The 57,330-nt window shown below is 62.1% G+C and carries 50 protein-coding genes, 1 pseudogene and 1 riboswitch (1 of these 52 only partly in view); of the genes and pseudogenes, 25 read left to right on the top strand and 26 right to left on the bottom strand.

The genetic code is table 11. The annotated features are described in order from the left end of the window. Window positions 1–73: 73 nt before the first annotated feature. Complete coding sequence (locus RBB32_RS11410) at window positions 74–1,141, bottom strand: response regulator transcription factor (protein WP_306152834.1); 1,068 nt, start codon at window positions 1,139–1,141, stop codon at window positions 74–76. Window positions 1,142–1,149: 8 nt separating this feature from the next. Here RBB32_RS11410 and RBB32_RS11415 point away from each other — a divergent pair, with 8 nt between their 5' ends. From RBB32_RS11415 to RBB32_RS11435, 5 genes are read left to right on the top strand one after another with little or no spacing between them, the layout of a single operon-like run. Beyond that, window positions 1,150–2,427 (top strand): VWA domain-containing protein, encoded by a 1,278-nt coding sequence (locus RBB32_RS11415; protein WP_306152835.1) that lies wholly within the window; start codon window positions 1,150–1,152, stop codon window positions 2,425–2,427. Next, on the top strand, window positions 2,427–4,478 hold the full coding sequence (locus tag RBB32_RS11420) for a WG repeat-containing protein (RefSeq protein WP_306152836.1): 2,052 nt from the start codon (window positions 2,427–2,429) through the stop codon (window positions 4,476–4,478). The genes RBB32_RS11415 and RBB32_RS11420 overlap by 1 nt, the downstream gene beginning before the upstream one ends. A 17-nt stretch (window positions 4,479–4,495) precedes the next feature. Then, complete coding sequence (locus RBB32_RS11425; protein ID WP_306152837.1) at window positions 4,496–5,092, top strand: hypothetical protein; 597 nt, start codon at window positions 4,496–4,498, stop codon at window positions 5,090–5,092. After that, window positions 5,089–5,769 (top strand): hypothetical protein, encoded by a 681-nt coding sequence (locus tag RBB32_RS11430; protein ID WP_306152838.1) that lies wholly within the window; start codon window positions 5,089–5,091, stop codon window positions 5,767–5,769. The genes RBB32_RS11425 and RBB32_RS11430 overlap by 4 nt, the downstream gene beginning before the upstream one ends. A 44-nt stretch (window positions 5,770–5,813) precedes the next feature. Further along, entirely contained in the window at window positions 5,814–8,684 is a 2,871-nt protein-coding gene (locus RBB32_RS11435; protein ID WP_306152839.1) for an Ig-like domain-containing protein, read from the top strand. 275 nt (window positions 8,685–8,959) lie between these two features. Here the strand turns inward: RBB32_RS11435 and RBB32_RS11440 are convergent, their stop codons facing one another. The 9 genes from RBB32_RS11440 to RBB32_RS11480 all read right to left on the bottom strand — a co-directional run bounded on the left by RBB32_RS11440 (window position 8,960) and on the right by RBB32_RS11480 (window position 16,736). Then, the gene (locus RBB32_RS11440) at window positions 8,960–9,862 is read right to left on the bottom strand and encodes a DMT family transporter (RefSeq protein ID WP_306152840.1); all 903 of its coding nucleotides are present in this window, start codon (window positions 9,860–9,862) and stop codon (window positions 8,960–8,962) included. Then, complete coding sequence (locus RBB32_RS11445) at window positions 9,859–10,638, bottom strand: ABC transporter ATP-binding protein (RefSeq protein ID WP_306152841.1); 780 nt, start codon at window positions 10,636–10,638, stop codon at window positions 9,859–9,861. The genes RBB32_RS11440 and RBB32_RS11445 overlap by 4 nt, the downstream gene beginning before the upstream one ends. Continuing rightward, on the bottom strand, window positions 10,635–11,729 hold the full coding sequence (locus tag RBB32_RS11450; RefSeq protein ID WP_306152842.1) for an iron ABC transporter permease: 1,095 nt from the start codon (window positions 11,727–11,729) through the stop codon (window positions 10,635–10,637). Before RBB32_RS11450 ends, RBB32_RS11445 begins: the two co-directional genes overlap by 4 nt. After that, window positions 11,726–12,847, bottom strand: coding sequence for an ABC transporter substrate-binding protein (locus RBB32_RS11455; RefSeq protein WP_306152843.1), 1,122 nt, complete (start codon window positions 12,845–12,847; stop codon window positions 11,726–11,728). The genes RBB32_RS11450 and RBB32_RS11455 overlap by 4 nt, the downstream gene beginning before the upstream one ends. An 80-nt stretch (window positions 12,848–12,927) precedes the next feature. Further along, window positions 12,928–13,311: a hypothetical protein gene (locus tag RBB32_RS11460; RefSeq protein ID WP_306152844.1), complete on the bottom strand. Its 384-nt coding sequence runs from the start codon at window positions 13,309–13,311 to the stop codon at window positions 12,928–12,930. Between the two features lie 128 nt (window positions 13,312–13,439). Beyond that, the gene (locus RBB32_RS11465; protein WP_306152845.1) at window positions 13,440–13,877 is read right to left on the bottom strand and encodes a pseudoazurin; all 438 of its coding nucleotides are present in this window, start codon (window positions 13,875–13,877) and stop codon (window positions 13,440–13,442) included. A 17-nt stretch (window positions 13,878–13,894) separates the two neighbouring features. Beyond that, complete coding sequence (locus RBB32_RS11470) at window positions 13,895–14,659, bottom strand: ABC transporter ATP-binding protein (protein WP_306152846.1); 765 nt, start codon at window positions 14,657–14,659, stop codon at window positions 13,895–13,897. Then, complete coding sequence (locus RBB32_RS11475; RefSeq protein WP_306152847.1) at window positions 14,656–15,717, bottom strand: iron ABC transporter permease; 1,062 nt, start codon at window positions 15,715–15,717, stop codon at window positions 14,656–14,658. Before RBB32_RS11475 ends, RBB32_RS11470 begins: the two co-directional genes overlap by 4 nt. After that, window positions 15,714–16,736 (bottom strand): ABC transporter substrate-binding protein, encoded by a 1,023-nt coding sequence (locus RBB32_RS11480; RefSeq protein ID WP_306152848.1) that lies wholly within the window; start codon window positions 16,734–16,736, stop codon window positions 15,714–15,716. The genes RBB32_RS11475 and RBB32_RS11480 overlap by 4 nt, the downstream gene beginning before the upstream one ends. A 151-nt stretch (window positions 16,737–16,887) precedes the next feature. After that, window positions 16,888–17,097, bottom strand: a riboswitch (cobalamin riboswitch). 380 nt (window positions 17,098–17,477) lie between these two features. Here RBB32_RS11480 and RBB32_RS11485 point away from each other — a divergent pair. The 7 genes from RBB32_RS11485 (at window position 17,478) to RBB32_RS11515 (ending at window position 23,482) form a co-directional block, all read left to right on the top strand. Further along, window positions 17,478–17,699, top strand: a complete 222-nt coding sequence (locus tag RBB32_RS11485) for a hypothetical protein (protein WP_306152849.1) — start codon at window positions 17,478–17,480, stop codon at window positions 17,697–17,699. A gap of 199 nt (window positions 17,700–17,898) precedes the next feature. Further along, on the top strand, window positions 17,899–19,023 hold the full coding sequence (locus RBB32_RS11490) for a C4-dicarboxylate TRAP transporter substrate-binding protein (protein ID WP_306152850.1): 1,125 nt from the start codon (window positions 17,899–17,901) through the stop codon (window positions 19,021–19,023). Between the two features lie 62 nt (window positions 19,024–19,085). Next, a complete protein-coding gene (locus RBB32_RS11495; protein WP_306152851.1) occupies window positions 19,086–19,718 on the top strand; it encodes a TetR/AcrR family transcriptional regulator in 633 nt (210 codons plus the stop codon). Further along, the gene (locus tag RBB32_RS11500) at window positions 19,715–20,245 is read left to right on the top strand and encodes a TRAP transporter small permease (RefSeq protein ID WP_306152852.1); all 531 of its coding nucleotides are present in this window, start codon (window positions 19,715–19,717) and stop codon (window positions 20,243–20,245) included. Before RBB32_RS11495 ends, RBB32_RS11500 begins: the two co-directional genes overlap by 4 nt. Before the next feature lies 1 nt (window position 20,246). Further along, complete coding sequence (locus RBB32_RS11505; protein ID WP_306152853.1) at window positions 20,247–21,557, top strand: TRAP transporter large permease; 1,311 nt, start codon at window positions 20,247–20,249, stop codon at window positions 21,555–21,557. A 19-nt stretch (window positions 21,558–21,576) separates the two neighbouring features. Then, window positions 21,577–22,221, top strand: a complete 645-nt coding sequence (locus tag RBB32_RS11510) for an isochorismatase family protein (RefSeq protein WP_306152854.1) — start codon at window positions 21,577–21,579, stop codon at window positions 22,219–22,221. Between the two features lie 34 nt (window positions 22,222–22,255). Beyond that, the gene (locus tag RBB32_RS11515; RefSeq protein WP_306152855.1) at window positions 22,256–23,482 is read left to right on the top strand and encodes an amidohydrolase family protein; all 1,227 of its coding nucleotides are present in this window, start codon (window positions 22,256–22,258) and stop codon (window positions 23,480–23,482) included. A gap of 197 nt (window positions 23,483–23,679) precedes the next feature. Here the strand turns inward: RBB32_RS11515 and RBB32_RS11520 are convergent. The 6 genes and pseudogenes from RBB32_RS11520 to RBB32_RS11545 form a co-directional block, all read right to left on the bottom strand. Next, window positions 23,680–23,934: pseudogene (locus RBB32_RS11520) on the bottom strand (ATP-binding protein); the annotation flags it as partial. A 155-nt stretch (window positions 23,935–24,089) separates the two neighbouring features. Next, window positions 24,090–25,163, bottom strand: coding sequence for a BMP family ABC transporter substrate-binding protein (locus tag RBB32_RS11525; protein ID WP_306152856.1), 1,074 nt, complete (start codon window positions 25,161–25,163; stop codon window positions 24,090–24,092). A gap of 49 nt (window positions 25,164–25,212) precedes the next feature. Beyond that, entirely contained in the window at window positions 25,213–26,133 is a 921-nt protein-coding gene (locus RBB32_RS11530; RefSeq protein ID WP_306152900.1) for an ABC transporter permease, read from the bottom strand. Continuing rightward, entirely contained in the window at window positions 26,133–27,215 is a 1,083-nt protein-coding gene (locus tag RBB32_RS11535; RefSeq protein WP_306152857.1) for an ABC transporter permease, read from the bottom strand. Before RBB32_RS11535 ends, RBB32_RS11530 begins: the two co-directional genes overlap by 1 nt. Further along, complete coding sequence (locus tag RBB32_RS11540) at window positions 27,202–27,393, bottom strand: hypothetical protein (RefSeq protein WP_306152858.1); 192 nt, start codon at window positions 27,391–27,393, stop codon at window positions 27,202–27,204. The genes RBB32_RS11535 and RBB32_RS11540 overlap by 14 nt, the downstream gene beginning before the upstream one ends. Continuing rightward, complete coding sequence (locus tag RBB32_RS11545; protein ID WP_371931048.1) at window positions 27,386–28,942, bottom strand: ABC transporter ATP-binding protein; 1,557 nt, start codon at window positions 28,940–28,942, stop codon at window positions 27,386–27,388. The genes RBB32_RS11540 and RBB32_RS11545 overlap by 8 nt, the downstream gene beginning before the upstream one ends. A 137-nt stretch (window positions 28,943–29,079) precedes the next feature. On the opposite strand from RBB32_RS11545, the gene dnaE reads away from it, so the two are divergent. Beyond that, window positions 29,080–32,580 (top strand): DNA polymerase III subunit alpha, encoded by a 3,501-nt coding sequence (gene dnaE, locus RBB32_RS11550; RefSeq protein WP_306152859.1) that lies wholly within the window; start codon window positions 29,080–29,082, stop codon window positions 32,578–32,580. Window positions 32,581–32,721: 141 nt separating this feature from the next. On the opposite strand, the gene RBB32_RS11555 is transcribed toward dnaE, so the two are convergent. Then, entirely contained in the window at window positions 32,722–33,063 is a 342-nt protein-coding gene (locus RBB32_RS11555; RefSeq protein WP_306152860.1) for a RidA family protein, read from the bottom strand. A gap of 4 nt (window positions 33,064–33,067) precedes the next feature. Beyond that, window positions 33,068–33,256 carry a hypothetical protein gene (locus RBB32_RS11560; protein ID WP_306152861.1) on the bottom strand — a complete coding sequence of 63 codons (189 nt, stop codon included), beginning with the start codon at window positions 33,254–33,256 and terminating at the stop codon, window positions 33,068–33,070. A 90-nt stretch (window positions 33,257–33,346) separates the two neighbouring features. Here RBB32_RS11560 and RBB32_RS11565 point away from each other — a divergent pair, with 90 nt between their 5' ends. Beyond that, entirely contained in the window at window positions 33,347–34,504 is a 1,158-nt protein-coding gene (locus RBB32_RS11565; RefSeq protein WP_306152862.1) for an iron-containing alcohol dehydrogenase, read from the top strand. Window positions 34,505–34,625: 121 nt separating this feature from the next. Here the strand turns inward: RBB32_RS11565 and RBB32_RS11570 are convergent, their stop codons facing one another. Beyond that, the gene (locus RBB32_RS11570) at window positions 34,626–35,792 is read right to left on the bottom strand and encodes an MFS transporter (RefSeq protein WP_306152863.1); all 1,167 of its coding nucleotides are present in this window, start codon (window positions 35,790–35,792) and stop codon (window positions 34,626–34,628) included. An 85-nt stretch (window positions 35,793–35,877) separates the two neighbouring features. On the opposite strand from RBB32_RS11570, the gene RBB32_RS11575 reads away from it, so the two are divergent. Next, complete coding sequence (locus RBB32_RS11575; RefSeq protein WP_306152864.1) at window positions 35,878–37,212, top strand: PLP-dependent aminotransferase family protein; 1,335 nt, start codon at window positions 35,878–35,880, stop codon at window positions 37,210–37,212. Window positions 37,213–37,539: 327 nt separating this feature from the next. Here RBB32_RS11575 and RBB32_RS11580 read toward each other — a convergent pair whose 3' ends face one another. Beyond that, the gene (locus tag RBB32_RS11580; protein ID WP_306152865.1) at window positions 37,540–38,421 is read right to left on the bottom strand and encodes a LysR family transcriptional regulator; all 882 of its coding nucleotides are present in this window, start codon (window positions 38,419–38,421) and stop codon (window positions 37,540–37,542) included. A gap of 125 nt (window positions 38,422–38,546) precedes the next feature. On the opposite strand from RBB32_RS11580, the gene RBB32_RS11585 reads away from it, so the two are divergent. After that, window positions 38,547–39,566, top strand: coding sequence for a D-cysteine desulfhydrase (locus tag RBB32_RS11585; RefSeq protein WP_306152866.1), 1,020 nt, complete (start codon window positions 38,547–38,549; stop codon window positions 39,564–39,566). 290 nt (window positions 39,567–39,856) lie between these two features. Here the strand turns inward: RBB32_RS11585 and RBB32_RS11590 are convergent, their stop codons facing one another. Then, entirely contained in the window at window positions 39,857–41,101 is a 1,245-nt protein-coding gene (locus RBB32_RS11590; RefSeq protein ID WP_306152867.1) for a lytic murein transglycosylase, read from the bottom strand. Window positions 41,102–41,471: 370 nt separating this feature from the next. Here RBB32_RS11590 and dctP point away from each other — a divergent pair, with 370 nt between their 5' ends. From dctP to RBB32_RS11635, 9 genes are all read left to right on the top strand, one after another. Next, on the top strand, window positions 41,472–42,572 hold the full coding sequence (gene dctP, locus RBB32_RS11595; RefSeq protein ID WP_306152868.1) for a TRAP transporter substrate-binding protein DctP: 1,101 nt from the start codon (window positions 41,472–41,474) through the stop codon (window positions 42,570–42,572). A gap of 190 nt (window positions 42,573–42,762) precedes the next feature. Beyond that, window positions 42,763–43,983: a TRAP transporter small permease subunit gene (locus tag RBB32_RS11600; RefSeq protein WP_306152869.1), complete on the top strand. Its 1,221-nt coding sequence runs from the start codon at window positions 42,763–42,765 to the stop codon at window positions 43,981–43,983. A 4-nt stretch (window positions 43,984–43,987) separates the two neighbouring features. Next, a complete protein-coding gene (locus RBB32_RS11605) occupies window positions 43,988–45,346 on the top strand; it encodes a TRAP transporter large permease subunit (protein ID WP_306152870.1) in 1,359 nt (452 codons plus the stop codon). 27 nt (window positions 45,347–45,373) lie between these two features. Further along, entirely contained in the window at window positions 45,374–46,690 is a 1,317-nt protein-coding gene (locus RBB32_RS11610; protein ID WP_306152871.1) for an FAD-binding oxidoreductase, read from the top strand. Window positions 46,691–46,828: 138 nt separating this feature from the next. Continuing rightward, window positions 46,829–48,274: an aldehyde dehydrogenase family protein gene (locus tag RBB32_RS11615; RefSeq protein ID WP_306152872.1), complete on the top strand. Its 1,446-nt coding sequence runs from the start codon at window positions 46,829–46,831 to the stop codon at window positions 48,272–48,274. A 330-nt stretch (window positions 48,275–48,604) separates the two neighbouring features. Continuing rightward, window positions 48,605–49,729 carry a porin gene (locus RBB32_RS11620; RefSeq protein WP_306152873.1) on the top strand — a complete coding sequence of 375 codons (1,125 nt, stop codon included), beginning with the start codon at window positions 48,605–48,607 and terminating at the stop codon, window positions 49,727–49,729. Window positions 49,730–49,831: 102 nt separating this feature from the next. Further along, a complete protein-coding gene (locus tag RBB32_RS11625; protein WP_306152874.1) occupies window positions 49,832–50,665 on the top strand; it encodes a sulfotransferase domain-containing protein in 834 nt (277 codons plus the stop codon). Beyond that, entirely contained in the window at window positions 50,658–51,527 is an 870-nt protein-coding gene (locus RBB32_RS11630) for a sulfotransferase domain-containing protein (protein WP_306152875.1), read from the top strand. The genes RBB32_RS11625 and RBB32_RS11630 overlap by 8 nt, the downstream gene beginning before the upstream one ends. A 32-nt stretch (window positions 51,528–51,559) precedes the next feature. Beyond that, window positions 51,560–52,060: a hypothetical protein gene (locus tag RBB32_RS11635; protein WP_306152876.1), complete on the top strand. Its 501-nt coding sequence runs from the start codon at window positions 51,560–51,562 to the stop codon at window positions 52,058–52,060. Here RBB32_RS11635 and RBB32_RS11640 read toward each other — a convergent pair. The 5 genes from RBB32_RS11640 to RBB32_RS11660 all read right to left on the bottom strand — a co-directional run. Next, complete coding sequence (locus RBB32_RS11640) at window positions 52,057–53,223, bottom strand: DegT/DnrJ/EryC1/StrS aminotransferase family protein (protein ID WP_306152877.1); 1,167 nt, start codon at window positions 53,221–53,223, stop codon at window positions 52,057–52,059. The genes RBB32_RS11635 and RBB32_RS11640 overlap by 4 nt on opposite strands. Continuing rightward, entirely contained in the window at window positions 53,220–54,155 is a 936-nt protein-coding gene (locus RBB32_RS11645; protein WP_306152878.1) for a GDP-L-fucose synthase, read from the bottom strand. The genes RBB32_RS11640 and RBB32_RS11645 overlap by 4 nt, the downstream gene beginning before the upstream one ends. Further along, entirely contained in the window at window positions 54,152–55,282 is a 1,131-nt protein-coding gene (gene gmd / locus RBB32_RS11650) for a GDP-mannose 4,6-dehydratase (protein WP_306152879.1), read from the bottom strand. The genes RBB32_RS11645 and gmd overlap by 4 nt, the downstream gene beginning before the upstream one ends. A 162-nt stretch (window positions 55,283–55,444) precedes the next feature. Beyond that, entirely contained in the window at window positions 55,445–56,146 is a 702-nt protein-coding gene (locus RBB32_RS11655) for a GntR family transcriptional regulator (RefSeq protein ID WP_306152880.1), read from the bottom strand. Then, on the bottom strand, window positions 56,143–57,330 hold the 3' portion of the coding sequence (locus RBB32_RS11660; RefSeq protein WP_306152881.1) for a formimidoylglutamate deiminase. Its footprint extends 177 nt past the window's final position; the window shows 1,188 of its 1,365 coding nt (coding positions 178–1,365); its start codon lies beyond the right edge, outside the window; the stop codon is at window positions 56,143–56,145. Before RBB32_RS11660 ends, RBB32_RS11655 begins: the two co-directional genes overlap by 4 nt.

Here is a 57,330-nt window from a genome sequence, read left to right on the forward strand (position 1 = left end):
GGCAGCGATAACCTGACCTCGGCCAATTTGCTAAAAATTGGCCGGATCTCTACTTGAGGCGTCGCCGTCCGACTTAAAGATGAGGGTCTTCCGGGCGAGTTGCGGTAAGCGACCGGGCGAGCCGGTTCAATTCACTGCGGCGGCTGATACCAGTACGGGTGAGAACGGCTTCGCAATGGCGCCGGACGGTGTTCGGGCTGATGCCCATACGTGCCGCGGCCTCCTTGGTCGATAGGCCATCCAGCATACAATGCGCAGTGTCCGCCTGGCGCCTCGTAAGGCCGAACTGCTCAGCCAACCGGGCCGCCAGCGTTGCTGCATCCGGTGGGGAAATAGAAAGATACCCAGCATCCGGCCCCGGCAAAGGCAGATTCAGAAACGCTCCGGTCCCGTTGTCGTCGCCAAGCTGGCCATCCTGAAGGGTCACGTTCATATCGCTTTCAACGATGGCACGCTGGAGACGTTCGAAATTGCGGGCCTTCCGGTCCAATGCCTTGAAGCTATGTACGAAGGCCGGCAACAAAAGATTTAGAACGATTTCCGCTTTTCCCATGGCGAAAGACGGGGCATCGGCATTCGAATAACCCATTGCAAAGACGGCCTCACCCACGGCAAGGCGTGTTGTCATGCCGACGACGTGGTTCATGCCCGCGGGACGGAAAGCTTCACGGTGGAAAGCGGCGTTCTCTATCACGGCCCGCCTGGCAAAGGCGCTTTCGTGGTATACGCCGCTACCCATCTGCCGCCTGGTCAGGTTGATATTGTCGAGGTCCGGGTCGGTCGACCGTATATTGCCGTCGCGATCCACCCCGGCAAAGGTCCGAAAGAAGTACTCTTCGATCTGGGGGCCTGCGTTCCAAGTCACCAACAGGGGTGTTCCCTCGTTCAGCCATGCCGCCATGGCTGCATCCGCGTGCAACAGATCCGCAACATCCGCGAGGATAGCTTCACCGGTGCCCGGATCTGCCTCGAACGTCAAAAGACGTCGTTGGATGTCAGCGACCTTAAGGGCGTGTTGCAAACCGAGTTCCATCCTCTGATCCCTAACACGTTCAGAAAATAGGGCAAATGCCCCATGCCCGTACGATTTCATGCTGTCACGGTGATTGCAAAAGACTTGAGGAGAGACATGTGTTTGCAAATCGTTTGATGTCAGGATTGGTCGGCCTTGCCGCGCTGACAGGCTCAGCCGTGGCGCAGGATGAGAACGGAACGATGATCGTTCTCGACGGGTCGGGCAGCATGTGGGGGCAGATCGACGGCACACCGAAGATCGAGATCGCGCGTGACGCCATCGGCACGATGCTGGCGGACTGGCCTACCGGGCGCCAGCTTGGCCTGATGGCCTATGGTCATCGGCGCGAGGGCGATTGCGACGACATCGAAACGCTGATGTCTCTTGGTCCGCTTGACCGCGACGTGGTCGAGGCTGCACTGAACGATATCACTCCGCGCGGCAAGACACCTGTCGGCGCGTCGGTGCGTGCCGCGGCCGAGACGGTCGGCAACAGTGGTTCCGTCGTTGTCGTGACTGATGGGCTGGAGAATTGCGGGGCGGACCTTTGTGCATTGGGCGAGGAGTTGGTGGCCTCTAACTCAGGCTTCACAGCGCATCTCATTGGCTTCGACGTTGAAGACGCGGATGGCCAGCTTGCCTGCCTTGCTGAGGCGACGGGCGGGCGGTATATGCCCGCCTCCGATGCATCGTCCCTGACCGGCGCGTTGCAAGAGGTCAGCGCGCCCGAGCCGAAGGGGCCGCTTTTTGTTGATGAGTTTGATCGCGCCGAACTTGGCCCGGAGTGGACGATCGAACATCCGGATCCATCCGGATTCATCGTCGATGCAGGCGCTTTGGTCACCATGACCGTCGAGCCCGGCTACATGGGCGATGCCAAGGATCAGCCGAATATCTTTCGTTGGACGGGTGCCAAATTTCCAGAGGGTGATTGGGATCTGAGCGCCGATTTCACCGCCCGGATGGGAGAGGTTCAGACGCTTGGCGGTCGGCGTGCCATCGTTCAGGTCGGCCGCCATGCCGACGTGGACAACACGATTTCCGCTTATGTCTATCGGCAGGGGAATTCCAATGATGATCTGTGGCTGCGGCTGCGGGCGATGTCGGGTGGCACCGAAACCCGCGCCGAGGTCGAGATCGCTGGGGATACGCGCGGTTACGATCTGGCGCAGATCCTTAGGGATTTCGAGGAAAAGGGCGCCCGTCTGACCATTTCGAAACGCGGCCGCGACTATGTCGGACGTTTGATGCTAAACGGATGGACCTTGCAAGACGGCGGCACCGAGGTCATCGAGACCGATCCGATCCAGATTTTACGTACGAGCGGCGATCCGGCGCTTTTTGCCGGCACTTTGGGACCTGAACAGACCGTTGCCGAATTTGACCGTGTCGAGATCGTAGAGGTGGAGTGATGCCGGGCAAGACTATCTTCAGGACCTTCGCTTGGGCTGGCGCTGTCTGCGTCGGCACGACCCTCGGTGCAGTGGCGCAACCCTGCGGCAAGCCCGCCGATACCGTCCCAGCCTTCCTCTATCCTTTGCCACAAGATGCTCAATGGGGATTTGCCGGGCGCGATGGAGAATGGCGCCTTGCGCCCAGATGGCGGCAGGCCCGGCCCTTCTCGGAAGGTGTCGCAGCCGTCGAAACCGCCGATGGCTGGGGGCTTATCGACCGCGACGGCGCTTATATCGTGGAACCGGGCGCGCAGGATGCCGACCGCGTCGTGGTGTCGGGGCAGACCTATGCGCTGTCACCGTACAAGCCCATGTCACAGGGATGCAGCGCCGCAACCCCCGTTGATGGGGTTGCACACTATGTCACGGCCAAGGGCGAGGCGTGGACGCCGCCGGGGCTGTCGGACGAACGGGTCCTCGATCTGGGCAGCTTTTCCGAAGGTTTGGCATGGGCGCGCGTGAAGCGTGGCAAATACTCGGCCGTCGGCTGGATCGACACCAAGGGAGACTGGGTCATCGAGCCCGAATTCGCTGATGGTGGCAACTTCTCGGGCGGGCGCGCCCCGGCCGCCATGAGCACCGAGAACTGGGGCTACATCGGCCCCGCCGGCGATTTGGTCTTCCCCCGCAAATTCATCTTGAAGGCTGCCGGTCGTTACGGGTCGGACCTCGCGCCGGTGCGATTGGACGATCAGGCCGGCTTCATGGGGGCGGATGACTGGGCCATTCAAGACGTCACCCTGCCTGATGGGCGCAATGTTGACATCCGCGCTGCCGGCCGCTTTGCCGAGGGTCGCGCGGCGGTTTTGCCCGGGCCCGTCTGGATCAATCCGGAGGGGCAGGTCACGGTTGCGCCGCAGACCGGCGCAAGGTTGTCGATCTGTGACGAATCCCGCCTCCCGGCCTACCAGGACGGATTGTTGCCGCTGGTCGTGGGAAATGGAACGAACATCTGCGGGAACACGCCTGCGATACGGTATGAGGGCCCCGGCGATCCACGCAGTGGACCGGCGCAAATGCTCTGGCTGCTGCCTTGGGACAACGACAGGCTGGTATGGCTGGACCGTGAGGGGCGGACCGTCATCGATTCCACGGCTTGCCGTCGCGCGCCCGGTACCCTGGCCCTGCCCGTAGAAGCCGACGGGGGCGGGTTGGCCGACGGGGCTTACAGCATCACCCTGTCTGGCATGGTCGAAGGCGAGTCCGGACCATACCGCGCGGACGCGCCCTGCAACCGGTCGGCGTTCAAGATGGACGGCAACACGGCAACGAATGCGAACGGCCCGTGGAGTTTGTCCCTGTCCGGCGAGGGCAACTGGCAGGGCATGCCCGTGACCCTTAGCCTCAGCATCGGCCTGCCCGCGGGGCTTGGGCCGGGTGACCACAGGGTCAAGGACACGATGAACGATGCAGCCGTGTCCGCCTATTTGTGGATGAGTGTGCAGGACGTAGGCCCGAATGCAGAGCAACCGGCGACGTATACATCGTCGGGCGGTGGCATGCTGACGCTTGAGAACCGTGGAGAGACGATCACCGGCTCTTTCGAGGCAACGATGGTGTCACGCGATGCATCGGGGGATAAAATCGCGGTCAAGGCCGATTTCAACGCGATCCCCTACACGCGCGGCCCCGAGGTTACCATGGTCGAGACAACCGGCGCCGTCACAGCACTGGACGAGTCGATGCCCGATGATCCGCTGATCAACTTCTTCACCCCGGCGAATGCCGTCGAGAAAGATGACAGGCTGGTGCTGTCGCTTGGCAAGTTCGGTCCCAAGCTGGAGCTGGGTTTTCCCGCCGGATACGGCGGGGCGTTCACCGCCGGACCCGAGGCTCCGGTGTCGATCTCTTTCGCAGGTGTTCCTGTCCGCGCCGAGGGCCGCCTTGAGCGCAATGATGGCCGCCTGTCCGGCGACGTTACTGCAAAACTGGACGCGCATGACCAGGTGGACGGCGCAGGCAGCGTGACGTTGCGCTTTGCCGATATCCCGATCGAGAACGGCAAATGATCCGGGCAGCTCTCCTCATGCTCGCCCTCCCGACCGCCGTGCAGGCGCAAGGGGTGGATAGTGTCTACACCAGCTACGACTGGGCCGAGGATTGCCAGATGCTGGCGCAGGACGTGCCGCCGGACGAGGCGGGTATGGGCTTTCAGCTTGTCTGCCCCGGTCCGAACGGGATGCACCTGATGCTGACCGAGGGCGATGCCCGTATTTCGATGGATTACGGCAGCACGGCCGAATTCGGCCCGTGGGAAAGCTTTGCGCCATTTAATTCGGTGCACGACACCGTGGAGTGGCGCCGACAACCGTTGAACGGCGAAATGCAGCCTTTCGCCACCATCCACCGATGGATCGTCGGGCCCGCCCAGGATGACCGTGTGCTTCTTATCATCAGCACCGTGGCCACGTCGCCCGGCGTGGAAAGCTGCATGGTGGGCTTTATCGACACCACCAACACGCCCGACGCCAATGCACTGGCCCGCGAGGTGGCCGATCGTTACGCGCCAGGTTTCGTCTGCAGCAACGCCCGGGCGCGCGGGTTTGGCTATGTTGCCCCCGAAACCCCTGTGCCGCGCCGCGTTCCCCCACATCACAACACAGCGACAGGAGACCATCCATGATACGCCCCTTTGCCGCCGCCGTCCTGGCCACCCTTGTCAGTGCCGCGAGTGGTCATGCCGAAGGCCGCATCAGCTTTATCGCCAAGGCCGGAAGCGCCGGCGAGATGACGATGACGGAACGCTGGAAGGGCGATGCCCTGCGCACCGATATCGAAGGCATGGACGCCTACATGATGATGCGCGACGACACCGTCTATTCGATCATCTCGATGGCGGGGCAGATTACCGTCATGGACCTCGGACAGATGAAAAATATGCCGGGGGCGGCGTCGGGCCAAGGTCCGACGCAGGATCAATCCGGCGTCGTGTTCCCCGAGACGATCGAAAACGTGCGCGAGATCGGCGAGGCCCGCGAGATCGCCGGTATTAACGGCGACGTCTACGAGATCGAGTGGATCGACAACAGCGGCGAGCCACAGACAGACACGGCCGTGCTGACCGACGATACCCGTCTGTTGGAGCATCAGGCGCTCAAGACGCAACTGGTTCGAACCATCAGCAACGAAGAGCCCAATGCGCTTTTGATCGAGCTTCAGAAGCGCGGCCTCGCCGCGCTGTCCTTCGGGGATCGCTTTCTGGTTACCGAGGTCGATGACGATGCCGGGCCCGCCGGCGATTTCGAATTGCCGGCCGAGCCCGTGGACTTCGGCAACATGATGAATATGGGCAACCAGTGAGGGACCGGGCCCCACATTACGCTGGCCTCGTCCGCCGAGTGGCAATGGCGCTGGGCCTGTGCCTGACCGCACTGCCGCTGCATGCACAAGACACCTGCGGCCCTGAAGACCCTCCGCCGGTGCCGCTGTGCTCGGTCGGCGGAATGATAGAGGCGGTCAACCCGGCACAGGCCCTCGACGTTTTCGGCAACCTTAACCCGGACGCCTTTTCTGGCGGTGCGAACGCCGATTTGATGCCGGGCCAGGCCAGCCTGACCCTGTCCGGCGGGATCAGCGCGGGCGGCGCGGCCTGTGCGCGCCATGTTGCGGCCAAGCGCGTAGGGGGAACACGCGGCGTGCCTGGTCTCGACCAGGGGGCGGTCGATTTCATCGAGGAGATGTCGGGTGAAGACATAAATGTTCCGCAGGCCAGCGGCGGCACACGGCGTGCGGTCTTCGACATCTTCAGCCCCAACCTGATCTCGTACCAGGGTGGCGGCCTCGGGCAACCGCTTGGGTATCGGCATGGCGGTGTCGGTGGATGGCCGCGCAACAGCGGTGCACATCTAACCATCGCGCTGATCGATGCCGGGCCGGGCGATCTGCGGGCCGGTCAAAGCTACGAGGCGCGCGCCGTCGGCAGCGATGGAGACGGCGACCCGGCGGATATATTTACCGCCTGGACCGGGCAGATCCGCTCGCGCCCATATCCGCCGCCGAATGACGAAGAGCAACGCCGCGAACAGGAATTGGAAAAGCGCACCTGCCACGCCTTGCGCGAAGCGTTTCTGGAAACCCTCGACCAATCAGCCGTCCCGCTGGACGCGACCGTGGGACGGCAGGCCAGAGACATGGATTGCGATATGGATGGCGTCGGGCAAGCGGGCACCCGAACGCAGGCCGCCGGGGGCACCCTGTCGGGTATGGTCCATATCGAGCGGATCACTGACAGCAAGGTGATCGGGCGGTTCGATCTCTCGGGTAGGGCCCGGATCGAACGCGAGCGACGGACATGGAGCCCCCGAGGCCCCGGCCGGGTCGATATCGACAGCGACGACGGCGACGAAACCCTGCGCGTGACCGGGCGCTTCGCGGCGCCAAACATGCGCAACATGGGCTTTGCCCACCCCGGACTCGAAATCGCCCAAGCGCCTTCGGATGGCGCCGCCTCGATCGCGGAACTGCGCCTGATCGCGCACCGGCCCGCCCGCGACGAAAAGAACCTCCCCTGGGATGACCCGGGCATCCGCCTCACCTTCGACCGACCGCTTGACCCGGCTTCGGTCACGCCTGCGGCGATCAAGCTGGAATTCGGTCTGGCCAACGGCCAGGGCGGCACGGTCATGGCCCCGATCAAGACCCGCCCGCGCCTGACGGGCAGCGATACCGTGGTCGTCACACCGCAAGACCCGATGCGGGACGGAGTGCGCTACCGCGTGACGGTTCGTGCAGGACCGTCCGGTATACGTGGTGCGGAAGGCGAACAGATGGCTGTTGATCAGGCATGGGGCTTCGAAACGATGGTCGATCTGGATGACAACGAATTCATGAACACCGGGCTTGCATCGCATCTCGATTGGCGCGAAGGCGTGGAAAGCGACACCATCCAGGTCGCGACAAACGCACCGCTGGTCCGCGACAAACCCGCCGCCATCCGCATTTATCCCAAGTGGCGCCCCGATCCGCAGATCGCTCCGGGCTGGCAGGTGACAGAGTTCAGGGCCCATGTCCGGGCGCGCCCGGCTTTCGACCCGAAGGCGCCGCTGCTCGTGCCCGAGCGCCGCGATCTACGCCTCCGCCGGCCGGATATGTTCACCGACGAGGAACGCCGCAAAGGCGAGAACAGCGTTACGCTGTTTGGCTGGACCCCCGAATACGAAGAAATCGCGGCACTGCGCGCCGAGATCGAACCGGTCCGCGAGTGCGAGGAGTCTCCCCGAGTCTTCTCCGGGGTGGAGTCGCTGGATTGGGATCCGCTCGACCGCGACCTGTCGCTCGGATATGTCTTCGCCGAAGTCGGCCCTTGGGCCGATGGTGTGCCTCCCGGGCGTCGCCAGGAAGGCGCGCAGGCCGCACGGTCAGCTGAAACCTTCATCGAACAACTTTTCCCGGTAGGCGAAGCGCGGATCGAACCGGGGCCCGCCGTGCCCTTCTCTCCCGATTTCGCGGAGGACCTTGCGGCCACCATACGCGAAATCGCCATGGCCGAGTCGTTGGCCGGCACTCTGGACGACTCCGTACCTGAGAATTGGCTGGACTCGCTTGACGCTTATGACGGCAATAGCATGTCACTCCTGCGCGCGGCCAAAGGCGCGCTCAGCGGCATTGGCCTCGCCGATCCGCTTTACCGCCGTGGCGATATCCGGCGCACGATCCTGCGTCACGCGCACGATGCATTGAACGTGGCTGGCGCCTATGGCGATTTCGACGCGGTCGTCGTGTTCATGCCCTATGACTGGCTGCAACTGCTTGGCGTGGCGAACTGGGACATCGGCCCGCGATTCATGTGGCCCGATGTTGACCAGCCAATCACCTTCACCAGACCAGTCATCGGCGTGAGCCTCACCGGACCGGATAGCGGCAAACCCGGAATTCCATCGCTCGGGGCCATCACCCACGAGGTCGGGCACGTCTTCGGGCTGGAACATCGCCCTGCTGTCGCAACCGCCGCCGAACGCAGCCGTGTTTGCGACGCGCTGGAAGGTACGCTCATGGACGGGATAGAGGGTTTGCGGATCTCCCCAAGCGGCGACAGTGGTGCCGTCAAGTCTTCCGAGGACGGAAACGCAGAAAAGAAAGGGGAGCTCCTGTCGCTGATGTTCCCTTGCGCACGAGGCGCGAAGCCAAGCCTGTTCATCATGCAGGACCACTACGCGAAACTGCTCGAAAACTTACGCCCGGGCGCATTCCAAGTGCCGCTGCGCGGCTTGCCGTAGCCGCTCGGAGAGATGAGGCGGTACTCGCTCGCGATCCCGCTCGACAGTTTCCTAGGGAAGGCGCTGTTCCTATTTTTGATGTTGGACCGGTCGGTGCCTTCTCAGTCTATATCGTTCGTTTTGGGCCCTTCTTGATTTCGGGTAGAAAGGCGGAAGGCCGATATTCGCCGCGGATTCTTTGACTGTCCGGTCTGCGGGTGCTGCGGCGCAATGACCGGTAATGTCCCGGCACAAAAAGGTCCATGTTGTGGGGATTGAAGGGGATAAGGTTTCGATCAAGCCTTGTGCCCGGCAATCGGTAATTTCGGTCGCCTGCGGTCGCCCGCGACGACGATCAGCGTGGCCATCACGATGCAGGCGGCGGCGATGTAGAAGACAATGCCGGGGATCACCCCAAAGAAAAGCGCATCGGCGATGACGGCGAAGATCAGGGCGAGGTATTCGAAGGGCGCGAGCTTGGACACTTCGCTGTGCTTCATCGCCAGCGTCATCATGATATGGGCGATGCCGCCCGCCGCGCCCGCGCCGACCAGGTAGATAAGCTGTTCGGGCGTCGGGCTGACCCAGCCCAGCGGCGCGGTGGCAAGCCCGGCAAGGGCGCAGGTGAGCGCGAAGTAGAGGGCGATGGCGCCGGCGTTCTCGGTCCGGGCGAGGCTGCGGATCTGGATCTTGGCACCGGCGGTGAAGATCGCCATCGTCAGGGCCAGCCCGACGCCCAGCAGGTAGCCGGGGTCGACCTGCACGCCGGTGGCCTCGGGGATGACCAGCACCAGCACGCCGAGAAAGCCGAACATGACCGATATCCAGCGGGTGCGGTTGACGATCTCGCCCAAGAGTGCCCGGGCCAGCAGGACGGCGAGGATCGGGGCGAGGTAGCCGATCACCGAGGCATGGGCCAGCGGCAGGTAGCGCAACGCCGCGAAGGAGGCAAACATCGCCGTGCAGCCGAGGATGCAGCGCAGCACATGCGCCATGGGCCGACGCGTGGCAAGGCCGCGCGGAAAATCGCCCGTGGCAAAGAGGTAGATCACCAGTGGAATGAGCGCGCAGGCGCTGCGGTAGAACACCACCTGACCAAGCGGCACCGTATCGGCCAGCCATTTCACGCAGACGGTCATGAGCGTGAAGAACATGGTCGCGCCGATGCGCAGAATGATACCGTGGAAATCCGATGTCATGACGGGGCGCCCGCCTTGGTCGTGGCGCGCAGGGGCATGACCTGAAGCCGGGCATTGCCAAGGCGGAGAACATCGGCCTCGATCCCGTACATCGCGGCAAGGTTGTCGCGGTTCAGCACGTCTTCGGCCGCACCGGCGGCGCGGAATTCGCCGCCGTGAAGGGCGATGAGCCGGTCGGTGAACTGGGCGGCGAGGTTGAGGTCATGCAGGGCCATGGCGACGATCGTTCCGGTGCTGGCGGCGAGGTGCCGCAAGCGTTCCAGTACCAGCAATTGGTGCCGGAGGTCGAGGGCTGCCGTGGGCTCGTCGAGCAACAGGACACGGGGTGCGCGGAAGAGCGCCTGCGTCAGGAAGACAAGCTGCCGCTGGCCGCCGCTCAGTTCGTCGAGGCGGCGGGTTTGCAGGTGGGCGAGCCCGAAGGTGTCGAGGGCGGTGACGGCCTTGGCGATCAGCGCCGACGGCAATCGCATGCTGAGCGAACGGAGGCGCCCGAGCAGGACCACTTCGAGCACGGTGAGTGAGGAGGCGGCGCCGGTTTCCTGCGGCATGTAGGCGATGTGCCGGCCGCGGTCGGCGGGCGGGAGAGGGATGCCGTCGAGCCTTACGGTTCCCTGCGCCGGCAGGAGCCCGGCCACGGCCTTGAGCAAGGTCGATTTGCCGGCCCCGTTGCAGCCGATCAGCGCGGTGACCTCGCCATCGCGCCAGGTGTCGGTGACATCGCGGATGACCGGGGCGGCGCCGTAGCGGACGCAGAGTGTGTCGATAAAGAGGGTCACCAGTTTCTCCCTTGACCGCGCAGGATGAGAAAGAAGAGGAAGGGCACGCCGATCACCGCCGTGACGATGCCGATGGGGATGACCGCGCCGGGCGAGACGATCTTTGACAGGACCGAGGCGGCGAGCATGATGTTCGCCCCGGTGAGGCCGGCCATCGGCAGCAACAGGCGCTGATCCTCGCCCACGGCCATGCGGGCGATGTGGGGGGCCACCAGACCGACGAAGCCGATGGTCCCGACGAAGGCCACGGCGCCGGTTGTCAGGAGCGCCACGACGGCGAAAACCTTGATGCGGAGCGCCTGCACGTTGACGCCGATGGCCGCCGCGCGGCTGCCACCGAGGCGGAGCGCGGTGAGCCGCCAGATGTCGGGAAGAACTGCGAGGGTGGCCAGCGCAACGACGGCGGCGACGATGGGCACGTTGGCCCAGCTTGCCCGCAGGAGCGAGCCGAAAAGCCAGAACACGATGGATTGCAGCACTTCCGGAGAGGCGATGTATTGCACGAAGGATTGCGCCGCCTGGAACATGAAGAGCGTGGCGATGCCGGCGAGCACCATGACCTCGGGGCTCATGCCCTGCATGCGGGCGAAGAAAAAGACGATGCCGCCGGCGGCGAGGCACATCAGGAACGCCGCAAGCGGGATGGTCAGCCATGGCACGAAAGGCAGGGTGATGCCCGTCAGGATCACGATGGCCGCGCCAAAGCCCGCGGCGGCGGAAAAGCCCAGTGTGTAGGGGCTGGCCAGTGGATTGCCGAGAATGGTTTGCATGTGGACGCCCGCCATGCCCAGCGCGAGGCCCACGAGGATGGCCATGCAGGTGACCGGCAGGCGGATGTCGAAGACGATGACGCGGGTCATCGAGCTGACCTCGGAGGGGGTGACGAGGGTGTGTAAGACCTCGCCCAGCCCGAGCATCGAGGGACCGGTGACGATATCGGCGACCGCGAGCGCGAGGAAAGCCGTGATGCCGCAGATCAGCCACAGGAGGCGGCGTTGTATCAGCGCACGGTAGGCTGTGGCCGATGGTGGGTCGGATGGCGGGTCGGAGGCGGCGTCGACCGCCGCCTCCGATAGGTTTGCGCGGATCATCCGTCTTGTCCGGCAGGAAGTTGCGTCATGTAGGTACCGTCGAACTGCACCGGCATGTAGGTTGCGAAGAACCGGTCGAGTGCCGCCTGCGGGTCGAGATCGGCGAAGGTCTCAGGGTAGAGCGCCTTGGCCAGGAACTGCAGGAACGCATAATCGTAAAGCGTGCGGTTGCCGCCGTGGTAGACGCCGAAGATGCGATCATTTGCGACCGCGTCGAGTTCGTTCCAGCCCGGGCGCTCGAGATAGGGGCGCATACGGTCGTGGGTGGTGGTGGCGTCGACGGTTGGGCCCATGAGGATCGCCTCGTCCTGCCCTGTCCAGCCGGAACCGGCGAGGAGGATCACTTCGGGGTTCTGCGACAGGACGTATTCGGCGCTGAGCGGGCCCCAGCTTTCGATCTGGCCGTCGGCGATGTTCTGCGCGCCAAGCTGGTCGATCACCGCGCCCCACTGGGTGCCGGAGTAGGAGTTGTCGACCACGTCGCGGCCCTTGCGGCCAAGCTCGACATAGACCTGCGGGCGGGCATCTTCGGCGATGGTATCAAGGCGGCCGAGCACCTCGGCCACGGCGGTCTCGTACTCGGTCGCCAGTGTTTCGGCGCGGTCTTCCTGACCGAGGATCTGGCCGAGAAGGCGAGTGGATTCGACATGCTTCTCGACGGTCTGGGCGTTGTAGTCGAGGACAACGACAGGGATGCCGGCAGCTTCGATGCGCTGGTTGATCTCGCCGAGGGCGTCATACTGCCAGCCGGCCAGCAGAACGAGGTCGGGCCGGGCCGCAACGACCGCTTCGAGGGAGAAGGTGCCGTCGCTGGTATGGCCGACGTCGGGCAGGTCGGCGATCTGCGGCATGGCCGCGACATAGGTCTGCCATTGCAGGTTGCGCCAGCTTTCCCACGGCGCGCGCGAGATGGCGGCGACGCGGTCGAACCCGTCGGGGCCGGCCACGGCCATGAAATCCTCGTAATAGAAGCCCAGCATGATGCGTTCGGCGTTCTCGGGGATATCGACCGTGCGGCCCTTCGTGTCGGTCACGGTGATGGTCTGGGCCCAAGTCGGCAGCGATAGAGTGGCCACCAGCGTGGCTGCGGCAAGGCCGCGGGTGATGAATTGGAACATGGTATGTCCTTGAAGTTCACGTAGGTTTTGCCTCCGCCCGGAAAAGCGGAGAGACTTTGAAATGGTCTGATCGGGTGAACTTAAAGGACGGGTGGCGCGCGGGTGCGGGCATGGCCCATGAGCCGCAGGACAAGATGCGGCGGTGGGGTCAGGGTCAGGCGGTGGGAAAAGTCGACCGCCATTTCGTGCCAGTCGAGCGCGGTGCGCGGGGGCACGTCGACGGCCTTGCCGAAGCTGTGGCACCAGTCGCAGCCGCCGGAACGCTCGGTCTGTTCGACCGGCTTGCCGGTTTCGAGGTCGATGACCACGGTTTCGTTGCCGAAGCCCGAACAAAGCTCGACCACCGGGCCGGAGGCGGGCGAGGCCTGAAGCCCGCCGGCCATGGCGAACTGAACGACAAGCCATGTCAGGGCTGGAAAGACCAGCCCGAACCGCCGCCAGAAAGATGTTCGCCGTTTGCGCATGGACATGTTGTACCGCGTTGAGAAGCGCCGCTACCTTGGTTGCAGGTTGCAGGTTGCAGGTTGCAGGTTGCAGGTTGCAGGTTGCAGGTTGCAGGTTGCTGGCGTCAAGTCAATCTCGGGGTTGTGCGCTATTGCGCCGCTCCGTCGTCGGTTTCTCGGGAGAGGATCGCCTCGAAGCGGTCCCGGGCGCGGCGCGGCAGGTCGTCGGGCAAGACGGAGGGTGACAGCGACGCGTCGCCCACCCGGATCAGCATCACCATGCCCATCATGAAATGCGGCGAGCATTTCACGCCATAGACCCCTTCGGTGTCGAGGGTGATTTCGATCTCCTCGTCGATCTGGCCGATGAAGCGCGCCGCCCCCTCGGGACGCATGCCCTTGATCGAGGCGGCGTTGTGGCCGCGATCGCTGGCAAGAAAGCGGATGGTGTCACCCGGCTGGGCGGAAATGAAATCAGGCTCGTAGACCATGGCGCCCGTGTCATTACGGTTGAGCATCTTTACCTCGTGTATTTCGGCCGAGGCAAGGGTTGGAATGGCCATCAGGGCGGCAAGCAGCAGTTTCATCATGGTCCTTTCGGGTATCAGGTGGGTTTGTGGAAGCGCAGCACGCACGCGCCATCGGCCGGGTCGGTCAGGATACTGGCGCGGACGGCGAAGCTTTCGGCAAGGCGTTCGCAAGTCAGCACCTCTTCGGGTGGGCCGAGGGTGACGAGGCGGCCTCGCTGGAGGAGGGCCAGACGGTCGCATTCCATCGCCTGGTTGAGGTCGTGCAGGGCGACAATGCTGGTGACCGGCAGGCGCGCGACCAGTGACAGGATCGACAGCTGGTGGTGGATGTCGAGATGGTTGGTCGGCTCGTCCAGCAGCAGGATCTGCGGCTCTTGCGCAAGGGCGCGGGCGATATGGACACGCTGGCGTTCGCCGCCGGACAGCGTCGCCCACTGGCGGGCCTCGAAGCCTTGCATTTCGACCGCCGCAGTGGCGCGGGCAACGATTGTCTCGTCCGTGTCGGACCATGGCCGCAGTGCCGAAAGCCACGGGGTACGGCCCAGTTCGACCGCATCGCGCACGGTGATGCGGTCGCCGGTCTCGGCCTGCTGTTCGACGAAGGCGATGCGCTGCGCGATCTGTCGCTGCGGATAACTTGCGAGGTCGCGCCCGTCGAGCGTGAGGCGGCCGGCGGTGGGGGCGCGGATGCCTGCGAGCATTTTCAGCAGGGTGGACTTGCCCGAGCCGTTGGCACCGATCAGGCCGAGTGTTTCGCCCGGCTGCACGTCGAGGGTAATGTCCTGAACGATGGGCTGGCGGCGGACGGACCAGCCAAGGGATTGACAGCTCAGGCTCATCGGGTGGTCCTTCCGCGGATCAGGATGAGGGCGAAGGCGGGGGCGCCGACCAGCGCGGTGATCACGCCGATGGGCAGCACCTGCCCCGGGACGAGGATGCGCGAGATCACGTCGGAGATGATGAGAAAGACCGCACCGGCCAGCGCCGAAGCCGGGACCAGCCGCCCATGACGGACGCCGACGACGAAGCGCATGGCGTGGGGTATAACGAGGCCGACGAAACCTATGGACCCCACCATCGAGACCATCGCCGCCGTGACCAGTGCGGCGATGCCGATCAGGATAACCTGCACACGGCGCACGGCGACGCCAAGCGAGGCGGCGCTGTCGCTGCCAAAGGTAAAGGCGTCGAGCGCGCGGACATGCCAGAGGCAGGTCAGGACGGCCAGCGCGACGGCCGGGATGGCGACGACGACGTCATCCCAGCGGACGCCCGAGAGGTTGCCCATCAGCCAGAACATGATGCCGCGGGCCTGTTCGGCATTGGCGGACTTGGCGACAATGAAGGCAGTGAGCGCGTTGAAGAGCTGCGAACCGGCGATACCGGCCAGCACGATGACGCCCGCCGCGCGCATGCCTGTGCCGCCGCCGGCGGCGTGGGCCAGGGCGGCGACCATCACGAAGGCCAGTGCCGCGCCCGCGAAGGCCCCGGCGGAGAGCGTGACAGCGCCGGCACCCACACCTGCCACGGTGACCGCGACCGCCCCTGTAGAGGCGCCGGCGGAGATGCCCAGAAGGTAGGGATCGGCCAGCGCGTTGCGCAGCAGCGCCTGAAGCACGACGCCCGAAAGCGCCAGCCCCGCGCCGCAGCAGGCCGCCACCACGGCACGGCTGAGTCGGTATTCCCAGATGATTCCGGCGTCGATCCTGTCCACCGGGTAGCCAAGGCCCAGCAGCTTGTTGCCCAGCACCTGCAGCACGGTTGAGACAGGGATGGCGGTTTCGCCGATGGCGGCCCCGACGATCAGCGCGACGAAGAGCACCGGGGGCGTGATCCACCCCCAGTGCCAGCCTGCGTGCAGGGTCCGGTGACGGCTGGCCGGTACAACCTTGGTCATTGCCCGAAGTCGAACCCGGCCAAGGCCTCGGCCACGGTTTCGAGACCGAAGATCGTGCGCATGGTGGCGCTCATGGCGTGGGCGTCCATAATCACGATCCGGCCTTCGCGGACCGCCGTCATCTGACTGGCGACCGGGTCGGTCCTGAGAAACTCCATCTTCTTGTCGATGTCGTCGGCGGGGAAGCGGCGGCGGTCCATCTCGGCGATGACCAGGACGGTGGGATCGGCGCGGGCGATGGTTTCCCAGCCCACGGTGGGCCATTCCTCGTCCGACTGGATCACGTTCTCGATCCCGAGCTTGTCCATCATGTAGCCCGGCGCGCCTTTCTGGCCGGCGACGTAGGGGTCGATCTCAAGATCGGCGGAGGAAAACCAGAACGCGGCCGATATACCCTCAGGCAGGTCAAGCGACCTGGCCAGCTCGATCGCGGCGGCTTCGCGGTCCTGAAGCTCCGTCACAAGCCCTTCGCCCGCGGCCTGCACGTCGTAGATTTCGGCGAGTTCGCGTATGCCCTTGTAGACGGAATCGGTCGAGAAGGCCGATGTGCGGGTGCCGTCGCCGCCGGTGGTGTTGTCCTTGGTGTCGCAGTCGGCGGGCATGATGTAGGTGGGAATGCCAAGGTCGTGGAACTGCTCACGCGTGGCAACGATACCGGAGGAGCCGACGTGCCATTCATATTGCACGGCGACGAGACCCGGCTTCTTGTTGGCGATGCTTTCAAAGCTCGGGTCGTTGTCGGCCAAGCGTTCGATCTTGGCGTTGACCTCGGCGTATTCGGGCAGGACCGGGTTGAACCAGACCGAAGTGCCGGTGACGCGGTCGGCAAGGCCAAGCGAATAGAGGGTTTCGGTGGCCGACTGGCCCACCGTCACGGTCGTTTGCGGGGCGGCGTCAAAGGTGATGGGCTGGCCGCAATTCTCTATGGTGAGCGGGTAGCTGGTGGATTGCGCATGGGCGGCCGACACGGCAAAGCCCAGACTTGCGGCGACGATGGCCGCGGAACGGAAGTGTTTCATCATGATCTCCGGATTGTTGAAATCCGGGCAATCGGGCTGACAGGTGAGGTGCGTTTGCAGAGCGACAGAATACACGTGGCAACGCGAAATGCACGCGGCTGGCGGTTCGGGCGATCCATCGGCAGTCCTTCCCCCGGGCAACCCCGCCCGGTGTTACGGTTGACATGCCGGCAGGTCTCCTGACTTGCGGGTCATCGCTTCGCCGGGTCTTCCCGTCACGCTCTGGCGCAACAGTGACGTCATCCGGCGTCGCTCTCCGCTTACAGTTGCGGGGGCAGTCACGGTCTCGGTGCCTGATGGCTACGCCTCACCGTGTTCCCTTTTCATTTCCTCTCGGAAAACCGACGGTGCAAATCAACACGGAAAGCGACCGCCGGTCAACTTGATTTGGCCGGGGGTAGATCAAAAAGTGGAAACGAAAGAGGCTGACCACCCGGCCCGGCTTATGCGAGTTGAATCGCACCCGACGATAGAACGCGGTCATTCCGACGCGGCACCGGCGGCGATGATAGAACGGACCTTCGCTGAAAGGTATTCGTATGTCCGTTTCGGGCCGAGCGTGTCGGTGCGGCCGTAGCGCGCCGCCTCGATACAGATGGATGAAACGTGTCTCTTGGAATGCGGACCCCCACGCAGCCCGACTGGGGCACCGACGCGCGCTGTCATCTGTTTCAAGACGATGCCGAGGCATGTTTGGAAGAGGCGTGGGGGCTGAGGCCGCGGCGGCCTTTGGGCAGATTGATGCCCGGCACGATCATTGAGGCCACGGACGGTCAGATCGACGAGTTGATGGCCGTAAACCTCAAGACGCCGCGCTGGATGGCCAAGGCCGCTTGGGGCAAGGGTGTTCGCGCTAGGACGATCTGTCCGAGGCTGGTCAACATTGAAATGGCGCACGCGATTTCGCGATTCCGTATGGCCAGACGAGCGACCGGGCTGCCATCGCCAAGGCCGTCGCGCTGATCCTCGACATGCCCGACAATTCAAACGTTGCTGAATTTCACGTCAGTTGCGTGCAAGAAGAATTTTTAGGCAGCAGCGTGAAAAGGTGGCGTACATGATCCAAATTAAAAACAAACAGACTTGACTGTTTGTTATGTGATTGTCAGCCTGTGTCACATAAGAATCGATAAAAAACCAACGACCAACCAGGGAGATACACATGTTGAAGAAGTTCCTTACCGGCGGCGCGGCCGCCGCGCTCTTGGCCGGAGGCGCCATGGCGGAAACCACGTTCACCGCCAATTCCTTCTACGCTGCCGAGCATCCGCATTCCAAATACGGCTATATCGAGTGGGCCGAGATGGTCGAGGAGATGTCGGACGGCGAGCTCAAGCCAGATGTCTATACAGGCACGGTTCTGCTGGCGCCGCGCGCCAACCTTCAGGGGATTCGCGACAATGTCGTGCAGGTGGCGCATCACGCTGCTGTCTACACGCCATCCGAAATGCCGGTGGCCAACACCGTGCAGGAGCTTGGCTTCAACTACTCCGACCCGCTGGTGATGATTTTTGCCTCGACGGATTTCAGCATGAACAATGAAACCCAGCTGGCAGAGTGGGCCGACAAGGGCGTGGTCTATCTTGGTTCCTACGCCACTCCGCCTTATATCCTATTTTGCCGCGAGCCGGTGCGCACGCTGGAAGAATTCAAAGGCAAGCGCATCCGCACCGCCGGATCCAGCGTGTCGCAATGGGTCGAAAAAGCGGGCGGTATCCCCGTCAACGTGCCGTCGTCCGAAATGTATACCGGCCTTGAGCGTGGTACGCTGGATTGCGCGTCGAACGCCGCTAACGATCTGATTGACCGTTCGCTCTGGGAAGTGTCCGAACACACGACGATGCTGTCGACCGGCATGTACTGGACCGGACCGCAATGGGGCTTCAACCCCGAGTTCTGGTCGGGGCTGACTACCGAGCAGCGCGAGATCCTGATGCAGGCCACGGCCCGGGCCATGTCGCGCATGATCGTCCAATACGTGGGCAGCGCCGAGGAAAAACTCGCGCTGGCAAAAGAAAAGGGCAACAATGTCTATGAGCCGGGCGAGGACCTGTTGGCTTCTGCCGAAAAGTACCGCGCGAATTCGGTCGAGACGGCGTACAAGACCGCTGAAGAGACCTACGGGCTGAGCAACGGCAAGGAGGTCATCGACGACTTCATCGCCACGCATGAGAAGTGGGAAGGTCTTCTGGCGGATGTAGACCGTACCGACGAGGACGCACTGACCGAGCTCGTAATGCAGGAAATCTACGGAAAGATCGACGCATCGACCTACGGCATGCGGTAAAGATGATCTCAAGGGGGCGCGGATGACCCGGGCCCCCGTCATCTGTCGAAAGGACGACGATCATGCTGGAACGCAAGCGGCGCACACAGGCGCAACGCACTTTGGAGACGACATCGAGCCTGCTTGAAGCAACGCTATCGTGCATCAAGGACAAGGGCCTCATGAACACCTCGACGACGGAGGTGGCGCAACGGGCCAACGTGTCGCGCGGGGCGCTATTGCACCATTTCCCGACCAAGGAACTGCTGATGGCCGAGTCATTGCGGTCGCTACTCATGCGTGAGGCGGACGAGGCGGAACGCAAGGCTCGCTCGGTGGTCGAGGAGAGCCTGACCATCGACCAATTCATCGATTTCGTCTGGGAGCGATTTTCGGGTGATCTTTACATGGTGTCCATGGAATTCGTGAATGCCGCGCGGACCGACCAGAAGATCAAGGAGGCGCTTGTGCCCGTCGCGCAGGAATTCAACGACGCCTATCTGCGTATCTGGGAAAGCATCGCCGGGCGCTCTCTCGACCCTGCAACTCAACGCCACCAGAAGATCGAGATCACCGCGATCATGTGCCTGGCACGCGGCATGGCTACGCAAACGATCTGGCGGGATGAGCCGGACCTCTTTCGCGAGACCATCGATTACTGGAAAGAGCTTTTGAAACTGTCGCAGGGTGTCGCGGCCGGAAAAGGTGCCTCATGACGGCCTCTGCCGATCCTCAGAACGATCCGGACGATACGCTGCTTGACCGCGCAATTCTCGGACTGAACCGGGGGTTCGTGTTGTTGGCCACCATCGCGATGGTGCTGATGATGCTGCATGTCACCGCCGAGGTGGTGGCGCGAGCGACCGGCTGGGTGACGCTGATCGGGACGCTCGAGATCGTGTCCTATTACTACATGATCCTGCTTGTGATGCTGCCCATGGGCTTTGTCGAACTGAAGCACGAACATATCCGCGTCGATCTTTTCGTGCAGATGATGCCCGCCTGGCTGCAATTCGTTCTTTACCTGCTGAGCTGCGTCATGTGCATCGTCTTCTTCGCCATGATGTTCCGGCAGAGCTTTCTCGATGCGTGGAATTCCATGCAGCGCAAGGAAACGATCATGTCGAATTTCATCTTCTACATCTGGCCGAGCCGCTGGGCGCTGCCGATCGGGTTCTTTGGCCTGCTGCTCGCCTCGGGGTGCAACCTGCTGAAAGCCTTCCGCCACAGAAAGGCGCTTTGACATGGATAATACGACCATTGGAGTGATCGCCGTCGGTATCACGCTGCTGCTGATCGCGTTGCGTTTTCCGATTGGCGTCGTGCTGGGGTTGGTGTCCATATTGGGCATCGCGGAGCTGACGAACATGAGAATCGCGTGGGGCGTTGTGTCGGCGACCCCATTCGACTTCATCGGTCAGTGGGAACTGACCGCTGCGCCGATGTTCCTTTTCATGGGTTATCTCGCGACGGAAGGGAAGCTGACCAGCGGGCTTTTCGGCGCACTGCGCCTGTTCTTGGCGCGGCTGCCGGGCGGGCTTGCGATTTCAAGCGTGGGGGCGTGCACCTTCTTTGCCGCCGCGTCCGGGTCCAGCGTGGCGACCGCAGCGGCGATGTCGCGCATCGCCGTGCCCGAGATGCTGAAGAACGGCTACGATAAGGGGCTGGCGACCGGCACCATCGCGGCGTCGGGTACACTAGGGTCCCTCATTCCACCCAGTGTCTTGCTTATTCTTTACGGTGTTTATGCGCAGGTATCGGTGGGGCAGCTTTTCATGGCCGGCTTCATTCCGGGCCTCGTATCGGCGTTACTTTACGCGATGATGATCATGGTGCGGGTCAAGGCCAATCCGGCGCTGGCCGGCGATGTGAAGGTTGATGCGACGCGCGCGGACAAGATTGCGGCACTAAAGGAGATCTGGCCGCTACCGACGCTTATCTTGCTGGTGCTTGGCGGTATCTTTACTGGCTATTTCTCGCCCACCGAGGCTGGCGCGCTCGGCGCTTTCTTTGCGCTTTGCATCTCGTTGACGCGGCGCTCTCTCGACTGGCAGGGCTTCAAGACCGCGGCCGTCAACACGTTGCAAAGCACCGCGTCAATCTTCCTGATCCTTATCGGCTCGGTGCTCTTTACAAAGTTTCTTGCCATGTCTCGGCTGCCCACGGCATTCTCCGAGATGATCCTGTCGGTCAGCGACAGCCAGTGGTGGATTCTTTTCGCCGTGGCGTTGATCTACCTGCTTTTGGGAATGCTGATCGATTCCATCGGCCTGTTGTTGCTGACGCTGCCTCTTATCCTGCCGCTGGTGGATACGGCGGGGATCGACGCGATCTGGTTTGGTATCATCGTGATCAAGCTTCTGGAGGTGGGCCTTGTGACCCCCCCGATCGGGCTGAACGTCTATGTCATCAAGGGCGCCCTTGGGAATCTCGTGACGCTACCCGAAGTGTTTCGCGGCGTCAGCTGGTTCATCCTGATGGATTTCGTCGCGCTGCTGCTCATCATCCTCATCCCGGCTATGTCGCTCTGGCTGCCATCGCTTGTCTACAACTAAATCAACCGGAGGCCCCAACATGACATCCTTTTCCGATGCCGATTACGCAAAGCGTTCCTATGGCGAGTTGCCGGTTGGCTATGGCCAGCGTCCGGGCATTGTGGTGGTGGACTACCAGAAAGCATTTACCGATGATCGCTATCCGCTGGGAGGTGCGCCGCTGATCATGCGGGGACTGGAAAACACTGCGCGCTTGCTTGAGGTAGCGCGGCGCAACAACGTGCCTATTGCAAGCTGCTATACTGCCTACAAGGACGAGGGTGACATGCCTTACTGGAAAATCTCGGCGGTACGCGAGCAATTTCGGCACGAGCATCCTGGCTCCGAACTTGATCCGGCGATCTACGATCCGGACAATGACGTGAAAGTCTGCAAGACCGGCCCGTCGATCTTTTTCCAGACGCCCGTCGTGCCGTTCTTCATCCGCCGGCGTGTAGATACGGTGATTGTCACCGGATGCACCACGAGCGGTTGCATCCGTGCGTCAAGCATCGACAGCTTCCAATACGGTTTTCGCACCATCGTTCCCGAGGACTGCGTCGGGGACCATGAAGAGCAGCCCCATCTCGACAACCTTCGCGATATCTCGCGTCGCTATGTCGATCAGACCAGCTCGGACGAGGTCATCGCCTATCTTGACCGGGTCGGCCGCCTGAATTCGTAAGAAACGCCCTGCAAAAACGTAAGAAGGAAATCCCATGAGTATGCAGATCATCCGCAACGCCCGTATCATCGATGGCTCGCAGGACCGTCCCACCGACCCGGTGGATATCGTCATCGAAGACGGCTTGTTCAAGGAGGTAGCGGAGAACGTATCTGCGACCTGCGACGACGAGATCGACGCCAGCGGTCTGTATGTCTTGCCGGGCCTGATCGACTGCCACGTGCACGTCATTGCCACCACCGCCGACCTTGGTGCCAACGCGGCGCTGCCGAACTCTCTTCTGGCCTATCGCGCAATGGGGCTAATGAAGAACATGATCATGCGCGGTTTTACCACCGTGCGTGATCTGGGTGGCGCCGATATCGGCATTGTAGAGGCAATCGAGGAACGGCTGTTGGTCGCGCCGCGCCTCATGATCTGTGGCAAGGCTCTGTCTCAGACAGGCGGGCATACCGATTACCGTGGTCCCTACAACCCGCGCAATGTCGATTTTTATCGCGATCAGATCGGCGCCATGGGCCGGATCGTCGATGGCGTCGACGAGCTGCGCCGCGCCTGTCGTGAAGAGATCAAGGGAGGCGCGAAGTTCATCAAACTGATGGCCAATGGCGGCGTGTCCTCTCCCACCGACCCAATCGGTTTTCTGGGCTTTTCGGTGGCCGAGCTTGAGGCCGCGGTGGAAGAGGCCAGAAACGCCGAAACCTACGTGGCGGGCCATCTTTATACCGACGAGGCAATCAGCCGCGCGCTGGAGGCCGGGTTCTATTCCATTGAACACGCCAACCTGATCAAGCGCGAGACCGCCAAGCGCGTGGTCGAAAAGGGCGCCGTCGTGGTTCCGACGAATATCACCTACGAATTGCTCGGTACACGCGGCGCCGATTTTGGCCTGCCACCCGAGTCGGTGGCAAAGGTGGCCGATGTCCGAGATGCGGGGCTTGAGGCGCTTGGCCTTCTGCACGAGGAAGGGGTGACAATGGGCTACGGCTCTGACCTGCTGGGTGGGATGCAGCAATACCAGTCGGGCGAGTTCCCGCTGCGAGGCAGGTTCCTTCCGGCTCATGACGTGATTCGTTCGGCCACGCTGGACGCGGCCAAAGTGCTGCGTATGGAAGGCCAAGTCGGCACCATCGCGGAAGGTGCCTATGCCGATCTAATCATGATGGAGGGCAACCCACTCGACGATCTTTCCCTGCTCGACGGACAGGGTGAAAATATTTCGACCATTATCAAGGATGGCCAATTGGTTAAGCGTGCCTAATAGCGCTTGGTGGGCAGTATTTGATTGGCAGATCGGGTTGACCGAGCTGCCAATCACAATCAACCTGAGTTATCAATGAGCGTTCAAGACCGCCCCGTTTTCAACGTTTAAATTTGACCCACCCTATGTGGCGCAAAGCCCCCAAGCGGGCAGCTCTCATATAGTGAGTCCGTCTGGGGACTTTGTTTACGAAACGTTTATGTTTTTCTGCGCCGCTTGCTTTGTGCGAACCGGTAAGAGGTGTTGCCGCTTTCGATGATGGCACAGTGATGGGTTACGCGATCCAGAAGCACGGTTGTCATTTTGGCATCGCCGAAGACCGAGACCCACTCTCCTAACTCCAGATTGGTGGTTATGATGACACTGGTCTTCTCATAGAGCTCGCTGATCAGATGGAACAGCAATGCGCCGCCGAACTTTGGGAACGGGATGTAGCCCAATTCGTCCATTGCCCGGCAGGTTTGCGTTGCAAATCGCCTGCCGGTCAGTGGAAGATACGCGGGGTGGTAGTGCGCATGACGGCACACCCTACAGCGGGGTGGGCCTGTGGAACCCAACAAAAAGGCCCCGCGCGGGGCGGGGCCTTTGGTGCTCGGAGTGTTTCGAATCAGTTGGGGATCTCGCCGGAAATTCCTTCGACGTAGAAGTCCATGCCCAGAAGGGTGCCGTCGTCGGCCACTTCGCCCTCGGCCAGCCAATCGGAGCCGTCCTGTTTTTTCAGCGGGCCGGTAAAGGGGTGATACTCACCCTTGGCCATGGCCTCTTTCAGGGCCAGCGCCTCGGTCTTCACGTCGGCGGGCACGGCGTCGGTGATTTCACCGATGCCGACCATGCCGGGGCCGATGCCGTCCCATGTCTGTTCGCTTTCCCATGTTCCGTCCATGACCGCCTGGGTCCGTTCGATGTAGTAGGGGGCCCAGTTGTCGATGATGGAACTGACGCGCGGCAGGGGCGCGTATTCGCCCATATCCGAGGCTTGTCCGAAGGTGATGACGTCACCGGCCTTTTCCGCCGCGGCCTGCGGCGCAGTGGAGTCGGTGTGTTGCAAGATCACGTCGGCGCCCTGTTCGATAAGGGCGGTGGCGGCGTCGGCCTCTTTCGCGGGATCGAACCATGTGTAGGCCCAGATGATCTTGAACTCGACATCCGGGTTCACTTTCTTGGCATGGATATAGGCCGAGTTGATGCCCCGGATCACTTCGGGGATCGGGAAGGAGGCGATGTAGCCGATGATGTTGGACTCGGTCATTTTGCCGGCGATATGGCCCTGCACGGCGCGGCCTTCGTAGAAGCGGGCGCTGTAGGTCGAGACATTGGGCAGCGTTTTGAAGCCGGTGGCGTGTTCGAATTTCACGTCGGGGAACTTCTTGGCCACGGCGAGGGTGGGCTCCATGAAGCCAAAGGAGGTGGTGAAGATTAGGTCGGCACCGTTGAGGGCCATCTGGGTGATGGCGCGTTCGGCGTCTGCGCCTTCGGGGACGCTTTCCTGAAACACGGTTTCGACCTTGTCGCCAAAGTGCTCTTCAAGTGCGAGGCGGCCCTGCTCGTGTTCATAGGTCCAGCCGCCGTCGCCCACGGGGCCGACATAGATAAAGCCGACCTTGGTCGTGTCTTGGGCCATGGCCGAGGAGGCAAGGCCCAGCGCCACGGCGGCGGTGGCCAGTTTTTTCAGAAGGGTCATGTGGTTATTTCTCCCAGGTGGTTTTCAAGTGTTGCGGTTTCACGGGGCCTCATTGCGAGGCGTGGAAAATGCGGCCCAATGAGGCGGGCGCGCGGGGTTTGTCGGCCGACATGATGACCAGCACGAGAATGGTGATCAAGTAGGGCGACATCGACAGGTATTCGACCGGCAGGGCGCTTCCGGCGGCTTGCAGGTTGAGTTGCAGAACCGTGACCCCGCCGAAAAGCCACGCGCCCAGCAGGACGCGGCCCGCCTTCCAACTGGCAAAGACCACCAGCGCCAGCGCGATCCAGCCCGCGCCGGCGGTCATGCCTTCGGTCCATTGCGGCACGCGGATGAGGCTGATGTAGGCCCCGCCAAGCCCGGCGCAGGCCCCGCCGAAGAGGATGGCAAGGATACGTACGCGCACCACCTTGTAGCCCAGCGCGTGGGCGGCATCGTGGTTTTCACCCACCGCCCGCAGGATGAGGCCAGCGCGGGTGTATTTCAACATGCCCCAGACGGCGGCACAAAGCCCGAGGCCGAAATAGACCATGATGTCATGGCCGAAAAGGACCGGGCCAAGGCCGGGGATATCGCCAAGGAGCGGGATATCAAGCTTGCCCGTGGGCGGCGGTTTGATGCCTTGGTAGCCTTGGCCCAAAAGCGCGCTGAGCCCGAGGCCGAAGAGGGTAAGCGCAAGGCCCGAGGCCACTTGGTTGGCCAGGGCGATTTGCGTGAGGAAGGCAAAGAGCAGCGAAAGGCCCGCGCCGCCCAAGGCCGCGGCGATGAACCCCACAAGCGGGGAGCCGGTATTGACCGCCGCGGCAAACCCGCAGATCGCGCCGGTGATCATCATCCCCTCGACGCCAAGGTTCAGCACACCCGCGCGCTCGGCCACCAGTTCGCCAAGCGCGGCGATCAGGATGGGCGTGGCCGCCACCATGAGCGAGGCCAGCAGAAGGACGGGGTTGATCGAGCCAAGATCCATCATGCCACCTGTGCCGCTTTGAACCGGATGCGGTAGTTGGTCAGCAGGTCCACCGCCAAGAGCACGAAAAGCAGCATGCCCTGGAACATCTGGATTGCCGCCGAGGGCAGGCCGAGGTTGGATTGCGCGATCTCGCCGCCGATATAGGTGAGCGCCATTAAAAGACCCGCCAGCGCGATGCCCACCGGGTGCAACCGGCCAAGGAAGGCGACGATGATGGCGGTGAATCCATAGCCCACGTTGAAATCAATGCTGACTTGGCCGGCGGGGCCGGAGACTTCGAAAAGCCCGGCAAGCCCGGCCAAAGCGCCCGAGGTGCCAAGGCAGAAGAGAATGAGGCGAGGGGGCGATACGCCTGCGAAACGCGCAGCGCGCGGGGCCTGACCCGTCAGGCGGATTTGGTAACCAAGGATGTGGCGGCCCAGAAGGATATAAGCAAAGATCACGGCGATCAGGGCCGCGACCACGCCCCAATGCATGCCGGTACCACCGAGGATTTCGGCGTTATGGGCTGCCGGATATTCCTGAAAATTGCGACTGCCGGGGAAGCCGTAGCCATCGGGGTTTTTCAACGGCCCAAGCGCCATGGCGGCCAGAAGTTGCTCGGCCACATAAACCAGCATGAGCGAGACAAGGATTTCATTGGTGCCGAATTGCACCCGCAAAAGCGCCGGGATCATTGCCCAAAGCCAGCCGCCCAAGGCCCCCACCATGACCATCAACGGAAAGATGTACCATGCGTCCAGCGGATAGAAGGCCAGCCCCACGGCGGCGCCGGTGAGCGCGCCGATGATATATTGCCCCTCGGCCCCGATGTTCCAGATGCCCGCCTTGAAACCCAAGGCAAGGCCGATGGCGATCAGCACCAAGGGGGCGCCTTTGACCAGAAGCTGCGGGCGATAGTAAAAGGCGTGCTCGCCAAAGAGCGGTTGCCAGAAGATCGTGGCGATCGCTTCGACCGGATCCTTGCCAAGCGCGGCGAACAGCGCGCCGCCCAGTAGCATGGTCAGCACCACCGCCAGAAGCGGCGCGGCCCATGTCCAGAGGCGCGAGGGCTGGGGGCGTTTTTCAAGCTTCAGCATCGGTGCGCCTTATTGGTGTGACTTGGGGGCTCTGCCCCCGACGTTGAAACCCTGCGGCTTTCAACGCCTCCCCCGGGATATTTGGAAAAAGAAGAAAGGGCATCGGTGCGCCGGCTTTCTTCTTTTTGAAAATATCCCCGCCGGAGGCATGCAATCTTTGTTGGACGTGATCAGCCATGCGCCACCTCCATACCATGGGCGCCACCCATCATCAGGCCGATCTCTTCGAGGCTCAGCCCGTGCGTGGGCAGGGCGGCGGAGAGGCGACCCTCGTTTAAGGCGGCGAAACGGTCGGAGATTTCCATGAGTTCATCGAGGTCCTGGCTGATGCAGAGGATCGCGCTGCCATGCGCGGCAAGGTCCAGCAGGGCTTGGCGAATCGCGGCGGCGGCGGCGGCATCGACGCCCCATGTGGGTTGGTTGACGACCAGGACCTCGGGGCGTTGCAGCACCTCGCGCCCGATGACGAATTTTTGTAGGTTGCCGCCTGACAGGGCGCGCGCCGCCGTGTCCGCCCCCGGTGTGCGCACGTCGAAGCGGTCGATCACGCGGGTGGCGAAGGCGCGGGCGGCGCGCCAGCGGATGAACCCGCGGGTCAGCAGGTTTTCGCGGTCGGCCCCGGTAAGCAGGGCGTTTTCGGTCAGGCTCATGTCCGGGGCGGCGGCGTGGCCCAACCGTTCCTCGGGCGCGGTCAGAAGGCCCATGCGGCGGCGGGCGGTTGGGCCAAGCCGCCCGATGGGCCGTTCGCGCAGGGCGATGGAACGCGCGGGGCTACGCGCCTCCCCCGAAAGCGCGGCCAGCAGCTCATCCTGCCCGTTTCCCGCGACCCCGCCGATGCCGAGGATTTCGCCCTCGCGCAGGGAAAGGTGGATATTGCGCAGCGGTGTGCCGAAGGCCGAGGGCGCGGGCAGCGAAAGGCCGGTGACATCAAGGGCCACGGCCCCGGCCGTGCGGGTTTCGCGGGTGGGGGCCTCGAAGCTGCTGCCGACCATCATTTGCGCCATGTCGCGGGCCGAGGTGTCGCGCGGGATACAGGTGCCCACGTTGCGCCCCTGGCGCAGGATCGTGGCGCGGTCACAGAGCGCGCGGATTTCCTCGAGCTTGTGCGATATATAGAGGATCGCCACCCCTTCGGCGGTGAGTTTGCGCAGGGTCTCGAAAAGGATATCCACCTCTTGCGGTGTCAGTACCGAGGTCGGTTCATCCATGATCAGAAGCTGCGGGTCTTGCAGCAGGCAGCGGATGATCTCCACCCGTTGCCTTTCGCCGGCCGAAAGATCTCCCACCATGCGGTGCGGATCGAGCGGCAGGCCATATGTTTCCGACACCCGGCGGATTTGCCCGGCCAGATCGCGCAGGCGGGGCGGGTTTTCCATGCCGAGGGCCACGTTTTCCGCCACGCTGAGTGCGTCGAAAAGCGAGAAGTGTTGAAAGACCATGGCCACGCCCGCAGCCCGCGCCGCACGTGGCTCGGGCGGGGTGAAGGCTTTGTCGTGCAGCTCCATCCGGCCGCTGTCGGGTTTGACGAGGCCGTAGATCATCTTGACCAGCGTGGATTTGCCCGCGCCGTTTTCGCCCAGCAGGGCGTGCACTTCGCCCGGGGCTATGTCGAAAGACACGTCATCGTTCGCCACGACCCCGGGATAGGCCTTGGTCAGTCCCGAGATGGTAAGCAAGCTGGTGGTCACGCGGCGATATTCCGATGGTGGCTTGATCAGGGTTGTCATTGACTAGCGCAGGGGCGGGCGCGGGGGCAATGGGGCTGTGACGCTTTTCTGCGCGGCATGGCCGCATTTGCCCGGTTTTTCGGCAGGGCGGCCTTTGCCCTCTTTTGCCCATGCGCGGGGCGGGATAGGATCGGTGCATGAGCCAAGATCCCCGATTCATTCATCTTCGTGTCCATACCGAATATTCCCTTCTGGAAGGGGCGGTGCGGTTGAAAAAGCTGCCGGGCCTTTGTGCCGATGCGGGCATGCCCGCCGTTGCCGTGACCGACAGCAACAATATGTTTGCCGCCCTAGAGTTTTCGGTGACCGCCCAGGGCGCGGGCGTGCAGCCGATCATGGGCTGCCAGGTGGATGTGGAGTATGTGCAGGTCCAACCGGGCGAGCGGCCAAAGCCCCCCGCGCCGGTGGTTCTGCTGGCCCAGAACGAGGAAGGCTATGAGCACCTGATGAAGCTCAACTCCTGCCTGTACCTGCGCGGCGACGGCCAGTTGGCCCATGTCACGATCGAGGAGTTGGAACGCTATGCCGGGTCAGTCATTTGCCTGACGGGTGGGCCGGACGGGCCGGTTGGGCGGCTGTTGCAGGCAGGCCAACGGCCTGCGGCGCAGGCCTTGATGGAGCGGCTGAAGGCGGCTTTCGGCGATAGGCTTTACGTGGAATTGCAGCGCCACCCCGGCGAGGAGGGCGCACCCGAGGCCGAGCGTCTGACCGAGCGGGGCTTTGTCGAGATGGCCTATGCCATGGACCTGCCGATTGTGGCCACTAATGACGTCTATTTTCCACAAGAAAAGATGTACGAGGCGCATGACGCGATGATCTGTGTGGCCGAGGGGGCCTATGTGGATCAGTCCGCCCCGCGCCGCCGATTGACCCCGCAGCACTATTTCAAGACCCCGGGCGAGATGGTCACCCTGTTTGCCGATCTGCCCGAGGCCGTTGAAAACACGGTGGAGATTGCCAAACGTTGTGCCTTTGGCACCTATCGGCGTGATCCGATCCTGCCCAGGTTCGCCGATGACGAGGTTGAGGAATTGCGCCGTCAGGCCAAGGAGGGGCTTGAGGCGCGTCTGGCGGTGATCCCGCATGCGACCAGCGTCGAGGACTATCACAAGCGGCTGGATTTCGAGCTGGATATTATCGAGGGTATGGGGTTCCCGGGCTATTTCCTGATCGTTGCGGACTTTATCAAATGGGCCAAGGAACAGGATATCCCGGTGGGGCCGGGGCGGGGCTCGGGCGCGGGTAGCCTTGTGGCCTATGCCCTGACGATCACCGACCTTGACCCGCTGCGCTATTCATTGCTGTTCGAACGGTTCCTGAACCCCGAACGGGTCAGCATGCCCGACTTCGATATCGACTTTTGCATGGATCGCCGCGAGGAGGTGATTCATTACGTTCAGGAAAAATACGGTCGCGACAAGGTGGGGCAGATCATCACCTTTGGTGCGCTGCTGTCCAAGGCCGCGGTGCGCGACATTGGCCGGGTCTTGCAAATGCCTTACGGGCAGGTGGACCGCCTGTCGAAGATGATCCCGGTGGAGGGCGTCAAGCCGATCTCGATTGAAAAGGCCCTCAAGGACGAGCCGCGCCTGAGCGAGGAGGCGCGCAACGAGGAGGTGGTGGACCGCCTGTTGAAATACGGCATGCAGGTGGAGGGTTTGTTGCGCAATGCCTCGACCCACGCCGCCGGGGTCGTGATCGGCGACAGGCCATTGGACGAGCTGGTGCCTTTGTACCAGGACCCGCGCTCGGACATGCCTGCCACGCAGTTCAACATGAAATGGGTGGAACAAGCGGGGCTTGTGAAATTCGACTTTCTGGGCCTGAAAACCCTGACGGTCATTCAAAATGCCATCGAACAGATCCACGCCGAGGGGCGTGATCTGCATATCGCGCAAGACGGCAGCACGATTTACGAGCCCTTCGAGGGGGCAGAGAACGACATCGGGCAAATCCCGCTGGACGACGCAAAGACCTATGAGCTTTACGCCCGAGCCAAGACGGTGGCGGTGTTCCAGGTGGAAAGCTCGGGCATGATGGATGCCCTCAAACGCATGAAGCCCACCTGCATCGAGGATATCGTCGCCCTCGTGGCGCTTTACCGGCCAGGCCCGATGGAAAACATTCCCAAGTATTGCGAGGTCAAGAACGAGCTTAGCGACCGCGACTACCTGCATCCTTCGGTCGATCACATCCTCGACGAGACACAGGGCATCATCGTCTACCAGGAACAGGTGATGCAGATCGCGCAGGAAATGGCGGGATATACACTGGGCGGCGCGGACCTGTTGCGCCGGGCCATGGGGAAGAAGATCCAGGAGGCGATGGACGCCGAACGCCCGAAATTCATCGAGGGCGCCAAGGCAAACGGGGTGGACGACGACAAAGCGCTCGAAGTCTGGAACCTGCTGGATAAATTTGCCAACTACGGCTTCAACAAATCCCACGCGGCGGCCTATGCGGTGGTGTCGTATCAAACCGCGTGGCTCAAGGCCAATCACCCGGTGGAATTCATGGCCGGGGTGATGAACTGCGATATTCACCTGACCGACAAGCTGGCCGTTTATTTCGAAGAGGTGAAGAAGGGGCTGAAGCTGCCCTATGCGCCGCCCTGCGTGAACCGCTCGGAGGCGGTGTTCAAGGTGCGGCAGGGCGTGTTGCACTATGCGCTGGGCGCTTTGAAGAATGTGGGCGTCGAGGCGATGCGCCTGATCGTGGAGGGGCGCGGCGAGAAACCCTTTGCCACGCTTTACGATTTTGCCCGCCGGGTGGACCTGAAGAAGATCGGCAAGCGGCCACTGGAGATGCTGGCCCGCGCCGGGGGCTTTGACGAACTGGATACCAACCGCCGGAGGGTCTTCGACAGCATCGAGGCGCTGATGAACTACTCGGCGGCGATTCACGAACAGAAAAACTCCAACCAGGTGTCGCTTTTCGGTGAGGCGGGCGACGACCTGCCCGAACCGCGCCTGAGCCCGGTGCAGGACTGGCTGCCCGCCGAGCGCCTGACCGAGGAATTCAAGGCGGTGGGCTTTTACCTGTCGGGCCATCCGCTGGACGACTACATGGGCGCGCTCAAGCGCCAAAAGGTCAAGACGCTGGACGAGGTCACTGCGGAGGCCGGGCAAAAGGGCGCCGTGCTGGTCAAGATGGCGGGGGTCGTCGCCGCCCGGCAAGAGCGGAAATCGGCGCGTGGCAACCGTTTTGCCTTCGTGCAGCTTTCCGATACCACGGGGGGCTATGAAATCACGCTGTTTTCCGAAACCTTGGAAAAATCGCGCGAATTTCTGGAGACCGGCGCGCAGGTGGTGGTGACCGCCGAGGCGACGATGGAAAGCGATCAGTTAAAGCTTTTGGGCCGGTCGGTCTCGCCCATTGATGGGGTGGTCGCCGATGCAGGCGCCATGGGCCTGCGCATTTTCGTGGACACGGAAAACGCCATCGCCTCGGTCGCGCAGCTTTTGCAGAACGCCCAAAACGCCGCCAAGGGCGCGCGCGGCCCGGTGCAGTTCTGCCTGATGGCGCAGGGGCTGCCCGGCGAGGTCGAGATCGACGCGGGGGACGAGTTTCCCGTCAACCCGCAGATCAAGGGCGCGATCAAAAGCCTGACCGGGGTGGTCACGGTCGAGGAGTTCTAGCGCAGAGGCGTCATGCCCTAGCCCCGCACCCGGCCTGACCCTGCGGATATGGGTATTTGAACCAAGAAAAAGCGAGTGTGGTTTTTTCTTGGTAAAAATACCCGAATCCGACGGAGGCCGCTTGATGCCGGGCGTTGGAAATCAATCGCAGGCGGCGGTGACGATCACTTCGACCTTGAGCACATCGCGGGCCAGTTTCGCCTCGCCGCAGGCGCGGGCGGGGGCGTGGCCTTCGGGGATCCATGCATCCCAGACCTCGTTCATCTCGGCAAAGTATTTCATGTCGGAAATCCAGACGATGGCCTGCAGGATACGCTCGCGCGAGGAGCCGACCTTTTCCAGTAGGGCATCGACGCGCGACAGGCAATCGCGGGTCTGTTCTGCGGCGGTCTCACCGTCGCCCACTTGGCCACAGAGATAGGCCACGCCGTTGTGCTTGACGATCTTGCTCATCCGGGTGGCGGTGTCGATTCGTTCGATCATGGTATTATCCTTTGTTTATCGATTGTTCTGCGGCGTTCTGCGCGGTGCTGTCCATCGCGGCCAGCTCGCCAAGGGTGACGGGTTTCAGGGGGGCGGATGCGGTATAGCCGGTCTCGTCCATGTCTTGCCCGTTGGCCGTGGCCAGTAGCGCCAAAACAGTCAGCCCGCAATAGCGCCCTTGGCAGGGGCCCATGCCCGCGCATGCCACGGCCTCGCGCATATCCCAAGCGTTTTGCGCCCATCTGGTTGAACAGGTGGGGCAGTTGCGCAATGAGGTGTTGAAATGGCAATCGGAGTAGGCGCGATGTTCAGTTTTCAGACCGCGGGGGAAATCCGTTTCGGTCGCGGTGTGGCCGCAGAGGCGATCCCGCGGGCCTTGGGCTTTGGCGCACGGGTGTTGTTGGTGCACGGGGCCACGGTGGCGCGGGCCGGGTGGTTGTCCGAGGCCTTGCAGGCGGCGGGCGCCGAGGTGGCCGGGTTTGCCTGTGGGCGAGAGCCGGACGTGGCGCTGATCGAGGCCGGGGTTAAGGCCGCGCGGGACCATGGCGCGCAGGTCGTCGTCAGCCTTGGTGGCGGGGCAGTGATCGACGCGGGCAAGGCGATTGCCGGTTTAGTGCCCGCCACGCGGCCCATGCTGGACCATCTGGAGGTGGTCGGGCAGGGATTGCCGTTGGAGGCCGATCCCTTGCCCTTCATCGCGTTGCCCAGCACCGCAGGCACAGGCGCGGAGGTGACCAAGAACGCGGTCATCGGCGTGCCGGAGGCGGGGCGCAAGGTTTCGCTGCGCAATGCGCGGATGCTGCCCGATCTGGCCTTGGTGGACCCGGGGCTGACCGATGGGCTGCCCAGGTCGGTGACGCTGGCCAGTGGCTTGGATGCCGTAACGCAGGTGATCGAGCCTTATGTCAGTTCCAAGGCCAACCGGATGACGGATGCCCTTTGCCGCGCGGCGATTGCGCCGGGGCTGCGCGCCTTGCGGCGCTTGCTGGACGAGGGCGAGGACAAAGCGGCGCGCGATGATCTGGCATGGTGCAGCCTGTCGGGCGGTCTGGCGCTGGCCAATGCCGGATTAGGCGCGGTGCATGGGCTGGCAGGGCCGATTGGCGGGGTCTCGCCCGCGCCGCATGGGGCGGTCTGCGGGCGGCTTTTGCCCTTTGTCCTGGAGGAAAACGCACAGCGGGCCGAGGGGGAGACGGCGGCGCGCTTGGGCGAAGTGCGCGGCTGGATTGCCGAGGCCTTGGGCGGTGAACCGGACGAGGCCCCCGCGACGCTGGAGGCATGGGCGCGGGCGGCTGGCCTGCCGGGCTTGCAGGCGATGGGATTGGAGCCCGCGCAATTCGAAGGCGTGGCCGAGGCGGCGGTTGGATCGTCCTCGATGAAGGGCAATCCGGTGGCTTTGGATGTGGCCTGTTTGCAGGGGATTTTGCAACGCGCGGGGTAGTGTTCTGAACGTCATGCCAAGGCGTGAAGGGGCAGGCAAAAGCAGATGCTCGCACTGCGCTTGTTGAGTGGCCGAGATGGGAACGGAGCGCCATTTCACTGCAGCAGTACGAATGGCTGTTTTATCCGGCATGTGGGGTGGATAGCCGGGGCTCCGTGAGCTTTTTCCAGATCACAACGATCAACGCTGTCACTGAGCTTTGCACAACTGCAAAGACGATCATTGCGCCCAGAAGGCCAAGTCTGTCTGCCAAGATGCCGCTGGCGATGACCGGCAGCGAAAACCCGAAATAGGCATAGACGAACAGACCTGCCGTTGCACGCGCACGGTCATCCGGGCCGCGCAATGAGACTTCGGCGAGTGAGGCGAGGTAGGTGAACCCATAGCTGGCGGCACTCGTGATGCAGGTTCCCAAAAGAACGAGGGGCAAAAGCTTCAGCCATACCCCGGCCAGCAGGACTATGAACCCCAGAGGAATCAAGACAAAGCCAAGCGTCAAAGCCTGATTGTTGGTCATACGGCGCGCAATCGGCTGACATAGAAAACCCACGAAGATCGCGAGAAAAATAACCAATCCGGTCCAACCGCCAAAGTCATTCTCGGCCAATTCCAGCGGTACAACAGCAATGGTCATGCCGGTGGTGGACCACGCCAAAGCCATTGCCGCGCCGAACACCCATGTACCTGCTGGAAATACGGGGAGGCGCAACAGTGAAACAGCACGGGGTGTATCCACGCGCGGTAGAGCCAGGGTGATCATCGCAAGGACGGGAGCAATGACAAACAGGATGATGTAACTGGCAGGTAGCAATGTCTGTCCTTGGACGCCAAGGCTTACCCCTGTCGCTAATGCTCCGCCGCCGAAGCCGAGAGATGTGGCTGAGGTCACGATCAATGCAGCTGTTTTTGCCCGATCCACGCCAAGTATTTCGGTCATGTAGGCGGTTCCGGCGGTCGTCGCGAGCCCAGTCCCGACCCCGAGCATGAATCTGGCGATCACGAGGCTGGTCCAACTCGGCATTTGCACGAGGAGTGCCGTGGCTGCGGCTCCGAGAACCAAGGCAAGGGCAATGGGAACCCGTCTGCCGATCCGGTCGGACAACCCACCCAGCAGCAACAAGGTTGGCATCAGCCCAGCAACATAGGCCGCGAAAGCAATGGTCACGGCCGTCGTTCCAACACCGCTTTTTGCTGCATAGACATCATACAGCGGGGCTTGAAGGTTCACGGCGAAGGTGACTGTGAACAGGCCAATCGCGAGTAACGAAACGGGGATCAGTTTGGGCATTGGCGGACCTCGATGGTTGACATGGATCCGCAATGTCATGATGATTTGTGTATGACAATTTTTATATTGTACTAGGTACAGTTCATTGAAGCAGAAACCCCGATACCTGCGTCTTGCGGACACTCTGTCCATCGCGATCCGCGAGGGAACGTTAGCACCGGGAACAAAGTTGCCGACACATCGTGCATTTGCCGAGAAATGCAACGTGGCTCTGGCGACGGCAACGCGAGTTTACAAGGAGCTTGAGCGGCGCGCGGAGGTGGTCGGGGAGGCAGGACGTGGCACATTCGTGCGTGATCTTGGCCTGCCGCCGACACTTGGTGTTCATCAGACCGACACTGAAGGCTTAATCGACCTTGTGTTCAATATGCCCGGTGACGCGGGTGACGCTGAAATACTCCGGGCCGGGCTGCGGCGGCTTTCATCTGCTGGCGATCTCGAAGCAATGTTGCGCTACCAGCCACATGGTGGGCGGGCGCACGAACGCCGGATCATAGCCGAAAGCCTCAAACCTGCCCTTGGTTCGGTCTCGCCGGAAAATCTACTGATTACCTCTGGCGGTCAGCATGGCCTCGCAACCATCTCCTTCGGTTTGTTCCAGAGAGGCGAGGCAATTGCCACCGATTATTTGACTTACCCTGGCTTTAAGTCGGTTGCGGCGCTGCAAGGATTGGATCTCGTTCCGGTGGAGGGAACGGAAGGTATCATGGACCCGGATGCGCTGGAAAGACATTGCCGCGTGCGCAAGCTACGGGCGGTTTATCTTATGCCAACTGTGCACAATCCGCTGGGATCGGTCATGGATTTGGCCACGCGGCTGCGAATTGCCGAAGTCGCACAAGCACACGATCTTCTCATCATCGAGGACGGGGCTTACGCGTTTCTGGAAAGTGATCCGCCGCCGAGCTTCACGGCTCTCGCGCCAGAACAAACAATCCATGTTGGAGGGTTTTCCAAGAGCCTCGCGACAGGGCTGCGCCTTGGCTACCTCGTGTCTCCGTCGCGGTGCATTCCCAGCCTTCTTGAGGCAATCAGGGCAACGACTTGGAATGCCCCGGCATTGATTTCTGGACTTGTCACGAATTGGATTGAAGACGGAACATTGGCTAGATTCGAAAACGACCGTAAACGAGACGGCGCAGAGCGTCAGAACATCTGCCGAATGTCCTTGCCCAATATGTCACACAGCTCCCACCACAATGCCGGTTTTTCTTGGATCTGGCTTGGAAGCAGAATGCGCGCCGAACCGATTGTCGCTGCATTGAAAGAGCGAGGAGTTTCGACATCCAGTGCAGAGCCCTTCGCGACGACAACCGTTATCCCACAGGCATTGCGTCTCGCTTTTGGTGGTATTCCGAAGGCTGACTTACAGAGGGTTCTTGAAACGGTTCGTCTCACGGTGGAAGAAACAGCACAATAAAGTCGCTTCACCCGTTCGCACGACAAAGCCGACGTTCGTACGGAGCGCAGCATCAAGTAAAATGGACCCAACCCGTTATTCGCTGCACGCCAGACGAAAGGCCGCTGTCCGGAAGCGTGCAAGACTTTGCAAATTCCGATCCCTGCGCACAACGGTGGTTTGGAGCTTTATTGGAAAGGGGATGACCGCGCGACCTGTATCAGGTGCCGAGCGTTAAAGCGTTCCGCCTTTAACCTGAGGCATCAGCGAAAGGCGGAACGCGTGCAACGATTGAGCGGAGCACTGCGTTTCGCGAAAATCTGTTGCTCAGGTTTTTCGCGAAACGCTTTAGGCCCCGTCCTGAACAAGGATATCCCAAGCCTCAAGCGCGCTGTCCCTCGCGCTTTCGCGCAGGCGTAAAAGCCGGGTTTCGAGGGTGATCTGCAGCTCTGTGCCGAATGGGTCCAGCAGGGTGCCGGCCTCAAGATCTTGTGCCACCAGAGAGCCGGGAAGCCAGGCCACACCGATGCCATCCAGCGCATAGTGATAGGCCGCCAGCGTCAGGGCGGTTTCGGCCTTGCGATGTAGGTGGGTGCCGGTGGGCAGGCGAGGCCAGACGTGCGACTCCATCACTTGGCCCAGAAAAACCTCGCGCGGGTAGGTGATGACGGGCAGGGGGCCCTCGTGCAGGGTTTGCGCAACCGCGGGGATGCAGACCGGCCGCAGGGTTTCCTGCCCCAGGCTGTGGTCATGGAAGGCCGGGGTCGGCGCGGCATCGGTTCCGGCCAGATCGTAGCTGACCACCAGGTCGACCTCGCCCGAGAGCAGCATCAACAGGCATTCGTCGCGGTTGCCCGAACGCACCCGGACCGAGGCGCCGGTTGCCTCGGTCAGGTGGCGCACGAGCGCGGGTGAAACCGTGGTCGTGATCGCGTGCTGACAGGCCAGCGAGATCGCCCGATCCTGCCCTAGGGCCGCGCCCCGCAGGCTATCGCCAAGCGCGCGCAGGTCCGAGGCGAGGCGGCGCATCTGGGCCTCCTGTTCACGGATCGCGGGTAGCAGGGTGACGGGTTTGTGGCTGCGGTCGAAAAGCGGAGCGCCGAGGCTGTCTTCGATGGCGCGGATGCGGCGGGTGAAGGCCGATTGCGTGAGGTTGCGCCGCTCGGCCGCGCGCACGAAAGAGCCGGTATCGAGCACGGCGAGGATATCTTCGAGCCAATCGAGTCGCATGGGGACGGTATGTGCTGTCGGGCCATAAAGTGCAAGTTTTGCATTTTGGATTGCGTCATTCGCATTTGGAATAGCTGATTACAGGGTGTATCAGTCGAATTAATCAATATGAGAGGATACCCGTCATGCATCTTGCCCGCTTCCCCCGCCATTTCCTTGCCCATCTTCCGACGCCCCTGGAACGTCTGGACCGCCTGAGCGCGGAACTGGGTGGGCCTGAAATCTGGATCAAGCGTGACGATTGCACCGGCCTCAGCACCGGTGGCAACAAGACCCGCAAGCTGGAATTCCTGATGGCCGAGGCCGAGGCGCAGGGCGCTGACATGGTCATGACCCAAGGGGCCACGCAATCGAACCACGCGCGGCAAACGGCTGCCTTCGCCGCCAAACTGGGCATGAAATGTCACATCCTGCTGGAAGACCGGACAGGTTCGAACGACCCCAACTATAACTATAACGGCAACGTGTTGCTGGACCATCTGCACGGGGCCACCACCGAGAAACGCCCCGGCGGCGGCGACATGAACGCCGAGATGGAAGCGGTGGCCGACAAGCTGCGCGCCGATGGCAAGAAGGTTTACACCATTCCCGGTGGCGGCTCGAACGCCACCGGCGCGCTGGGCTATGTGAACTGTGCCTTTGAATTGCTGAACCAGGTGAACAGCACGGGTTTGAAGATCGACCATCTGGTGCATGCCACCGGCAGCGCGGGCACGCAGGCGGGCCTGATCACTGGCCTTCAGGCGATGAACGCGCAGATTCCGCTTCTGGGGATCGGGGTGCGTGCGCCCAAGCCCAAGCAGGAAGAGAACGTCTATAACCTTGCCTGCGCTACCGCCGAGAAGCTGGGCTGTGCCGGGGTGGTCAAGCGCGAGGATGTGGTGGCCAACACCGATTATGTCGGTGAGGGTTATGGCATCCCGACCGAAAGCGGCCTGGAAGCGATCCGCATGTTTGCCGAGCTGGAGTCGATCCTGCTGGACCCGGTCTATTCGGCCAAGGGCGCGGCGGGCCTGATTGACCTGATCCGCAAGGGCCATTTCAAGAAGGGTGAGCGGGTGGTCTTCCTGCACACCGGCGGGGCTGCGGCGTTGTTTGGTTACGACGCGGCCTTCGATTTCAAGGACCGTTGGGTCGAAGCCTGAGCATTTCCCATGGGATGAAGTAAGCGGCCCGCCTCTGTGGCGGGCCGTTTTGTGTTTGGCGGGCAAGGCGTTTCGAAACGCCTTGGGCAAGCGATTTCGAAATCGCTTGTTCGCTCTGGCTTTCTGGATTTGGTGGCGGCGCGGAATCGAGGCCCGCCGCGCCAAGGACGACGCGCCTTGGCAACTGCCGAGCGCCGCTTAAGGCCCTGCGGACACGGCAGCCATAAAGTGCATCCGCCCCAAAGGGTCAATCGCCCCCGCGCGCGTCGTCAATGGCGCGGCTTTCTCCTTTACCGCGCCAGTGCCGCTTTCATCCCCGGTTCGGGAAAGCAGGTGGCGCGCTGGCCGCGCGCCTCCTGCCAGCGGCCGATGGAGCGGCGGGTTTTGAAGCCGGGCAAACCATCGGCGCCGCCCACGTCATGGCCCATACCCTCTAGCCCACGCTGCATGGCGGCGATATCCGAGCGGTACATGCGGTCCACATTGCCCCAGCGCCCCTCGAAATCGCCCATGCCATAGGCGATCCGGTCGCCCACGTGACCGACGAAAAGCGCGTAAAGGTCGCTCATGTTGTAATCTTTCAGGACATAGAAATTGGGGGTCACGATGAAGGCGGGGCCGTTTCGGCCTGCGGGCATCAGAAGGAAGCCTTGGCCGCGTTGTTCATGGGCCGGGAAGGCCTTGCCGTTCACCCGCGTGATGCCCATGGCGGCCCAACGGTTGATCGTGCGGCCCTGATCTGGGCCTTCCAATGTGCAGGAGACCGAGGCCGGAACCCGCACCTCGAACCCCCAGTCGCGCCCTTTGACCCAGCCGTGGCGCGCAAGGTAGTTGCCGATGGAGGCCAGCGTATCCACCTCGGAGCGCCATATGTCGGCGCGCCCGTCGCCATTGCCGTCGGCGGCGTATTTCAGGAAGGACGAGGGCATGAATTGCGGCTGTCCCAATGCGCCCGCCCAACTGCTTTTCATTGCCCCGCTGGGGGCGTGGCCCGCTTGGGCGATTTGCAGGGCGGCGATGAGTTCATCGGTGAAATACTCGGCGCGGGTGCTCATGAACCCCTTGGTGCCCAGAACCTCGAAGACGTTATGCGGAATGGCAACGCGGCCATAGCTGCTTTCTCGGCCCCAGATGGCAAGGATGATATGCCCCGGAACGCCCGTGGCGCGTTCCACGCGGGCCAAGGTTTGCGCGTATTGGCGGGCCAGCTTGCGGCCCGTCGCTGTGGCCCCGTTGACCGAGCCGCGATTGAAATACTTGTCGGGCGCGCCGAATTCGGCCTGCCTTTGACGTTTGGGGGTTTGGGCGCGGCTGCCGGGCGGGACCAGATCGGGCAAATCCCAATTCAGGCGGATGCCATCGAAGGCGGCGTTGAAGGTGGCGCGGCTGACGCCCTTGGCCTTCGCCCGTGGCCAAAGGGTTTGCGACAGCCAGTTCTGGAATTGCGCCTCGACTTGTGCACGGTTCTGGGCGGTGGCGGGCAGGGGGGTGAGCGGGCCCATGGCAAGGCCTAGTAGAAGAATGAGAAGACGCATATTGGCCCTTTGGGGGAAGCTGTAAGATGTGATCCGGCAAAACCGAGATCAGCATATGGACGCAGGCCCGGCAAGCCTTGTGACAGGTTGCGTCGGACAAAGGCCGAATCGCGCCGGGCGGCGATTCGGCCGTGTCTGTTTCGCGACTTGGGCCTTCGATGAGTCAAAGAATCTGAAAATCCTGCCAAAGGGTTGAAAAAGCATAAGATTTTTATCTGCCCGGCGTGCCGCCGATTGGATGGCGTGGCTAAATTGGAAAAATATCTTTACCAATTGCCGCCATCCCTTAGTATCCCGATTGCTGCATCTGTACTGGCCGGGAAGGAGGATCCGCCCAGTGCGACAAATGCATCACAAGGGAGGATAAGACATGACCAACAAACCAATTTCACGCCGCGTGGCCCTGAGCGGGCTTGCCACGGCGGGGGCCGCAGGGCTTGCGGCACCATCGCTTGCCACCGCGCAGGGGCAGACCACCACATGGAAAGTACAGACATCCTGGCCCGGCGGCACCGGCCTGCAGATCTTCAAGGATTGGGCCGGTTCGATCGTCGAAAAGACCGGCGGCGAACTGGCCTTCGAACCTTTCGGCGCGAATGATGTGGTGGGTGACTTCCAGCTTTTCGATGCGGTCAAGAACGGCGTTCTGGATGCCGTGAACCCGTTCACCATCTATGCGCAGGGGATCATCCCCGCCGCGATGTTCCTGACCAGCTACCCGATGGGCCTGCGCAACCCGCACGAGTTCGACACCTTCTATTACGGCCTTGGCGGCCTTGAGATGGCGCGCGAGCTTTATGCCCAGCAGAACATGCATTTCGTGGGGCCCATTCACCACGGGCCGAACATCATCCACTCGAAGGTGCCGATCCGGTCGGTCGATGACTTCGCGGGCCGCAAGATGCGCGCGCCCGGCGGCATGGTGGCGGAACTCTTCTCGGCCCTTGGGGCGAAAACCACGCTGCTGCCCGGTTCGGAAATCTTCCCGGCGCTGGAAAAGGGTACCATCGACGTGGCTGACTACGTGGGGCCGGCGGTGAACTACGCGCTGGGCTTCAGCCAGGTCACCGATTACATCTCGATGGGGCCTCCGGGGTTCATGTCGGTCTATCAGCCCGTGGACATCATGGACCTGACCGTCGGCATGGACAGCTGGAACGCGCTTTCCGACGAGATGAAGCAATTCGTCGAAATGGAGGTGCATACCTATTCCGACATGCACCACGCCGCGATCCAGAAGGCCGATCAGGAGGCATGGGCGAAGTTCGAGGCCGATGGCACCGAAGTTACCCGTCTTGGCCAGACCGACGTGGAAATCATGACCGAGGTCGCCGTGCCGATCTGGTTCAAATATGCCAACCGCGACAAGGGGGCGGCGCGTGTCTTCAAGACACAGCTTGATTACATGATGTCCGGCTCGCTGGGCTATGTGACGCCCGACATGGTTGAGGGGCAGACCCTCGACCTGTGATCAAGGTTGACCCGCAAGGATACGCTGCGCCCCCGCATTGCGCCGGGGGCGTGGCCTTCTTTTCCCGCTCGGAGCGTGTGTCGTTCATTCGCTGTTACGTCCCACGCTCAACCCAATTGATGTCGCATGTCCGAGAAGCGAAAAACCGGTTCCCAGTTTTTCGCGGCATGCTCTAGAACGGACGAATTCCATGCCCAGCATCAACTTCATCCTGCCGCATTGGCTGTATTGGGGGACGCTGCTTGTTTTTCCGCTGATCGCCATGGTGATGGCGCGGCGCAAGCAAACCGGCGGCTATTCCCTGCCCATCGGTTACATGATTCTGCTGACCGGGGGGCTTCTGGGCCTGCACCGGCTGTATCTGCGTAATCTTTGGGGCCTGATCTTTCTCCCCCTTTTCTTTGCAATTCTCTTTGCCAATGCGCAGGGCCGCGAGGCGCGCGAGTTGCAAAGCGAGGCGGCCAACGTCGTGAAAAGCGCCGAACGCGTGATCGAGCGGCTGGAACCCAAGGTGGCGGGCGCGGATGACAGGATTGCCCAGCTTGAGGCCGATCTGGCCGGGGCGGAAGAGGGCAGTTTCAGCCAGATCAGGGCAGAGAAAAACCTTGAAAAGGCGCGCGAGTCGAAGGTTGCGGATGCCGAGCGCCTTGAACGTATGCAGGCCGATCTTGCGCAGGCGCGCCCGGGCTTGGAAGAGGCCGCGGCAAGCCGGGCCTTCTGGTCGAATTTTGCCTTTTATACCTTTCTGCTGATCTGTGTGCTTGTGGCGGTCGACGCGGTGCTGTTGCCCGGTCTGGTCAAGCGCGCGCAGGCCCGGCTTGACGCCGAAGGCGACGGGGAAACCGCCGCCGAACATCGCCTTGAAGAGGTTGAACACGAAGCGGTCGAGGGCGACGAAGCGCATATCCGCAGCGGTTTGGCCGGGGCGATTGACCGGCTTGCGTTCTACGCCGGCGAATTCGTCAGCTATTGGATGGTGATCGCGGTCTTTGCCTATTACTACGAGGTCGTCGCCCGCTATGTCTTCAACTCGCCCACGATCTGGGTGCACGAGGGCATGTTCCTGATGTTCGGGATGCAATACCTTGTCGCCGGGGCCTATGCGGCGCTGACCGATGCGCATGTGAAGGTGGATGTCTTCTATGCCGAATGGTCGCCGATGCGCAAAGCGCTGGTCGATCTTTTTACCTCGATCTTCTTTTTCATCTTCGCCGGTACGCTTCTGGTGACGGGGTGGATTTTCGCCATGGATGCGACCGTGGTCGACGAGGTTTCATTCTCGGAATGGACCATCGCCTATTGGCCTTTCAAATGGGCCATTGTTCTGGGCGCGATCCTGCTGATCCTGCAAGGGATTGCCAAGCTGTTGCAGGATCTGGCCACCGTCGGCAAAGCAATGAAAGGGGCCTGACGCCATGGGTATCGAAATTGAAATCGGTTGGCTGACCGCCCTGATGTTCGGCAGCCTGATGGTGCTGCTGATGGCGGGGCTGCCGCTGGCCTTCGTCACCGGCGGTCTGGCCTGTGTGTTCCTGTTCATCCTTGGCGATGCGCAGACCCTGAACATCGTGCCAAGCCGTATTTTCCCGCTGATGACGAATTATCAGCTGTCAGCGATTCCGTTGTTCATCTTCCTTGCCGCCATGTTGGAAAGGGCGGGCATCATCAACGAGATGTTCGATGTGATCTACAAGTTGCTGGGCGGGGTGCGCGGCGGTCTGGCCTCGGCCACGATCATCGCCTCGACGATCCTTGCGGCGATGGTGGGCGTTATCGGCGCCGCCGTGGTGACCATGGGGATCATCGCGCTGCCCGCGATGCTGGAACGCCACTATGACCCCAAGATCGCCATGGGCTCGATCATGGCGGGGGGGACGCTGGGCATCCTGATCCCGCCGTCGATCCTTGCCATCATCTATGCGGTCGTGGCCGAGCAATCGGTGGGGGAGCTGTTCATCGGGGCGGTGCTGCCCGGGCTGCTGCTGTCGGGGATGTACATCCTTTATGTCAGCGCCATGTGCTATGCCGACCCCAAGAAGGGCCCGCCCATCCCGGTTGAAGAGCGAGTGAGTTCGGCCGAAAAGATGCGCCTTCTGGGCAATATGGCTGCGCCGCTTACCTTGATTGCCGTGGTGCTTGGGGTGATCTTTGCAGGCGTCGCAACCCCGGTCGAGGCCGCGGGGATCGGCACCTTCGGGGCCTTCATCGTCGCCGCCATTCACCGCAAGCTGACATGGGTCACCGTGCGCGAGGCCTGCCTTACGACCCTTAAGGCCAGTGCCATGGTGATCTGGATCATGTTCGGCGCGACCATCTTTGTCGGCCTTTACGTGCTGGAAGGCGGGCAAGAGTTCGTGGAAAGCACCATGACCGGCCTTGGCCTGGGGCCTTGGGGTATCCTGATCCTGATGCAGGTGATCCTTGTGGCGCTGGGCATGTTCCTTGATTGGGTGGGTATCCTTCTTCTGGCGGTGCCAATCTTCGTGCCGATCATCAAGGCCTTGGGCGCGCAGGCCTTCGGCCTTGGCTCGGAAGGGGATTTGGTGCTGTGGTTCGGGGTGCTTTACCTTGTGAACATGCAAATGAGCTTTCTCAGCCCGCCGTTCGGCTATGCGCTGTTCTACCTGCGGGGCGTGGCGCCCGCGCACATCCCGATGAGCGATATTTTCAAATCGGCCTTGCCGTTTCTCTTCTTGCAGATCGTGGGGCTTGTGATGTGTATGTTGTTCCCACAAATCATCACGTGGTTGCCACGGCTAGTCTACGGAGGATAGCCGGGCAGGAATACAAGGATACAGACCATGACAAGCTGGACGGGCGAAGCGGACCTTGGAACACCTTACTGGTGGAAGGCTGCCGCCCCCCAAGACCCCGGGCAGGACCTGCCCGGGGTTTGCGATTTTCTGGTGATCGGCGCGGGCTATTGCGGGTTATCGGCCGCCATCGCCGCGCATGATGGCGGGGCCAAGGTGGTTGTCGTGGATGCGGGCGTGCCGGGCGAAGGCGCCAGCAGCCGCAACGGCGGCATGGTGGGCGCGCACCCAAGGCTTGGCTGGGATGATCTGGCCACGAAATTCGGCCCTGCGGTGGCCGACGCCCTGTTTGCCGAGGCAAAACCGGCGCTGGAATGGGTGAAAACCCTGATCGAGGCCGAGGCGATTGATTGCGATTACCAGCAAACGGGCCGGGTGCAACTGGCCTGGACACCGAGCCATGCAGAGGCGCAAAAGCGACTGGCCGAGCAAGTGCGCGAAAAAAGCGAGGTGGAGGTTGCCCTTTTGGATCAAGAGGGGCTGCGCGGTGAGATCGAGACCGAGCGTTATCACGGCGCGCTTCTTTTCCCCGAACATGGCGCGCTGCATCCGGCGAAATATCACGCGGGTCTGATGCAGGCCGCCCTGCGCCGGGGTATCCCGGTGGTGGGGCATGCGGGCGTCAGTGGCTATGAGCGCGAGGGCACAGGGTTCGTCGTTGAAACCGCCAAGGGCCGGATCACCGCCGGGAAAGTGATGCTGGCCACCAATGGGTATACCCGCAAGCCGTTCAAATGGCATCTGGCGCGGGTCTTTCCGCTGCCCAGTTATATCATCGCGACCGAGGAACTGCCCTCGAACCTTTTGGGTCACATCGCACCGGGGCGGCGAATGATGGTCGAAACCCGCGCGCGGCACAGCTATTTCCGCCTGTCGCCCGATGGCAAGCGGGTGATCTTTGGCGGGCGCGCCTCGATGCGGGATTTGCCGCTGGACCGCGCGGCAGAGCGTTTGCAAGATACCATGTGCGAGGTCTGGCCCGAATTGCGCGATGTGAAGCTTTCCCACGCCTGGAAGGGCTATACCGGGTACAGTTTCACTCATATGCCGCATGTCGGTGAGGACAGGGGCCTGCATTACGCCATGGGCTTTTCCGGGTCGGGCACGGTGATGGCGCCCTATCTTGGGGCCAAGGCGGCATGGCAGGCCATGGGCGATGCGCGGGGGCAGACGGCCTATGCCGATACGCACCTAGCGCGGCATGTGTTGCATCCCTTCGAGTGGCCGCATTTCCTCAAGGCGGCGGATGTCTATTACCGCAACTGGGTGGACCGGATGGAAAACCGCGCGGCGCGACACGATTAGGCCGAGGCCGTAGAACGCATATTTTTTGTCGCATACAAGACAGTGATTGGTGCGTTCCGAACAGACGGCGGAGCCTGCGGCCTGCGACGTGGGCGCGGAACGGCCCGACGAGCGGGCCAAGTCAGGAAGGAATGCGCGATGAAAGATTATTGGCAGAATTATATCGACGGGGCTTGGGTTGATGGCGGCGCGGGCCGGGTGGATGTGGTCAACCCCGGCACGGGCGATGTTCTGGCGGCACAGGCCTTGGCGGATGAGGCCGATGTCGACCGCGCCGTGCAGGCCGCCAAGCGCGTGCATCAATCGGGGGCGCTGCGCGACATGCGCCCGCTTGAGCGGGGGCGCTTGGTGCAGGATATGGGCCGCTATATCCTGGACAATCTTGATGAGCTGGCCAAGGTCCTGACCGCCGAGCAGGGCAAGCCCCTGTGGGAGGCCGAGATCGAACTGCGCGGTGCGGCGCTTTATTTCGAATACTACGGCAATCAGGCGGCCACGGTCGAAGGTAAGTCGATCCCGCTGGGCGCGGGCTATTACGACTTTACCGATTGTGAACCCTTTGGCGTGTCGGCGCAGATCATCCCGTGGAATTACCCGGTGGAAATGACCGCGCGGTCGCTGTCGGCGGCCTTGGCCACCGGCAATACCTGCGTGATCAAGACCCCTGAGTTGACCCCGTTGAGCAATTACATCTTTGCCCATGCCGCCGAGGCCGTGGGCCTGCCCAAGGGGGCGCTGAATATCCTGTGTGGCTGGGGCCATCAGGCGGGCGCGGCATTGTCGGGGCATCCCGACGTCAACCAGATCGTTTTTACCGGCTCGGTGCCCACCGGCGTTGCTATTGCCACGGCAGCGGCGCGGAACGTGGTGCCTTGTGTTCTGGAACTGGGCGGGAAATCGGCGGCCATCGTGCATGACGACGCCGATTTGGAGGCCTTCGAGAATGACATCCGCTGGGGCATCTATTTCAACGCGGGGCAGGTGTGCAGCGCCATGAGCCGGGTCATCGTGCACGAATCGCGGCACGATGAGCTGGTCGAACGGGCGGTGAAGGTGGCCAAGTCGCTTTCGGTCGGGCCGGGGATGGAACGGACCGAGGCAGGCGCCAACATGGGCGCCATGGTCAGCGAAGGACAGCGCGACCGTGCAGCCGGCATGGTATCCGACGCCGAAGCGCAGGGGGCCACGGTGGCCACCGGCGGGCGCAAGATGAATATCCCCGGCGCCTTCCTTGAGCCCACGGTTCTGGCCAATGTCACCCCGGACATGACCATCGCGCAGGAAGAGGTTTTCGGCCCGGTCCTGTCGGTGCTGAAATTCCGCGACGATGCGGAGGCGATGGAGATCGCCAATGGCACGCAATACGGGCTTGTCGGCGGCGTCTTTACCGCCGATCTGGACCGTGCCACCCGCGCCGCGCGGCAGATGCGCGCCGGGCAGGTCTTCGTCAACGAATGGTTCGCGGGCGGGGTGGAAACCCCCTTTGGCGGTTACGGCAAGTCGGGCTACGGCCGCGAAAAGGGGCGTGAGGCGCTGTGGAATTACGTGCAGACCAAGAATGTCGCGATCAAAATGAAGGCATGAGGCCCGACAGAGAACCGGGGGCATTTTGCCCCCAAAGGGGGCGGGCGATTCTTTGTCCGCCCCCCATGTGTCTCGGGCCATGGTGCAAGAGGTGATCCGCGCCAGCCATCGGCGCGAATACGCCGAAAAAACGCGTGACACAGTGTTTTATAGGGTTTTGCGCCAATGGGCCAAAAAGGTGTGTGATTAATTCGTCACAACTTTTCCAACTCGCATCCGGGGGCAGGGGGTTTCGTTGACACCAAGGGCCTGTTTGCCCCATTTCATCCCCAAGCCGTATCCAGCCCTGGAGGCGGCGGAAACGAAACTCTGCTTTGATGGAGGGATACCTTGAAAAAGCATCTTCTCGCAACCAGCGCGATCGCCCTTGGCGCCGCAGCTGCACCCGCCGCGGCCCAGGACTGGAACCTGGACTGGGGTGGTTTCTACAACACCCACGTCACCTACTCGGACGTTGGCGGCACCGCCATTGCCGCGGGTGCTGACTTTGACGGCATCAACATTGCCGGCAACGGCGAAATCGTCTTCACCCCCTCGGTGACCCTGGACAACGGCCTGACCTTCGGTATCAACGTTCAGATCGAAGCGCAAAACCAGCGTTCGTACTCTGCAGCGTCGCCTGCCACCAACCAGAACTCGTCCTACATCGACGAATCCTACATCACCATCTCGGGTGACACGCTGGGTCGTATCGAAATCGGCGGCGAAAACTCCGCTGGTTACAAATCGATGGTCGGCGCACCTGAAGTTGGCTCCTTCGCCATTCAGTCGGCTTCGGTTTCGCTCGCTTCGCCGATCACCCACCCCTTCCGTCAAGCCGCCGGTTCGGCCTTCACCGAAGTTGCCGGTAACAACGACGTGCAGCGCATCAGCTACTACACCCCGTCGTTCAACGGCCTGACCGTTGGTGTGTCCTACGCACCCGACGCCTCGACCAACGCGTCGAACTCGGGCGGCACCAACTTTAACGGTGTTGCTCTGACCGACGTCTTCGACATCGGCGTGAACTACAGCCAGTCGTTCGGCACCGCCGACGTGTCGGTTGGCGCCCGTTACGGCACCGGCAACACCAACGCTGTTGGCGTTTCGGATCCCGAAACCTGGGGTCTCGGTCTGCAGGTTGGCTTCGGTGCCTTCACCGTTGGCGGCCACTATGCTGAGAACGACAACGGCGCAGCCGGTGGCGCAGGCGACCAAGAAGGCTGGGGCCTCGGCGCAACCTACGACGTCGCTGGTCCTTGGTCGGTTGGCCTGACCGGCTTCAACGGCACCACCGAAATGGGCGCCAACGACATGGAATACAACGCCTACAAACTGGCTGGCTCGCGTGAGCTGGGCACCGGTGTTAGCTGGGACGTTTATGCCATCTACGCCGAAAACGAAAACGTTGCTGGTGCGGCCGGTAATGACCGTGACGCAACCATCCTCGGCACCTCGATCAACCTGAGCTTCTAAGTTTAGGCTGATTGCTGAAACGGCGAGGGGGGGATGTACATCCCCCCCTCGTTGTTTTATGTGCAAAGCGAATTTTCCCGTATCACCAAGGGGCTTTGCACCATGAAGAAAAACCTTGTCTGGCTGGCCTCTTACCCCAAGTCCGGCAACACCTGGACGCGGATTTTTCTGGCCAATTACCTGACCAACGCGAAAGAGCCGATTTCGATTAATCAGGCGCGTCATTTCGGGATCGGTGATAATGGGGTCGAAATGTACGACAAGGTCGCGGGGCGCAAAATTGACCCTCGAGATGTGGGACTAACACTGCAACTGCGGCACGGGGTGTTGCGCGGTATTTCGAATAATAATGCGGATGTGAACCTTGTGAAAACGCACTGCGCGGCCAAGCGTGCGCAGGGTGTTCAGTTGATCCCGCACGAATATACGAAATCCGCCATCTATATCATGCGGAATCCCTTGGATATGGTCATGTCCTATGCACGCCACTACGCGCTAACGTTTGAGGAGGCGGTTGACTACATTAACCACAAAAACAATTCCTTGGCCGCGGATGACAAGGTTGTGTGGTCTTATCTGGGCCCTTGGTCCGATCATGTGGCAAGCTGGACCTCGATGAAGCCATATCCCACGCTGGTTTTGCGGTATGAAGATATGCTGGAGCGACCAGAAGAGGAATTTGCCAAGGTGGTCGAGCATTTCGGCATGACCGTGGACCCCGAGCGCCTTGACCGCGCCATCCGCTTTGCCAGTTTCAAGGAGTTGAAGAGCCAGGAAGAAAAGGAGGGCTTCGTGGAGCGGGCACAGAAAAGCAAAAGCTTCTTCACCAAGGGCCAAAGCGGCCATTGGAAAGATGAGCTGCCCCCCGAACTGGCCGATAAGATCATCAAGGCCAACCGGCAAACCATGAAACGCTTTGGGTATCTCGATGAGTGATTTACGGCGCATTATCTGGCTGGCCTCGTACCCCAAGTCGGGCAACACCTGGATGCGCAGCCTTTTGGCGCATTATTTCATGCCCAAGGGGCAGGCGCCGGACATCAACAACCTGCGCCAGTTCACCACCGGCGATGTGCGCAGCGATTTTTTCGATGCAGCGGCGGGGGGGACCTATACCGGCCGGACCATCGAGGAATGGTTGAAAGTGCGCCCCGCCGCCCTGCGGCGGATCGCGGCCTCGAAACCCAACCATCATTTCGTCAAGACCCACTGTCAGACCGTGGTCATGCATGGCGTGGACATCATCCCGCCCGAAGTGACCGCGGCGGCCATCTATATCCTGCGCAATCCCTTCGACCTTGCCCCCAGTTTCGCGCGGCATCAGGGCTGTGATCTGGACGAGGCGATCAACCGGATGACCAACCCCGATATGGTGATGGACACCGAGACCGGGATTTTCGAGCTTCTGGGCCGTTGGGACGATCATATCGACTCGTGGACCGGCGCGCCGGGCCTGCCGATCCATATCATCCGCTACGAGGATATGCTGGCCAAACCCGCGCCCACGGTGCGGGCCTTGCTTGAGAAGTTCCTCAAGGTCGAGGTGGACAAGCCCAAGCTGGCCTATGCCATCAAGTCCACAAGTTTCGATGCAATGAAGAAACAGGAAGAAAACCTTGGCTTCCGCGAACGCCCCGAGGGGATGGAGCGGTTCTTTGCCAAGGGCAAGGCCGGGGCGTGGAAAGAGGACCTGACCCCCGAACAGGTGGCACGCCTGCGCGACGCCTTTCTCCCGGCCTTGGAAAAGTGGTATCCTGAGATGCTGAAGGAAACGGCAGAGTTTGCTGCAGGCGGCTAACCCCGCGTGAAACCAATGATGGGAGAGCGACCATGACGACAGCCAAGATCACCACCGGGGTTGCGGCCCTTACTTTGGCGGCATGCACCACGGTGCAACCGGCAGGCACGACCACACTTGGCGCCAACCCCGCCTTGGATGGCGGCAGTTTCAGCAGCGGCGGCGGCCTGACCGTGGCCGCAGAACTGCGTGAAAGTGCCGGGCGCGTGGCGGTTTGCGGGGTCTGGGCGCAGAGCGAGCGGCAATCGGTCCTGACCAAGTTCAAGGCGGCGCGGGTGGTCGACACCGGATCGGTCGCGGTGAATGGCGAAACGCTTGTGCATGGCTTGGGCTTCATGCCCGAAGTTGCGCCCATGGCCGATTACGCCGGGGCGCAGGCCGCCTGCGTGCGGACCGAACAGGCGTGGAGCGCGAACATGGCGCAGGCGCGCGTGGATATCAACATCGCCCGGCAGGTCGTCGAACGCGACGTCAGCCAAAGCGGCGTTATGGAAGTGGTGTTCAAACCCACCGGCCCGGGGGCCGGGGGCTAAAACCCGGCCAGAACCTCGACCGCCTCGGTAATCGGATAATGGTGGTTGCCGATGAAAAGGCCGTTTTCATCAATGTAATCGGCATTCGGCAACGCGCCGTGACTGTCATGCGGGAAGAACCGCATGACTTCGCTGCGCGCGAAGTTCCCGGCCACGATGGGGCGACATTCAAAGCCTTTTTCGACAAGCTGCGCCACGAATTCGGCGCGCGTGATCCCGGCATCGGGGCGCAGGACGAGCGAAAAGCCGAACCAGCTTGAATTGCCGATTTCCTGTTGGATCTTGAACAGGCGGTGATTGGACAGCTGTTCTTGCACCAATGCACCGTTGGCGCGGCGGCCTTCGATCAGCCCGGGCAGCTTGCGAATCTGCTCGCGCCCCAAGGCGCCGGACATTTCCAAGGGCCGCAGGTTGTAGCCCGGCAGCACGAATCGGAAGCTTTCGTAAAAGGGATCGTCGCTTTTGGTGCCGGTGACGTGGTTTTCCTTGGGCAAATTCCGCGTCCAACCATGGGCGCGCAGCGAAAGCATGACGTGGTAAAGCTCCTCGTCATCGGTGACCACCATGCCACCTTCCATCGTGGAAATATGATGCGAAAAGAACGACGAATAGCTGCCCATCACCCCGAAGGTGCCCGCCTGTTTGCCGTCAAACGTGGCGCCCATGGACTCGCAGTTGTCTTCGATCACCACGATATCGCGGTCCGCGATGATATCGTTTATCGCGTTGAAATCATTGGGATTTCCAAGAAGGTTGACCACCATGATCGCGCGGGTTTTATCGGTGACCGCCTCGCGCAGCGCGTCCAGGTCATAGTTGAGCGTGCCCGCGTCGATATCCACGAACTTCATCCGCAGCCCGTATTGCCCTAGCGGGTAATAAGTGGTTGACCAGCTCACCGCGGGCACGATCACCTCGTCGCCCGGCTGTAGCTTGAGCTTGTCGTTCTGGGTGTAGAACAGGGCCGCCGTCATCAAAAGGTTGGCCGAACTGCCCGAGTTGACCATGACCGAAAAACGGGTGCCGAAATGGGCGGCGAATTCTTCTTCATAGGCCTTTACCTCGGGACCCATCGAGAACATGTCCGAGGCGATCACCCGGTTCAGGGCGTCATATTCCGCCTGGTCCCAGGTCGTGGTGGCAAGGGGGTACTTGGCGCTCATGTGCTTCGCTGCTCCAGATAATGCTGATAGGTGCGGGCGATCCCGTCGCGCAGGGAGGTGGGCGCGCTCCAACCCCATGCCGTTTGCCGCTCCACCGAGCAAAGTTTTTGCTTCATGCCGGTGGGTTTGCTCAGATCATGGGTGAAGTCGCCGTTCCAGCCGATGACATCGGCGACGGTGGCGTAGTAGTCGTTGATCGTGTGGTCATGGCCAAGGCCGATGTTCATGGCGCCGGGCAGGGCGGCCATATCCCCGGCGGCGGTCCAGACCGCATCGGCCAGATCACCGGCGAACATGAATTCACGCCGCGCGGTGCCATCGCCCCAGATTTCCACCGTTTCGGCGCCGCTTTCGCGGGCCTCGTGAACCTTGTGAATGATCGCTGGCACAAGGTGCGAACGGGCCGGATCGAAACTGTCGTACAGCCCGTAAAGATTGCAGGGAATCAAGGTTTTATACTGTGCGCCCTCATCCTCTCGGCGGATGTATTCGCACAGGCGCATGGCCATGATCTTGGCCAGTGCGTAGCCTTCGTTGGTGGGCTCCAAGGGGGCTGTCAGGATCATTTCCTCGCGCAGGGGGTTTTCCGCCTCGCGCGGGTACATGCAGGTTGAGGCAAGGTTCAAAAGATTGCGAACCCCGCCGCGCCATGCGCCCATGATCACGTTGCGCCCGATCATGGTGTTGTCGTCCAAAAAAGCCACCGGGTTGGCCATATTGGCGTGTATCCCGCCCACGCGGCCCGCTGCGTGAATCACGAGATCGGGCTTCACTGCGGCGATATAATCGGCCACGGCCTGCGGTTGGGTCAGGTCTAAATCGGCGCGGGTAGGGGACAGAACCTCCCAATCAGAGGCCGTGGGATGGGCGCGGATGTTGCGCCCCACCATGCCGCCGCCGCCGGTCAGAACAAGGCGGGGTTTATCGCTCATCTGTTGCTATCCTCGCGGGACATGGCCGCGCCGTGGCCGTGATCCATCAGGATGCGCGCGCGTTGCGCCGCGCGCAGGTCTTCGGCCACCATCTCGGCGCACATCTCGCGGGCGGTGATCTCGGGCACCCAGCCCAATTCGCGCTTGGCCTTGGCCGGATCGCCCAGAAGGGTTTCCACCTCGGCGGGCCGGAAATAGCGCGGGTCGATGCGCAGCACCACGTCACCGGGTTTGAGGCCGGGGGCCATGTTGCCGGTGACGGCCTCGACCCTGGCCACCTCGTCAATCCCTTCGCCTTCGAATTTCAACGTGATTCCAAGGTCTTCGGCGGACCAAGTGATAAATTCGCGCACCGAATACTGTTTACCCGTGGCGATCACGAAATCATCGGGTGTGTCCTGTTGCAGCATCATCCACTGCATGCGCACGTAATCCTTGGCGTGGCCCCAATCGCGCAGCGCGTCGATATTGCCCATGTAAAGGCACGGCTCCAGCCCTTGGGCGATATTGGCCATGCCGCGGGTGATCTTGCGGGTCACGAAGGTCTCCCCGCGGCGCGGGCTTTCGTGGTTAAAGAGAATCCCGTTGCAGGCATACATGCCGTAAGCCTCGCGGTAGTTCACGGTGATCCAATAGGCGTACATCTTGGCCACCGCGTAGGGCGAACGGGGGTGGAAAGGGGTGGTTTCGGTTTGCGGGGTTTCCTGCACCAGCCCATAAAGTTCCGAGGTCGAGGCCTGATAGAACCGCGTGGTCTTTTCCATGCCCAAGAACCGGATCGCCTCCAACAGGCGCAGGGTGCCGATGGCATCCACATCCGCCGTGTATTCCGGCGACTCGAAACTCACCGCCACATGGCTTTGTGCAGCAAGGTTATACACCTCGTCGGGGCGCACCTCGGACAGGATGCGGGTGAGGTTGGAACTGTCGGTCAAATCGCCGTAATGCAGGGTCAGGCGCGCGTGTTCGACATGCGGATCTTCGAAAATATGGTCGATCCGCTGGGTATTGAACAGCGAGGCGCGGCGCTTGATGCCATGCACCTCGTAGCCCTTTTCCAAAAGAAATTCCGCAAGGTAAGAGCCGTCTTGACCCGTGATGCCGGTGATGAGGGCGGTTTTTGTCATTGTGTCGTCCGGTGTTGTGGCCGGGCCGTGCCCGGGCGGCGTGCTTGCGCCGTGATACGCCGAACCGACGCCCGGTGGCAACCACCCGGTCACCCGCTGTTCGATATCGGGGCAGGCAAGACGCAGGTGCCATGGGGCGTGACAACGCCCGGCCGGTGACGATCAGATCGTTGTCAAAAGGTGATAGCCCGGCGTGGTGATGGCCTTGACGGTGGTGATCGGGGCCGCGTCAAGCCATGTAGTCCGTTCGATGACGAAAAGCGCGGCGCCGGGGACGGTGTTCAGCAGTTCGGCTGTCCGGTCGTCGGCGGATATGGCGTAAAAGCGCAAGTCACAGCGACTGTAGGGTTTGTTGGTCACAAGCCATTCATTGGCGCTTTGGCGGGTCAGGTCGAGGTCGCGAATCTCGGGGACGGTTTCGAAACTTACCCAGCGATCTTCAAGGATATAGGGCTGACCGTCGGAAAGGTGCAGCGCCTCGATCTGCTGCATGCGGCAGGGTGAACTGATTTCGCAGGCGGCCAGAACGCCGCGCGGCGCGTCCTTCTCGGCGCTGTGGATCAGTTGATAGCCATAGCGCCCGCCTTTTTGTTCGATCTCGCGGCGGGTGACGGGAATGTCGAAGGTGGCCCGCGTGACGGGATCGGGGCGCACCCGCGTTCCGCCCTTGCGGCGGCGTTCCACGAGGCCGCTGTCGGTCAGGTCCTGCATGGCGCGCTGCACGGTTGAGCGGGCGCAGTTAAGCTGTACGGCGATATCGGCATCGCGCGGCAGGCGGTCGCCGGGGCCATAGCGCCCCGTCAGGATGGCCTCGTGAATTTCATCGCGGACATCTTTCCACGAGATGCGATTGGTGGGTGTCATATCTCTTGCCCCAGTTCCTGGGCGGTTTTGATGAAGGTTTCGGTGATACGCTCGCGGTGGATGTGGCGACCTTCTTTTACCATGTGGCGCCCCGCGCTCCAGACATCGGTGATGCAGCTTCGCCCGCGTCCGGTGAAGATCAGGCTATCAAGGGCGGTATCGCCCTGCCGGTTACACAAGAATTCATTGTCGGTCGATACCGCGATGAGATCGGCAAACTGCCCTTCGGCAAGGCTGCCCGAGGCACGCCCGGCGGCCTGCGCCCCGGCCTGGGTAACGGCTTCGAATAACACGCGCCCGGTAGAGTGTTCGGCGGTGGCCATAGCGGCGCGGCTGTGATCGCGTAGGCGTTGGGAATAGTCCAGCGTTGCCAGTTCCTCCCACAGGGCGATATGGATGTTGCTGTCTGACCCTACGCCGAACCGGCCCCCGGCGGCGCTGTAATCCGTGCCGTTGAAAATCCCGTCTCCAAGGCTTGACTCGGTGATCGGGCACAGCCCGGCGACAGCCCCGGTTCTTGCCAGGCCTGTGGTCTCTTCGCGGGTCATCTGCGTGCAATGGATCAGGCACCATTCCGGGGTGACATCGGCATTCTGCAACAGCCACTCCACGGGCTGGGCGCCGTGATGCGCGGTGACTTCCTCGACCTCGGCCAATTGCTCGGCCAGATGCATGTGGATCGGGCCATGCGTGGCGATCTGGCGAAGCTGGGACAGCGCGGACGGGGGCACCGCCCGCAAAGAGTGAGGCGCGATGCCAATGGCGAAATCCTGTGGCCCCTGTGCGACGCGGGCCGCAGTTTCACCGTGCAATCGCGCGAAACGGTCCAGATCACAGCCAAACCGCGCTTGCCCGCCTTGTAGTGACCGCCCGTCGCAACCGCCCTGCATGTAAAGCACGGGCAGAAGGGTCAGGCCGATCCCGGTGCTTTCCGCCGCCGTGGCGATGCGGGCGGCCATTTCGGACAGTTGCGCATAGGGCGCCCCGCCGATGTCGTGGTGCAGGTAATGGAATTCAGCCACCGCGCCGTATCCGGCCTCAAGCATTTCCATGAAAACCAGTTCGGCAATCACCTGCACATCCTCGGGCTTCAGCCGATCAAGGAAACGGTACATCAACTGTCGCCATGTCCAGAAACTGTCGCGCGGGTCGGGGCCGCGGGTTTCGGTCAGCCCCGCCATGGC

The sequence above is a fragment of the Roseovarius sp. MMSF_3281 genome (assembly GCF_030733685.1).
Taxonomy (GTDB): Bacteria; Pseudomonadota; Alphaproteobacteria; order Rhodobacterales; family Rhodobacteraceae; genus Roseovarius.

Coding starts and splice junctions, on each gene's coding strand:
- RBB32_RS11415 (WP_306152835.1), top strand. CDS start 1,150: ATGTCAGGATTGGTCGGCCTTGCCGCGCTGACAGGCTCAGCCGTGGCG.
- RBB32_RS11420 (WP_306152836.1), top strand. CDS start 2,427: ATGCCGGGCAAGACTATCTTCAGGACCTTCGCTTGGGCTGGCGCTGTC.
- RBB32_RS11425 (WP_306152837.1), top strand. CDS start 4,496: ATGCTCGCCCTCCCGACCGCCGTGCAGGCGCAAGGGGTGGATAGTGTC.
- RBB32_RS11430 (WP_306152838.1), top strand. CDS start 5,089: ATGATACGCCCCTTTGCCGCCGCCGTCCTGGCCACCCTTGTCAGTGCC.
- RBB32_RS11435 (WP_306152839.1), top strand. CDS start 5,814: ATGGCGCTGGGCCTGTGCCTGACCGCACTGCCGCTGCATGCACAAGAC.
- RBB32_RS11440 (WP_306152840.1), bottom strand. CDS start 9,862: ATGACATCGGATTTCCACGGTATCATTCTGCGCATCGGCGCGACCATG.
- RBB32_RS11450 (WP_306152842.1), bottom strand. CDS start 11,729: ATGATCCGCGCAAACCTATCGGAGGCGGCGGTCGACGCCGCCTCCGAC.
- RBB32_RS11455 (WP_306152843.1), bottom strand. CDS start 12,847: ATGTTCCAATTCATCACCCGCGGCCTTGCCGCAGCCACGCTGGTGGCC.
- RBB32_RS11460 (WP_306152844.1), bottom strand. CDS start 13,311: ATGCGCAAACGGCGAACATCTTTCTGGCGGCGGTTCGGGCTGGTCTTT.
- RBB32_RS11465 (WP_306152845.1), bottom strand. CDS start 13,877: ATGAAACTGCTGCTTGCCGCCCTGATGGCCATTCCAACCCTTGCCTCG.
- RBB32_RS11470 (WP_306152846.1), bottom strand. CDS start 14,659: ATGAGCCTGAGCTGTCAATCCCTTGGCTGGTCCGTCCGCCGCCAGCCC.
- RBB32_RS11475 (WP_306152847.1), bottom strand. CDS start 15,717: ATGACCAAGGTTGTACCGGCCAGCCGTCACCGGACCCTGCACGCAGGC.
- RBB32_RS11480 (WP_306152848.1), bottom strand. CDS start 16,736: ATGAAACACTTCCGTTCCGCGGCCATCGTCGCCGCAAGTCTGGGCTTT.
- RBB32_RS11485 (WP_306152849.1), top strand. CDS start 17,478: ATGCCCGGCACGATCATTGAGGCCACGGACGGTCAGATCGACGAGTTG.
- RBB32_RS11490 (WP_306152850.1), top strand. CDS start 17,899: ATGTTGAAGAAGTTCCTTACCGGCGGCGCGGCCGCCGCGCTCTTGGCC.
- RBB32_RS11495 (WP_306152851.1), top strand. CDS start 19,086: ATGCTGGAACGCAAGCGGCGCACACAGGCGCAACGCACTTTGGAGACG.
- RBB32_RS11500 (WP_306152852.1), top strand. CDS start 19,715: ATGACGGCCTCTGCCGATCCTCAGAACGATCCGGACGATACGCTGCTT.
- RBB32_RS11505 (WP_306152853.1), top strand. CDS start 20,247: ATGGATAATACGACCATTGGAGTGATCGCCGTCGGTATCACGCTGCTG.
- RBB32_RS11510 (WP_306152854.1), top strand. CDS start 21,577: ATGACATCCTTTTCCGATGCCGATTACGCAAAGCGTTCCTATGGCGAG.
- RBB32_RS11515 (WP_306152855.1), top strand. CDS start 22,256: ATGAGTATGCAGATCATCCGCAACGCCCGTATCATCGATGGCTCGCAG.
- RBB32_RS11525 (WP_306152856.1), bottom strand. CDS start 25,163: ATGACCCTTCTGAAAAAACTGGCCACCGCCGCCGTGGCGCTGGGCCTT.
- RBB32_RS11530 (WP_306152900.1), bottom strand. CDS start 26,133: ATGGATCTTGGCTCGATCAACCCCGTCCTTCTGCTGGCCTCGCTCATG.
- RBB32_RS11535 (WP_306152857.1), bottom strand. CDS start 27,215: ATGCTGAAGCTTGAAAAACGCCCCCAGCCCTCGCGCCTCTGGACATGG.
- RBB32_RS11540 (WP_306152858.1), bottom strand. CDS start 27,393: ATGGCTGATCACGTCCAACAAAGATTGCATGCCTCCGGCGGGGATATT.
- RBB32_RS11545 (WP_371931048.1), bottom strand. CDS start 28,942: ATGACAACCCTGATCAAGCCACCATCGGAATATCGCCGCGTGACCACC.
- dnaE (WP_306152859.1), top strand. CDS start 29,080: ATGAGCCAAGATCCCCGATTCATTCATCTTCGTGTCCATACCGAATAT.
- RBB32_RS11555 (WP_306152860.1), bottom strand. CDS start 33,063: ATGATCGAACGAATCGACACCGCCACCCGGATGAGCAAGATCGTCAAG.
- RBB32_RS11560 (WP_306152861.1), bottom strand. CDS start 33,256: ATGGGCCCCTGCCAAGGGCGCTATTGCGGGCTGACTGTTTTGGCGCTA.
- RBB32_RS11565 (WP_306152862.1), top strand. CDS start 33,347: ATGGCAATCGGAGTAGGCGCGATGTTCAGTTTTCAGACCGCGGGGGAA.
- RBB32_RS11570 (WP_306152863.1), bottom strand. CDS start 35,792: ATGCCCAAACTGATCCCCGTTTCGTTACTCGCGATTGGCCTGTTCACA.
- RBB32_RS11580 (WP_306152865.1), bottom strand. CDS start 38,421: ATGCGACTCGATTGGCTCGAAGATATCCTCGCCGTGCTCGATACCGGC.
- RBB32_RS11585 (WP_306152866.1), top strand. CDS start 38,547: ATGCATCTTGCCCGCTTCCCCCGCCATTTCCTTGCCCATCTTCCGACG.
- RBB32_RS11590 (WP_306152867.1), bottom strand. CDS start 41,101: ATGCGTCTTCTCATTCTTCTACTAGGCCTTGCCATGGGCCCGCTCACC.
- dctP (WP_306152868.1), top strand. CDS start 41,472: ATGACCAACAAACCAATTTCACGCCGCGTGGCCCTGAGCGGGCTTGCC.
- RBB32_RS11600 (WP_306152869.1), top strand. CDS start 42,763: ATGCCCAGCATCAACTTCATCCTGCCGCATTGGCTGTATTGGGGGACG.
- RBB32_RS11605 (WP_306152870.1), top strand. CDS start 43,988: ATGGGTATCGAAATTGAAATCGGTTGGCTGACCGCCCTGATGTTCGGC.
- RBB32_RS11610 (WP_306152871.1), top strand. CDS start 45,374: ATGACAAGCTGGACGGGCGAAGCGGACCTTGGAACACCTTACTGGTGG.
- RBB32_RS11615 (WP_306152872.1), top strand. CDS start 46,829: ATGAAAGATTATTGGCAGAATTATATCGACGGGGCTTGGGTTGATGGC.
- RBB32_RS11625 (WP_306152874.1), top strand. CDS start 49,832: ATGAAGAAAAACCTTGTCTGGCTGGCCTCTTACCCCAAGTCCGGCAAC.
- RBB32_RS11630 (WP_306152875.1), top strand. CDS start 50,658: ATGAGTGATTTACGGCGCATTATCTGGCTGGCCTCGTACCCCAAGTCG.
- RBB32_RS11635 (WP_306152876.1), top strand. CDS start 51,560: ATGACGACAGCCAAGATCACCACCGGGGTTGCGGCCCTTACTTTGGCG.
- RBB32_RS11640 (WP_306152877.1), bottom strand. CDS start 53,223: ATGAGCGCCAAGTACCCCCTTGCCACCACGACCTGGGACCAGGCGGAA.
- RBB32_RS11645 (WP_306152878.1), bottom strand. CDS start 54,155: ATGAGCGATAAACCCCGCCTTGTTCTGACCGGCGGCGGCGGCATGGTG.
- gmd (WP_306152879.1), bottom strand. CDS start 55,282: ATGACAAAAACCGCCCTCATCACCGGCATCACGGGTCAAGACGGCTCT.
- RBB32_RS11655 (WP_306152880.1), bottom strand. CDS start 56,146: ATGACACCCACCAATCGCATCTCGTGGAAAGATGTCCGCGATGAAATT.